Here is a 57,671-nt window from a genome sequence, read left to right as displayed (position 1 = left end):
GGGATTCCTCAAAATGATCTGGGAATTCGGACAGACATTCTGGATTGTTGTCCGAAAGCAAAAGGGATGATGATGCTGATCCGCTCCATGTCTCCAAGAATTATTGCAGTAGATGAAGTAGGATTAGGAGAAGATATTGAAGCCATTGAATATGTAATTAATTGTGGCTGCAAAATCATTGCTACCGTTCATGGAAGTTCCATAGAAGACATTCGTAATAAACCGATTTTAGGAAGGTTAGTAAAAGAAAAAGTATTTGAGAGATACATTGTATTAAATAACAGAAAAAGCGTTGGAAATATAGAACAAATATTTGACGAAAGAGGTAGTATTTTATATCAAACTGTTTCGTAATAGGAGAAAAGGGTGAAATCTATGATAATCATGAAGATAATTGGTGCCGTACTTGTTATTACATCTTCTTCTGCTTTTGGTTTTTATATGAGCAGCAGTTTAAAAGATAGAATTGAAGACATGAAAGAACTAAAGAAAAATATATTAATTTTAAGAGGAGATATTCGTTACGGGAGTACGCCGCTGCCAGAAGCAATAGGAGCGATTGCCTGCAGGCATGAAGGAAATTTTGCAAAATTTTTTACTCATATCTATGAAGAATTAATTAAACTGGATGGAGTACGTTTTTTTGATATATGGAAAATAGGGGTGGAACAAAAGTTAAAAGATACTTCTCTAAATAAAAATGATAAGGAACATCTTATGAAATTAGGAGAAAATCTTGGCTACCTGGATAAGGACATGCAGATTAACATAATTGATTTATACATAGAACAATTAGAAGCGGAAATTCTTGAAGCTTCGAAAGTATTGAAAGAGAAAGCGCATCTATATAACACATTAGGAGTTATGGCAGGAATATTCGTAACAATTATCATGCTGTAATCATAATGGATATAACTTGATTGCTGCTTATGTAAGGAGAGGGATTTGGATGAATATATATCTTATACTTAGAATTGCTGCAGTAGGAATATTAGTATCTGTATTGAATCAAGTGTTAAAGCATTCCGGGCGGGAAGAGCAGGCTTTTTTAACAAGTCTGGCCGGATTGATCTTGGTGCTTTTATGGATCATACCATACATATTAGAACTATTTGAGAGTCTTCAACATTTATTCCAATTGTAACTTAGTAAATTTGGACATGTAGTCTTAGGAGGTGACTATAATTGATTAGAATAGCAATCATAGGAATTGTGGCTGTATTACTGGCAACTCAATTTAAAAGTACACGTTCAGAATATAGTGTTTATATAGGCATTGCTACCTGTTTCCTTATATTCTTTCTAAGTTTACAAAGAATAGAGGTAATCATTGACGCAATTAAGAAAATACAAGGTTACATAAAAATCAATCAGGTATATATTGAAATCTTAATTAAAATCATTGGTATTACATATATTTCTGAATTTTCGGCCAGTTTATGTAAGGATGCTGGACATGCTGCAATTGCAGGACAAATTGAATTGGTTGGGAAATTAAGTATTTTAGCAGTAAGTATGCCAATTCTTTTAGCACTGCTTGATACGATTCATCAATTTTTAAAGGCTTAAGGTGATTTGATGAAAATATTTAACTATTTATTTGTATGTCTGATATTTGTCCTGTTCCTCCCGGGTTCTAAAGCGTATGCCATGGAAGAAGCAGGAAATGTTGATTATTATAATGATTTTGATTATGAGCAGATTCAATCGGTAATTGAAGATATTATGCCGGGACAAGATGAAATTGATTTTGAAAGTTATGTAAGCGGCCTGATTTCAGGAGAAAAAGAAATTTCACCCAGTGTGATAATGAATGACCTGAAAGATACAGTAATTACCCAATTTCAAAGTGATGTAGGATCAATTCTTCGTCTGTTATCTGTGGTGATCATAGCTGCATTATTTACTAATTTTTCAAATATATTTCATAATAACCAGGTTTCTGAGACAAGCTTTTACATTACCTACATATTATTGTTCTCATTAATCACAAGCAGTTTTATTACTGTGACTAGTCTGGCTGGAAATACATTATCTAAATTATTAGATTTTATGAAAGCATTGGTACCAACTTATTTTTTATCCATAGCTTTTTGCTCTGGATCTAAAACCTCACTGATTTTTTATGAGGCGACTTTAATAATAATTACAGCAGTAGATTTTTTATTGATCAAATTAATAATACCCTGCATTAATATATACTTGATTCTGACCTTGGCAAATAATATATCGAAAGAGGATCATCTTTCAAAACTCACAGATTTAATGGAAGTTGTCATAAAATGGTCTCTTAAAACCTTACTTGCAGCGGTAATTGGCTTTAATGCAATTCAGGGAATGATTGTTCCGGCAGTAGATTCCATGAAAAAAAGTTTTTTGCTCCGGGCGTCAGGTTCTTTGCCTGGAATTGGGGATGCATTAGAAAGTGTTACAAAAACAATCTATGGAGCAGGAGTCCTGGTTAAAAATGCGATTGGAGTAACCGGTCTTGTAGTCATATTAATTATCGTTGCAGTTCCTCTGATTAAATTAACGGTATATGCAATTGTCTATAGAATGGGAGTTGCTGTAATACAGCCAATTACTGATAAAAGAATATTAAATTGTATGAATGGAGTATCAGAAGCTACTGGGCTGCTGCTCTATACAGTTTTTATTGGTGCAGTACTTTTCTTTATTACAATCGCAATTATAACAACATCAACGAATTTTGGATTAAGTGGTTAATAAGGAGGCTTATATGGATGCTATATATGATGCTGTAAAAACGATAGTAATTTACCTTATACTGGTGGCCATTGTTATGAATTTACTTGGTACAAGCAGTTATAAAAAATATGTATCTATGTTTACAGGAATGTTATTAATCTATATTGTGATCACCCCTGTAATGAAGCTGTTCAATCTAACCGATTCCATGGATTATCATATTGAAGAGAATTATTTTAAAGTAGAGGCCAAAGATATGAATGCCAAAATATTTAATGTAGATGAGGAGCAAAAAAGTTATATTATAGAGGAATACCGAGTAAAATTAGAGCAGCAGATAGAAGAGAAACTTAATAAAAGAGATTTGACATTAAAACGATGTGACCTGGTTGTTGATGAAGACATGTCTAGTACAGGTTTTGGAACGGTGCTTGAAATCGATATATTTGCTAAGGAATTGAAAGAAGAAAATATGAAAGATAGAAAGACGAACATGATTATTGAAGAAATTTCAATTGAAGAAATAAAAATTGGTAAAAATAAGGAAGAGGAACAAGAAAGCAATCCTGGAGTACCGAAAACAGATTCAGTACTTGAAATCGAGATTAAAAAGGAATTAGCACAGTTTTACAATCTTGACACAAATATGGTTCATGTGGATATTGATTATAGAGAATAACAGGTAAAGGATTTAAGGTGAGTATATGGAGCAAAAGGATAAGAAAGAAAAAAAGAAATTAACGATTAAGGAGATTGGCGTTCAAAAGATAGTTATCATGTTTGTTGCAGGGGTATTCATTATTGCCCTGTCAATTCCTGATCTGTTTTTCCCCAAAAAGGAGAAGAATACTGCACCCTCTGATACCACATCTGTGTCTTCAGAAACCAATGCCTCTAAAAATATAAAAAATGAAGCTGCAAATCAATATGTGAATACTTTAAAAGAGGAACTAAAATCTACATTAAAACTGGTAGAGGGAATTGGAGATGTGGAGGTAATGATCACTTTAAAATCTTCAAAAGAATTGGTGACCTTAAAAGACTCTCCGTATACACAGGATACAACCAATGAAGTTGATGGAAATGGAGGGAGCAGAATAAGCAGTAATATACAAAAAAGTGATGAAACGGTCTTAATTACCAATGATGAGGGGGATTCGATTCCTTATGTAATAAAAGAAATTGAGCCTGAAGTTGAAGGAGTAGTCGTAATTGCAGAGGGAGGAGGGAATCCTACGATAGTTGGTGAAATTATAGATGCAGTTGAGGTATTATTTGACGTTCCTACACATAAAATTAAAGTAATGAAGATGAATTCAAGATAGGAGGCAAATATGAAGAATATATTTCGAAAGAACCAAGTCATAATTACTGCATTAGCTATTATGATTGCAGTAGCAGGGTATTTGAATTTTACCAATGACAGAGTAGATCAGGAAGTTGTATCAAATGATCTGTATAGTCAAGTTGATGATGCGAAAGAAGTATCCGGAGATAATACATATGACTTTACTGAAGAGGATCTTTTATTGGATCTTTCTGAAGAGGACATAGCGGAAGCAGAGAAGACAAAGGATGCAATTTCTAAAGAAGATGCTATTGATGTAACAGATTCAGGTGAATTAGCTACAGAGGAAACAAAAGAAACTGCAGATATAAAGGATGCAGAAGGTACACCGGGTGAAGCAGTCCTAGCCAGTACTACGATAAGTCCTAGTTACTTTTCATCAGTAAAGATTGAACGGGAACAAATGAGGTCGAAGAGCAAAGAACTCTTTATGGAAATAGTGAATAGTGATAAAGTTTCTGATAAGCAAAAACAAGCAGCTATTGATGGAGTGATAGAATTAACTTCAATTGCTGATAAAGAAAATGCAGCCGAGATTTTATTAGGTGCCCAGGGATATGAAAATGTAGTGGTTAGTATGAGCGAAGGAAAAGTGAATGTTGTTGTCAGCAATGAAGGTCTGACAGAACAGCAGATTGCTCAGATAGAAGATGCTACAAAGAGTGCAACAGGTGTTAAGGCTGATAAAATAGTAATTAAGCCAGTTGTTGTCAAAGCTGAATAATCCATGCAGATGCACAAAATAATATATTTGAATAAAATATATTATTTTGTGCATTAATAATATTACGCATATTTATTCATGAAAATAGGCATGGGTAGGTTAAAACCCAGATAATATAGAAAAAGAATTGCAAAAATGATTTATTTTGTTATAATAAGTATAGAGATAATAATTGGTAAATTTTATAATCATCCAATGGATATCATTAGGAGGTATTGACTGTGATTAAGGAACAAGAGAATAGAAATAATTATAAGATACGCGAAAATAATAAATATGGTGAAGTGCAAATTGCAGATGAAGTGGTTGCAATTATTGCAGGTTTAGCTGCAACAGAAGTAGATGGCGTTGCTGCCATGGCTGGTAACATCACCAATGAACTGGTTGGCAAACTTGGTATGAGAAATTTAGCTAAGGGTGTTAAAGTTGAAGTTACTCCTGAAAATGTATCAGTGGATGTTGCATTGGCTTTAAAATATGGCTATAGTATACCAAAGACTTCAAAAGCAGTACAAGAGAAGGTAAAAGTTGCGATTGAGAATATGACAGGACTTAATGTTACAGAAGTCAATATTCGAATTGCAGGTGTCAGTATTGAAAATGCGAAATAAAGCTTTCTTATATTAAATAAATAGTGTATAATATTTTGTAACCCTTGAATATTTAATATTTGAGGGTTATTTAATTCAAAAGTAACGAAAATATTTCCCTGCAAGAGAATTTTCGTGAACAATAATCACAAGAACCTTATACAATAAGATTTTATGGTTCAGGTGAAACAGGCAGTGAAGTTAAGTTCTACATCTGCCTTAAATTCAGGAGGAAACAATAGTTATGTCTAGACGAGAAATAAGAGAACATCTCTTTCGTATGTTATTTCGAAAAGATTTTCATGAAGAAAATGATTTAAATGAACAAATTGAATTATATTTTAGCTTGATGGAAGCACCAAAAGAAGAAGAAATTGAAGAATTGACGAATCGTTTTAATCTAATATTAGAAAAAATAGATGCAATAGATTCTATTATTGAAGAAGCAGCAAGTGGCTGGAAGTTAAATAGACTTGGCAAAGTAGATCTTACTTTACTTCGGATTGCTACTTATGAAATTAAATTTGATGAAGGTATTCCAACTCCGGTTGCGATCAATGAAGCAGTTGAGATAGCTAAGAAATTCGGAGAAGATAATTCACCAAGCTTCATCAATGGAGTTCTTGCTAAGATTGCATAGTTTGTAATAAAGGTGGGATTAAGTTGGATAAGGTATATTCTGTTACCCAGATAAATTTATATATTAAAGATATGTTTATTAGAGATTATGCGTTAAATAATATCTATATAAAAGGCGAAGTATCTAACTGTAAATATCATACGTCCGGTCATATCTATTTTACATTAAAAGACGAGAAAGGTCAGATGGCAGCAGTTATGTTTGCTGGTCAACGAAGTGGTTTAAAGTTTCGTCTGGAAGAAGGACAAAGTGTAATTGTCTTAGGAAGTATCAGTGTATACGAAAGAGATGGCAAGTATCAGCTTTATGCCAGAGAAATATTGTTAGATGGTTCGGGAGTTCTTTATCAAAAATTTGAGGAGCTAAAAAGAAATCTCGAAGGAGAAGGACTATTTTCAAAAGAATATAAGAAAACAATTCCCATGTATCCGAAAAAGATAGGTATTGTTACCGCCAGAACAGGGGCCGCGATTCAGGATATCATTAACATAATATCAAGAAGAAACCCTTATATTCAGTTGATTTTATATCCTGCCTTAGTCCAGGGAGAAGGAGCTGCAAAATCAATTATGAAGGGAATTGGAATTCTTGATAAGATGGAACTTGATACCATCATTGTTGGGCGAGGCGGTGGTTCTATCGAGGATTTATGGGCGTTTAATGAAGAAATTGTTGCCAGGGCCATCTTTGACTGTCATACACCAATTATATCAGCAGTAGGGCATGAGACAGATACGACTATTTCAGATTTCGTATCAGATTTAAGGGCACCTACCCCGTCTGCAGCAGCAGAATTAGCGACCAATAATATTAATGACCTATACACAAAAATCTATGATTATAATGTAACGCTTAATCATATTTTAAAGCGTAAAATTTCACTATATAGAAGTTTGTTAGAACAAAAGAAGTTAAAGCTGGAACATTCAAGCCCTATTTACCAAATAAGGCAAAAACGTCAACATCTGATGGATTATGAAGAAAAGTTAGGTAATTTAATATCTGATATTATAAAAGAAAAAAGGCATTCTCTCGCAATTTATATAGAAAAGTTGAATGGTCTTTCACCGATTGCTAAATTAAATAAAGGTTATGCATTAATATCCGATGGTGAAAACAATATTGTCAATAGTATTGATAAGATAAAAGTAGAAGATACGATTAAAGTATCAATGCTTGATGGTGATATTTTAGCAAAAGTAGAAGAATTAAATGGCAGGAGGCGTGTATAATGGCTAAGAATGAAAAAACATTAGAAGATTCTTTTGAAGAATTAGAGAATATTATATCCAAATTAGAGGATTCAGATACAAATTTAGATGATTCTTTTAAATTATACAATCAAGGGGTACAATTATTAAAAATATGCAATGATTCCATTGATAAAATTGAGAAGAAAATTATTCTTTTAAATGAGAATGGAGAAAGCGATGAACTTTGAAAAAGAGCAAAATGACAGAATAGAATATATAGAACAAATATTAAAAGAATATCTGCCAGAAGAGGCAGGACTTCAGAAATATGTTATTGAGGCAATGAATTACAGTGTACTTGGTGGCGGGAAAAGAATCCGTCCCTTGTTAATGTTAGAAACTTTCTGCCTGTTTCAGAAAAAAATCAGTAAAGTAATTGAGCCATTCATGGCAGCAATTGAGATGATACACACATATTCACTGGTTCATGATGATTTACCGGCAATGGATAATGATGAATACCGCAGAGGGAGAAAGACAACTCATGTAGTATATGGTGAGGCCATGGGCATTCTTGCAGGAGATGGTCTGCTCAATTATGCCTATGAGGTTGCATGTAAAGCGTTTGACATGGGAGAAAATCCGGTAATGATAGCAGATGCAGTGAAAGTACTGGCAAGAAAACCGGGTATTTATGGCATGATTGGCGGACAAGTTGTAGATGTCCTGGCAAATGGCTCGCCCCTTGATAAAGAAAGATTAGATTTTATTTATAAGTTGAAGACAAGTGCATTAATTGAGTGCTCCATGCTAATCGGTGCAATCCTTGGTGGAGCAACGAAAGAAGAACTGGAGATTATCGAACAGATAGCATCAGATGTTGGGCTTGCGTTTCAGATTCAGGATGATATTTTAGATGTAACAAGTACTCTTGAGGTTTTAGGAAAACCAATCGGCAGTGACGAGAAGAATAGTAAAACTACGTACGTTACTTTAGAAGGCCTGGAAAAATCCAAGGAAGATGTTCAGATGATATCTGACAGAGCTTTAAAGAACTTAAATATGTTAAAATTAAATTATAAAGAAAATTTATTTTTGGAAGAACTTATCAGGAGACTGGTAAGCAGAGAAAAATAAAGAGGATAAGAAGGTGTAAAATTGGCTAAAGAATTAGATAGTATTGAAAAGCCGAATGATATAAAGAATATTAAACCAGAGAATTATAATAGATTAGCAAAAGAAATACGAAGGTTTTTAATAGATAGAGTAAGTAATAAAGGTGGGCATTTAGCTTCTAATTTAGGTGTAGTAGAGTTAACTATGGCTCTGCACCTTATTTTAGACTTCCCAAAGGATAAATTAGTTTGGGATGTAGGACATCAGGCTTATACTCATAAAATACTTACAGGTAGAAAAGAAGGATTTGACTCTCTTCGCTGTTTTGGAGGAATGAGTGGATTTCCTAAAAGAGTGGAAAGTGATAGTGATTGTTTTGATACAGGGCATAGTTCCACTTCTATCTCGGCGGCCCTTGGGTTTGCTAAGGCAAGAGATCTATCAGGTAAAGATAATAAAGTGTTTGCAGTAATTGGGGATGGGGCTTTATCAGGTGGAATGGCTTATGAAGCACTGAACAATGCTGCAAGGTTAAAATCCAATATGGTAATTGTATTAAATGATAATAATATGTCAATTTCAGAAAATGTTGGAGGAATGTCCACATATCTTGGTAAAATCAGGTCTAATACAAAATATCTTGGATTAAAAGAAGGGGTTGAGACAACACTTCGAAAATTACCAGTGTTTGGTGATGCTATTGTTGATAAGATAAGGAAATCAAAAGATTCCATTAAAAGACTGGTAATCCCCGGGATGCTCTTTGAAGATATGGGTATCACTTATATTGGACCAATTGATGGTCATAATATGGAACAATTATTAAGTGCATTTAGAAGTGCTATTAAAATGAATGAAGCTGTGATTGTTCATGTGATCACTAAGAAAGGAAAAGGCTATTCTTACGCTGAGAAGAACCCTTCTAAATTTCACGCAATGGAGCCATTTGTGATAAAAACAGGAGAAACGAAAACAGAAAGTTTATGTGTATCCTATACAGAAGCATTTTCTGATTCTATTGTTAAGATAGCAGATACAAATGAAAAAGTTGTAGCAATTTCTGCTGCGATGCCCTCAGGTACAGGTTTGACAAAATTCATGAATTATTATCCGGAACGTTTTTTTGATGTTGGTATTGCTGAAGAACATGCGGTAACATTTGCAGCAGGATTGGCTGCAGAAGGGTTTAAACCATTTGTGGCAATCTATTCTACATTTTTACAAAGAGCCTATGATCAAATTCTTCATGATGTCTGTCTGCAGAATTTACCGGTTGTATTTGCAATCGACCGGGCGGGAATTGTAGGGAAAGATGGGGAAACACATCAGGGAATCTATGATTTATCTTATTTATCACATATTCCTAATTTAACCGTAATCGCTCCGAAAAATGTTAGAGAATTTGATATGATGCTGCAATATTGTGCAATTTATAATGGCCCAATTGCTATAAGATATCCAAGAGGTAAAGTGTTTGAGGGGTTAGAAGAATTTAACGGGCCAATTGAATTTGGAAAGAGTGAAATGATATATATGGACCAGGATATTGTATTACTTGCTCTTGGCAGTATGGTAGAAGTAGCAATTGATGTAAGAGAACAGCTGAGAGCAGAAGGATTTCATGCAAGTTTGGTAAATGTCCGCTTTGTCAGTCCATTAGATGAAGATATGTTACATGAATTAGCAAAAAATCATCATGTATTCATTACTTTAGAGGAAAATGTGAAAAGTGGCGGTTATGGTGAAAAAATATCCGGCTTTTTAAGTCAATATAATTATGGTAGAATAAAACATATCAATATTTCTATTCCAGATCGTTTTATTACCCATGGGGAACCAGAACTATTAAAAGAAGAATTAGGAATAGATGCAGATTCCATTGTAAATAGGTGTAAAAATGAGATAAAATTGGAACATTAGAATATATATTCAAATGATGAATGGTGAAATAGATGAAAGAAAGATTAGATGTCTTATTGGTACAGAGAAATTTGGCCCAGTCAAGAGAAAAAGCAAAAGCTATTATAATGTCAGGGAATGTTTTTGTGAATGGGCAAAGAGAAGATAAAGCAGGTAGTACTTTTGAAGATAAGGTAGAAATTACAGTAAAAGAGAATGTTTTAAAATATGTAAGCCGTGGCGGATTTAAACTGGAAAAAGCAATTGAACAGTATGGTGTCTTAGTGGAAGGTAAGATTTGTATGGATGTAGGATCTTCTACAGGTGGATTTACTGACTGTATGTTACAAAATGGAGCTACTTTAGTTTATGCAGTTGATGTTGGAACGAACCAGCTGGCCTGGAAATTACGTCAGGATCCGAGAGTGATATCTATGGAGAAGACGAATGTCAGACATTTGCTTCCAGAACATATCAATCATCAAATCGAATTTACATCTATTGATGTTGCATTTATTTCACTGACAAAAGTGTTAATTCCTGTAAAGGACCTTTTAACTTCCGATGGGGAGGTAGTATGTCTTATTAAGCCCCAATTTGAAGCAGGAAGGGAAAAGGTTGGAAAAAAAGGAGTGGTTAGAGAACAATCCGTACACAAAGATGTAATTGAACAAATAATAAAATATGGAGTCAGCATAGGTTTTCGTATTTTAAATCTTGATTTTTCACCAATTAAAGGTCCTGAAGGTAATATAGAATATTTACTCCACATGAGAAATACAGCAGAAACAAGAGATTTAATTGTGGCCAAACTTGCTGAAAACGAAGACATAGATGAATTTTATTATAAAGATCTAGACATTGTCAAATGTAATACCTACGTAGATAATGCCCAGATGAAAGACTTGAAAGATTATATTAATGATGTAGTCAAACGGGCTCATGGTACATTAGAGTAAAGATAATTACTATATGTAGGAGAAAAAAATGGATAAATTTTGCATAATTACTAATGTGGAAAAGGATGAAAAATTCCAGATCACACATATGATAATGGATTACCTTACTGCACATAAAAAGAAGTATGTTGTGGCAGTAAATGAGAATATTGATTTATATCGAAAGGAAGGATTTATCCTGCCTTCCGAAATTCCTGATGATATGGATTGCGCCATTGTTTTAGGAGGAGACGGTACAATGATTCTTGCTGCAAGTGATCTGGTTTCCAATGATATTCCTATTGTTGGTGTAAATCTTGGAACATTAGGATTTCTTACAGAGATTGAGCAGAATATGATACATGAGTCTCTAGACGCACTATTTGATGGAAATTATAAAATTGAGTCAAGGTTAATGTTGGAAGGAAGTATATTTTGTAATGAGAAAGAAGTATATAGCGGATATGCCTTGAATGACTTTGTAATAAATAAAAAAGGTACTTCCGGCCTGATTCGGGTTAAGATTTATGTAAATGATGAGGTTGCAAATACATATTTATGTGATGGCATCATTATATCAACACCAACAGGATCGACCGGTTATAATCTCTCTGCAGGTGGCCCGATTGTTGCCCCATATTCCAAGGTAATGATAATTACTCCAATATGTCCACATGCTTTATTTAATAGAAGCATCATTGTATCGCAAGAAGACAAGATACGTATTGAATTAGGAAAAAGGTCAAAGAATCCGGATGAAGCTATTATATCCTTAGATGGCAGACTTAGGATGGAATTACAGACTGGTGATGCAGTTGAAATAACAAAAGGAAAGAAAAAAACAAAATTAATTAAAGTAAATAATAATGGTTTTTTTGATTTACTAAGAACGAAACTTGGGGAGGATAAAGAATAATGAAAATTGGAAGACAAACTAAAATTATTGAATTAATCAACAATAATGATATTGAAACACAAGAAGAATTAGCAGATCTGTTAGAGCATGCAGGCTATCATGTAACACAGGCTACTATTTCAAGAGATATAAGGGAATTGAAGTTAACGAAAGTAGCTATTGATAGTGGACGTCAGAAATATATCGTACTTAAGAATCAGGAATCTGGTTTAAATGAAAAGTTTGTGAGAGTGCTCCGTGATGGTTTTGTTTCTATGGACATTGCTCAGAATATAATAGTTATCAAATCTATTTCAGGAATGGCAATGGCTGTTGCTGCTGCACTGGATGCCCTTCATTTCGATGGGATTGTAGGCTGCATTGCAGGTGATGATACAATTATGTGTGCCGTTCGAAGCAATGAGGAAGCTATCAGAGTTATGGAAAAACTTAATAAGATAGTTACTTCCAAAAGTATAGGAAACTTTGACGAAGCCTGATTTTCTGTTGATAAACATTGGGATTATAGGGTTGTAAGTCAAAAAAAATAGTGATAGAATATTAAAGTTATATAAAGTAGTTAAAAGGAGAATAAGTATGTCAGGACATTCAAAGTTTGCCAATATTAAACATAAGAAAGAAAAAAATGATGCTGCAAAAGGAAAAATATTCACAATTCTTGGCAGGGAAATTGCAGTCGCAGTAAAAGAAGGCGGAGCTGATCCTGCTAATAATAGCAGATTACGGGATGTTATCGCGAAAGCAAAAGCAAATAATATGCCGAATGATACGATTGACAGGGGAATTAAAAAAGCAGCAGGGGATGCTAACTCAGTAAATTATGAATATGTATCTTATGAAGGCTACGGTCCAAATGGAACAGCCATTATTGTTGATGCATTAACAGACAATAAGAACAGAACAGCTTCCAACGTCAGAAATGCATTCACCAAGGGAAATGGTAATGTTGGAACACCAGGCTGCGTTTCTTTTATGTTTGATAAAAAAGGACAAATTATTATTGACAAAGAGGAATGCACTTTAGAAGCAGATGAACTTATGATGATTGCTTTAGATGCTGGTGCAGAGGATTTTGCGGAAGAAGAAGATAGCTTTGAAATCATTACGGATCCGGAAAGCTTCAGTGAAGTGAGAGAGAAATTAGAAGAAGCCAAAATTCCAATGGCTCAGGCTGAAGTAACTATGATACCTCAAACATATGTTGAACTTAATGATGAAAAAGACTTAAAATCAATGAATCGTATTCTTGATCTGCTAGATGAAGACGACGATGTGCAACAGGTGTACCATAACTGGGATGAGTAGGCTGAAGCAGCCCTACTACTTTTACCTCCGTATATCATCACTGGTGATATAACAGGAGGTTTTTTTATGAGTTTAGAAGCAGTAGTTTGGAATTGGGAATTTAATATCATATACTTGAACTATTACAATTCCTATTTGCAATTGGAGGAACTGATATAACAGATTTTATTAGCAATACACTTGGAGGTGTTATAGGAATTGGATTTTATATTGTGTTTTCTATAATATTGAAAGAGAAAACAAAAGTCTCAATATATTAGCCTTGATTGGGACAATATGCATTGTATTATTAGGACTATTAGCTATGAGATTTATTACTTATAAATTTTAAGTACGCTAATTTGAAACAAATTTTAGTTATATAATTTTTTAAAAGCTTCTAAATCTCCATTAAAAATATTCATATCGATATATTTTTCAGTTCCAACATATCCATCAAGAGTCTCTTTGTCCGAATATTGCCAAAACAACCATTTTCTATTATTAAATAAAAATGGCTTATAATAAATATTTCTTATCCATAATGGATAAGTATCATAATAGCCTTTAATATATATGTTATATACATTCATTGTAGTGTAAATAATAGGTTTTTGACCATAATGTTCTTCTAATTCATTTAATAAAATATCTAATTCGTTTCGAACATCTGGTGCATCAGGTTTATTCTTTTTTTTATCTCCATAAAATTCCACATCTACTACTGGTGGTAACATATTTTCTGAAATAGGGACAACAGAAATATAGTTTTTAGCCTGTTTGATTCCATCAGAATCAAAGCTAAAAAAATGATATGCGCCTCTCAAGATCTGAGTATTCCCGATATTTGCCCAATTCTTATGAAAATATTCATCTTGGCTTTTGCTTCCTTCTGTTGCTTTTATAAATGCAAATGTAATGTTTTGGTTTGATATTGTTGACCAATTTATATCGCCTTGGTAATGAGAAGCATCAACTCCCCTTACTGGATATCTTTTTAAACTAGGCTCATTAATCCAAATAGTTCCATTCACCAATAGAATTACAAATGATAACAATAATAAGAAGAAAAATATACGTAGATATCTCACTATTCTTTTTTTCATTATTACACCTCATATTTGAATGATTAAAAATTAATATTAAAATTTATAATTTGAGCTATATATTATTAGTATGATAGTTACAGTATAAATTAATAAGAATCAAGAATCAACATTTAACACCAAAAAATGTAAAACAATCCGTGATAATATAATTGTATCTGTTCCTATTTTTATTTACTTTAACCTGTATTTTGATAAGTACATTATTTAATATCCAATATTGAAATAAATTATTAAATTAGTAGGAGGAGAGTTACCATTGTATTCCGATTGTTATAGTTTTAATGACATGCTATAATTTTAGTAAATATATATAAATTAATGGACTGAAAAGAAATATTCCTATAACTTATATATAAGGAATATTTTTCTTTTCTATATTTAGCAATGCATATGTTACTAGATTTCTGATAAATCACAAGATGAGGAATGCTTATGAATAAAACTTACATCAATAATAAATATTTAGAAGAGAGTAATAGTTGGATTTCAGAGACGATATATACTGATAGCCCAATAGTCAGCAAAGAATCTGTAACATTAAAGGAAATATTCATATATATGGGATTAAGCTCATTTTTTGTAGCGTTAAGTTTAATTCTTAAATGGTCTGCCATAAATGTAAATGGATTTGCAGACTGGTATTCCCAAAATATATACCCAATCTGGCTAAATACATTTGGACGGGTCAGTTCGATTTTTCAATTTTCGGTTTTAGAAATGATATTATTATTTGGGATAGGATATATGGTTTTATACATATTCAGAGTTGTTATCTGTTTGATTATAAGAAAGAAAAAACATATATTAGGAGATAAAGTTAATAAGCAGGATAGATTTGCTGCAAATGTGATCAGACTGAGTTTGAGAGTGGCTCTTTTGGCATCTTTATTATTCTTGATTTTTACATTGAATGCTGGAATCAATTATTATAGAGATACATTATCTGATTATCTGGAATTGGATCAAAAAGATTATAACCTTATGGATTTAAAACAGTTATGTATGAGACTGACGGAAGATGTAAATCAATGGTCAAATTTAATTGAAAGAAATGATCAGGGGATATTTATCATTGATACTGATATAGAAGGAAAGGCCATTGAAGCAATGAATGCTGCAGGTAAAAAATATGATATACTGGCTGGCTATTATCCGGACCCTAAGCCACTTTTATTTTCATGGGTTCTTTCCTATGAACATATCAGTGGAGTTTTTACTCCATTTACAATGGAGGCAAATTACAATAAGGATATAGTACCTTATAATATTCCCTTTACTATCTGTCATGAGCTAAGCCACACTAAAGGGTTTATGCGTGAAGATGAGGCAAACTTTATTGCCTATCTCGCCTGCATATCCATAGATGACCCTGTATTTAGGTATAGTGGTTCCCTTATGTCTTGGATCTATAGTACAAATCTTCTTTACCGTATTGATGTAAACGCATATCAGGAAGTACGAAATCATCTGAACCAGGAAGTTATAGCGGATCTAAAGGAAAACAACCAGTTCTGGAATAAATATAAAGGAACAGTATCGAAGATTTCAGAAAAAGTTAACAATACATATTTAAATGCAAATGGACAATCAGATGGTATTAAGAGCTATAATCGGATGGTGGATCTTTTGATTGCATATTACCGATAAGTGAAAATGGAGAGCAGACATTTATTTAGAAACGTCTGTTCTCCATTTTCATTGAGTTCCTGCTCCTAAAATTGAATGACAGGGATTGGATTTATGATATTATGGATTCTTTAATTATAGTTTAAAAACATTGGTAAGCTTATTCATATCTTCCGATAAAATAACTAATTCATCAGAAGTATCATCTATATTTTTGAAAAGGATCTCTTGATTTTTTAATTTTTCTTGTATCGTATTGGAAATATTTAAACCAGAGTCAATGGAAGAATTAATATTTTCTATAGTTGCAGTCATCTCTTCAAGAGAAGCAGCCTGATTGGATACACCATATGTAATGTCTTTTAACATTGTGAATGTTTTTTCCATACGTTCTATGATCTTATTAATATTATCTTTAACCAGATTTGATTGTGACACACCTATTTCAATTTTTTCTTCCGTAATCGCAACCGCCGTAACTACATTAGAAGTTTTATTTTTCATGTCCTTTATAAGATTGTCAATGTCAGCTAAAGAACTATTGGTATCTTCAGCAAGCTTTCTAATTTCCTCAGCAACAACAGAAAATCCTTTGCCAGCCTCACCGGCACGTGCAGCTTCTATTGCGGCATTTAAGGCTAATAGATTCGTTTGATTGGAAATCTGAGAAATAATATTAAGAATATCATTGATTTTATTACTTTGTTCTTCCAGTCCAATTACTTCATTATTTACTTTTTTAGAATTATCTGAGAGTTCATATATAGCCTCTACTACTGAATCAACTGAAGTCTTTCCCTCTGCGGCTGCATTCATTACTTCAGTAGTGTAGTCAGAGATTTCTGCTGAAAGTTCAGCAGTATTTTGTGAATTACTGGTTATTTCATTAATAGCTTTTGAAAACTCTTTTACATTTTCTGCATTCAGGTATGATTGAGATATCAACTGCCCGATTCCTGCATTAATTTCTTTTACCTGGCTATTTGCCTTATCAATAATTTTATCTAAATCTTCCGAAGAAACATTAATTTTACCTGAGGAATCCTGAATTTGTGTTATCAGGTTTCTTAAATTATCCTGGGCTTGTTGGAGGGAATGAATTAATTGTCCCGCCTCTCCGGAATGCTTTGCTTCAACGTGGACGGACAAATCATTATCTGCTATGGAATCTGCAAGCATGATCCCTTTTTTAACAGGTCTGATAATAAAGAATTCAGAGACAATAGCTGCAATTACTTCAAAGAACAAAATATTAGTTAATAACTCTATTGCATTACTACCGGTAAAATAGTTGAATACATTAATATTACTGGAGTCAGAAATACTTACGAGTATTCCTATACTTGATAAGATGATAGCAAAAAAGATTAAAAACATAATTCTTGTACGAATGGATGTATTTTTGATTTTTTTCATTAGTTTACCTGCCTTATTTTTATGATGTTTATTAAATCAAATTGAATATTATGATAATTAGTGATTTTGATATCATCCTCCTATGCATATTTTTTAGATCGTAGTTCCAATACTAGAAATATAATTAAATATATTTTGATGAGCAATAAAAATTATACCATATTCATTTGATATAACAATTATAATTTGATGAAAATCATTAAATTAGTATTAATAAAAACCAAAGATTTCATAGGATAGTGTGTAAATAGGAAATGACTCATTAGATAAAAGAATAAAGTATTGGAAAAATAGTCACACTAACAGGAAAGGTTTGTATAAAAAAATTTGAATTATTTCATAAAAAATAAGGAGTGTTCGTTATTGTGATGGATGAATCAGTTTTTATAATAAATATGCCAGAAATAACAAGAGTAATCATAATTTTGATTATTCTTGCCTGCCTTGTTCTCATGATGCTTTATTTCCGTTTTAATCATTATAGAAAAAGAGTAAATATTAAATCAATTGGAATCACTGATAAATTTGGACCAAAAGAATGGGAACAGCAAATGCGTGATCTAGCATTAGATCATAAAGATGTTAAGCCAATGAGATTTAATTTCGTATTAGATGATTATAACCAAATTGCTTATAAGAGACTTAATCGAATCCGTAATAATATCTCAGGAGTATCTGCAGATATTATTGCATTAATTCCAGCAGCCCGATGGTTATTTGACAATTTTCAAATGCTTTACCGTGAAATTAAAAATGTCCGTAATTCCGGCACAAGTTATGAGATTTTACCTATCCTGAGAAATAAAGAATTCGGGGGATTTCCTAGAATCTATATTGTTGCCAAAAGAATGGTCGCGCTTTCCGGAGGGCATCTCAATGAAGATAATATTGAGATTATGCTGAAAGCTTATCAAAGTGAAATTCATTTAACAGATAAAGAATTGTGGGCGCTTCCTGAAATGATAAAGTTTTGTTTATTAGAAAGTATCATAGAAGTGGCTGAGGACATCATCAATATTATTAATGTAAAGAATCAGGCAGATAAATATGTAAAGGGAAAAATAGGGGAGGGTCAGGAAATAAGGGATATCAATATCTTTTTAAGGGATATTGAAACGAATTGTAAAGACAATTATTCTTTTCATTCCCATGTTATTTACCTGCTAAAGAATATGTCCTATGACGACATATCATTACAGGAGTACCTGGATTATTATTTCCCATCGAATAGCAGGCAAATAAAACCATCCAATATATTTTTAGAGGAAGGAAAAATTGAATCTTATTTAGAAACTAATATACGTGCGCTTATTGTCAGTCTGAGAGAAATTAATGAAGTAGATGCAGAAAAATTCTTTGGGGAATTTTCATATTTAGAACAAATTTTATCGAAGGATCCAACCGGAGTATATAAAAATATGGACCCTGAAAGTAAGGGAATGTATCGGGGTGTAATTGTAAAATTGTCATTGAGATATAGGATATCTGAAGAAAAGATAGTCAATGACTGCCTGGAACTTGCCATGGAGGGAACAGAGGAGTTATATGGCTCCAGACATGTAGGATTCTATCTTTTAGGCAAAGGGTATCCAATTCTGAAAGCAAAAGTACTGAACCACAAAAGACCAAAAAACTTAACTGTCAAGAAAAATGTGATAGGTTTTTGCTATTTTGTAACCCTGTTTTTTATTTTATTTTGTTTATGCTATTTTATAAACTTTATGTTAAATAGGTACGGTATAAAAGAGGAATCTTATGATAATATCATATCAATAATTATTACGATTCCTTTATTGTTTGGAATCTCATTAGAAATCACCAATTTTTTATTTACAAGAAGAATAAGGGTCAAAAAAATTCCTTCGTATGATTACCTGAAAGAAATCCCGGACAATGCAAGAACCTTTGTGGTTATGCCAGTTATTATTTCATCAAAAGAGCAAGGATTAGAATATTTTGAGCGTCTGGAAAAACATTATCTTGCCAATAGGCAACCAAATCTTTTCTTTGCATTGCTTTTAGATTATGCAGACTCTGATGAAGCCTGCAAACCAGAAGATGAGTTTATTAAGAACGCTTTGATAAATCGGACAAACGAGTTGAATAATAAATATCCATCAGAACTAAAGAGATTTTGTTTGTTTATTCGAGAGCGTAAATGGAATGAATTTGAGAAATGTTACATGGGTTGGGAGAGGAAAAGAGGTAAATTAGAAGAATTTAATGGTCTTTTAACAGAAACAAAGATAGAAGATACCACTTTTACCACTGCAATATGTGATCACAGTCTTTTAAAAACATTTAAATATATTATAACCCTGGATGCAGATACAAATTTAATCAGGGATAATGCAGCAAAGCTTGTTGGACTGATTGATCATCCGCTTAACAGCCCAATGCTTGATCCCGAAAATAAAAAATTAAAAGAAGGTTATGTTATTATACAACCTTCCGTAAGAAACCATATTGTTGATAAAAAAGGCAGTCATTTTGCAGAAATATTTGGAGGCCAATCAGGTTTGGCACACTATTCTTCTGTTATCTCTGATATTTATCAGGATATTTTTAATGCGGGTATTTATATTGGAAAAGGAATTTATGATGTTCAGGCATTTCATACATTACTTCATAATGTAATACCTGAAAACAGTGTGTTAAGTCATGACCTGTTAGAAAGTTGCTATGCAAAAACTGCATTTTCCAGTTCAGCAAAGGTTATGGATACCTTCCCCAATAGTGTTATCTCTTATGTGAAGAGAGAACATCGTTGGATTAGAGGAGATTGGCAGCTATTTCCTTGGTTATTCAAAGGAAAAGATAAAAATGGCAGAGGGTTAGATCTTTTATCAAAGTGGAAGATTTTTGATAATTTAAGACGTAGTATAGTGCCTTTAAGCAAAGTTCTTTTTATAATAATAAATTTATTATTTATTCCAAAAATTTATTATCTTTGGTTGCCTTTTGTGTTTTTTGGGGATATTTTCAATTTTATTATTTTGATCTTCTCTATTATAAAACAAAAGATATTACGGCCAAAATTAGCGCTGGTATATCTGGGTTTTTTTAGAGAACTTGGAACAATGATTTTTAGGGCATTTATGGAGTTGATCCTTACACCATATAGAGCTTATATTGCTACAGATGCAATGATTAGAACCTTATATAGGGTGCTTATAAGTAAAAGAAATTTATTAATGTGGAACACATCTGAGAATGTAGATGCTTCTGTTGTAAATACACTAAAAGGCTACTTTAGAATGATGTGGAGTTCCTTTATTCCAGCAATAATAATATTAGCATTGATGTTAATAATGGACATTCCTTTCATTGGCGTAATTCTTTATGGAGTTTTAATCGTCATCTGGGTAATGGCTTTTTATATGGCATATCAGATCAGTCAGCCAAAAGAGAGAATGAGTGAACTTAATCAGGAAGAAGACAATGAGCTGCTTTTAGATACTGCAAGGAGAACCTGGCAGTTTTTCAAAGATTTTACAGTCAAAGAAAATAACTGGTTATGCCCTGATAATTATCAGGAAGGAAATATAAAAAAAATCAGTGATAAGACATCTCCAACCAATATTGGTCTTCAATTTTTGTCTATTATTTCAGCAAGGGATTTCGGATTTTTGACTTTAAGTTCAACACTCAATTTGGTTGAAAATCTGATAAATACAGTAGTTAAATTACCTAAATGGAATGGACATTTATATAACTGGTATCATATAAAATCTCTTGAAATATTAAATCCTGCATATATTTCAACTGTAGATAGCGGAAACTTCTTAGGTCATTTACTGGCTTTAAAGAATGGTCTTTTAGAACAGATAGATAATCCGGTCTTTTCCAAGAATCTTATGAAGGAGTTTAGGATCACCCATAGATTCAGTAATTATGATAGTAAATTAAAAGATGATTATGAAAAAATAGAAGATTTCTTAGAAGATATTACTGATATCTGGGATGATTTATATAGCAGGGATCTAAAACCTCATGAAGACCCTCGTTGGAGCAAGGAGCTGCTAAGTATAATTGAATCCATGGTTTATGAGATAGGAGGATTAAAACTCAAAGAAACAAAATTCACAGCTTATCCTACTTTAAAAGAATTAGCGAAAGAGGATAATAAAAATGCGAAAGCTATGATGGATAAAATTCACAGAATATGCAAACAAATTGATACTATTCTGGGGGATGTGGATTTTGGATTCTTATACAACGAAAGACGTCATCTATTTCATATTGGATATCACGTGTCGTCCCATAATCTGGATGCAGGATGTTACGATTTAATGGCTTCAGAATCACTCCTTACAAGCTTTTTAGCTATAGCTCTGGGCAAAGTACCTCTAAGACACTGGTATAAACTTGGAAGACCCCTTACCATGGTGAAAGGAATCCCTTGTCTGGTTTCCTGGAGTGGTACTATGTTTGAATATTTAATGCCTAATCTGGTACTAAGAGAATATGAAGGTTCTGTATTTACTGAAACATCCAAAGCAGCAGTATTACAGCAGATGAATTATGCCAAAGAGATGGGGATTCCATGGGGGATATCTGAATCTCAATATTATAGATTTGATTTAAATTCAAATTATCAATATAAAGCATTTGGTGTTCCAAAACTGCGTTTACAACCGGTCCGCCAAAATTCCATGGTTGTAACTCCATATGCCACTATGCTGGCGCTTGAATATGCCGGAGAGGATTGCCTTATAAATTTAAAAAGACTTATGGGCTTAGGCGTATTTGGCGAGTATGGATTCTATGAAGCAATTGATTATAATAATCCAAACGCCATAGAAATGACTCCTTATTGTATCGTAAAGTCATTTATGGCACATCATCAGGGAATGAATCTGATAGCTATTAATAATTATGTAAATCAAGGAATTATTCGAAAGAGATTTCATGCAGAACCTATGATTAGGGCAACCGAGGTATTGTTGGAAGAAAAACGCCAATCCCATCTTATCTCAATTGCAAAAAGAGGCTATACCATTGGAATTGGTAAAATACATCTAAGGGAAGAAATCTATAATAACAGATATGTAAATAATGTAGCACCAAGAATACCCGTTACAAATTATCTGTCCAACAATAGATATTCCTTAATGATAACATCCGATGGTGATGGCTTCAGCAGTTACCGGAATATGATGCTTTATCGCTGGAGAGCCGACCTTTATGCCAATTCAGGCAACTATATTTATATTAAAGATATGACGAAAGGTAAATATTTTAGTACGACTTATCATCCAACCAGAAAAGAGCCGGATGAATACCAGGTTGTGTTTTCTCCTCATCAGGCAGAATTTAAAAGAGTTGACAGGGATATTACTACTCACACATTAGTAACACTTTCACCAGACTATAATATAGAGATTCGTAAGGTATCCATCACAAATAGAGGAAGAGAATCAAAGCAATTTGAGATAACAAGCTATTTAGAAGTGGTAAGTGACAGCCATTTAGCCGAATTAAGCCATCCGGCTTTTAATAAACTTTTTATTGAAAGTGAATTTATGGAAGAGCAATCTATCTTTTTATCAAAGAGAAGAAGCAACAAAAAAGAAGAAAATCCCTATATTGTACACATGGTAAAGACCAGTAAGGAATTACTTAAAAAAGTAGAACATGAAAATGACAGGTTAAAATTTATTGGCAGAAACAATACATTAGAAAATCCAGATGTTATTGTGAAAAGCCTGTCTTTATCCAATCAATCCGGTTTTTGTAATGATCCTATTATGAGTTTACGGGTTAATATATCCTTAAAAGAAGGTGAAACAGCCTGTGTTTCCTTTATAACCGGAGTATGTCAAAGCAGGGAAGAAGCAATTAAGATCGGCGATGAGTTAAATATTCCTTATGGTATTGATGATACGATTGAAAAGTTCAGATTACAAAGTGATATTGAATTAAAATATCTTGAGATTACAAAACCACAATTAAATGCTTTCCAGGACTTAATTAGTCCGATATTTTATCCATCAAATTATTATAGAGGACCAGAGGAAAATATTCGGAGAAATTTTAAAAACCAGAGTTTTCTGTGGAAGTTTGGTGTATCCGGTGATAATCCTATTATGCTGTTACGAGTAAGGAATATGAAAGATGCAGGGTTGATAAAAGATGTTTTAAGAGCTTATGAATATCTGAGAATCAATCGGGTTCTGGTAGATCTGATCATATTAAGTGAAGCCAAACACGGATATATGCAGGAATTGGACGATTTAATTAATGATCTGACCAGTTCTTTAAGAATATATGATGGAGATAATGAAAAACCTAGTCTTTTCATGCTTCATTCTTATCAAATGATTCCTGCTGAAATTGATTTACTTTATACAGTAGCAAGGGTAGTCTTCTCCAGAAGGACAGGAATTTATTTTAGAAATATTAAAGAAAATTTAAATGAATTATTAGTAGAAGATAACTAGATCTGTATCACATGCTAAAGGTATGTAATTGCCTGAAATTGATAAAAAGGAGGATTAAAATATGGGTTCTGGGAGTATACCTGATTTGATGAATGAAGAGAAAAATAGCAACTATGAATTTTTCAACGGCTTTGGTGGTTTTGTTGAAGACGGGAGAGAATATGAAATACTTTTAGAAGGTGAAAACAAACCTCCGGTTCCTTGGATTAATGTAGTGGCGAATAAAGATTTTGGATTTCATATTTCTGAATCTGGCTCAGGATTTACCTGGGCTCATAATAGCAGGGAGAATAAGATTACACCATGGTCAAATGATCCGGTGAGTGATATACCATCAGAAATCATATATATCTTTGATGAAATAAATGGCAAGGTCATAACTCCCTTTTCCTATGGCAGAACAAATCGGGGAACCTATAAAGTAAGACATGGTTTTGGGTATTCTGTATTCCTTCATGAAGAAGATTTCCTGGAACAGGAAGTAACTGTTTTTACTCCCTTAGATGAGTCATTAAAACTTTGGGACATAAAACTTACAAATCATTCTGAAAACGTGAAATATCTAACCCTTACCTATTATGTGGAGTGGGTACTGGGAACTGGGAGAGAGCATACCAATCCATATATTGTGACATCCTATAATAATGAACATGAATATCTAAGCGCAAAAAATGTTTATACTTCTAATTTTAGCAATGATCTGGCATATATATTTTCCAGTGAGATGATCAAAGGATATACTGGTGATAGACAGGAGTTTTTAGGACAAAAAGGCTCTATCTTACATCCCCAGGGATTAGATAAAAAATTATCAAACCATATAGGAGCAGGCTATGATTCATGTGGTACCATTCAAGTGTCTGTAGCAGTTCATCCCAAGGAATGTAAAACGATTATATTCGGATTAGGTGAAAGTAATAATATCATGCAGATACAAGCACTTAGGTATAAATATAAGGACATTAGTGCTTCAGGGATTGAATTGGACAGGGTAAGAGAATATTGGAAAGAAACATTAGGCACAATTCAGGTTCATACGAAAGACAGGGCAATAGATATTCTGGTAAATGGATGGCTTTTATACCAGACCATATCTTGCAGAATGAATGCCAGGGCAGCCTTCTATCAATGTGGGGGTGCTTATGGATACAGAGATCAGCTCCAGGATACATTATCTTTAATATTTACCAATCCAGAAGCGTTAAGAAATCAGATATTGATTGCCTGCAGCAGACAATTTGAAGAAGGGGATGTACAGCACTGGTGGCATCCTCCTACGGGAGTTGGTGTGCGGACACGAATCACGGATGATTTATTGTGGCTCCCTTATGCAGTAGCAGCTTATATTAATGGGACAGGTGACTATACTATATTAAAAGAAAATGTAGCTTATATAAAAGGACCTGTATTAAAAGAAAATGAACATGATATCATGGTCACTCCCCAGGTTTCAGAGATGATTGGAAGTGTTTATGAGCATAGTAAGAAAACAATATTAATAACCAGGCTGGGAAAGCATGGACTTCCGTTAATGGGAGGCGGTGACTGGAATGATGGGATGAATGAAGTTGGAAAAGAAGGAATTGGTGAAAGCGTTTGGCTGGCATGGTTTTTCTACACGTTATTAGGAGATTTCATACCATTATGTTATCATGAAGAAGATTCTGATTTTGCAAAGGAACTGGAAAAAAAGAGATCTGATCTTTTAGAAAGTATTGAGGAAAATGCCTGGGATGGCGAATGGTATCTTAGAGCTTATTATGATGATGGCACAAAGTTAGGTTCTAAAGAAAACGATGAATGTAAAATTGATTCTATTAGTCAATCATGGAGTGTCATATCAAAAGGAGGCAAAAAAGACAGGGCTCATACTGCAATGCAATCTGCATGGCGATATCTGGTTAAAGAACCGGATTCCATGTCACTACTTTTATCTCCACCTTTTAACAAAACCAGTAAAAATCCTGGTTATATTAAAAACTATTTGCCGGGAATCCGTGAAAATGGTGGTCAATATACTCATGCGGCTGTCTGGCTTGCAATTGCGACTTCAATGATCGGAGATTACAAGATGGCCTATACCCTTTTTACTATGTTAAATCCAATTCATATTACTTTAAATAAAAGAGATGCCCTTAAATATGAAAAAGAACCTTATGTAATGATAGCAGATATATCATTAAGTCCTCCTTATACCGGAAGAGGTGGATGGAGCTGGTATACAGGTAGTGCGGGCTGGATGTACCAGGGCTTAGTTAAGTGGTTTTTAGGAATAAGAAAAGAAGAAGATTATTTAATAATCGATCCTGCAACACCCGATAGTTTTGGAGATTTTTCAGTAGAATATAAATATGGCACATCAATGTATGAAATCAAGGTTGAAAGCAGGAGTAAGGGAACACTCTCTACGAATGAGATGATATTTGATGATGAAAAAGTGGAAGGCAACAAAATAAAACTGATAGATGATGGTAAAAAACATGTGGTAATAGTTTAGGATGATTGATAGTGAAAGTTCTTTATGGTAGACTAATAGGTAATAAACATATGTAGTTAGTATATATGTACTAATGCCTGGGAGGTCCGCTATGAGAATTGGAATCATTGGAATCGGAGATATTGCAAAAAAGGCTTATCTGCCTGTAATGACAAGAAAGAAGAATTTAGAGATTATATTATGTTCAAGAAATGAAGAACTCTTAAAGGATTTAATGAACTCTTACAGAGGTATTCACTACGTGACCAGTGTGAAAACATTAATAGAGTCGGGAGTAAAAGCAGCTTTTATCCACGCGGCGACGAGTGCCCACTATGGTATCTGTAAAGAACTTTTAGATAATGGGATTCATGTATATGTAGATAAACCAATTTCTTATAAAATTGAAGAAACCAGAGAACTTTATGAACTGGCAAAGAAAAACAATTTGATTCTTCGGGTGGGATTCAATAGACGCAAGGCTCCTCTTATTGCGGATATGAAAAAATTAAAGAAGCCGGATGTGGTAATTTATCAAAAGAACAGAGTTGATTTGCCGGCAGATATAAGGGAATATATTTACGATGATTTTATTCATGTGGTTGATTCTATTCGCTATTTATTAGGTGAAGATATTGAAAACTTTCTTGTAAAAGGTAAAGTGGTAAACAATCTACTATATTCAGTGACCCTTCAGGTAATTAGCCGGAATGGCACTGCAATAGGAATTATGAATCGTGAATCAGGAAAGACTGAGGAACGTATTGAATTTATCTGTCCTGGTGAAAAAAGAATTGTAGAAGATCTAAATAATCTGACTGTCTATAAAGATGGTATAGAGATAAGACAAAAATTTGGTGATTGGGAGCCGGTTCTTTATCGGAGAGGATTTGAACAGATTACGGATACCTTTCTTGAAGATGTTACTGAACAAGATAGATTTTTGGAGAAAGATGAAGATAGTTTGAAAACCCATGAGCTTTGTGAACTGATAGTGGAACAACTCTCTGTCAAATAAAATGAGGCCATTGCAAAATAAACATTTTGCAATGGCCTTTTAATGGAATCATCTTATGTTAATTATTTATCAATAACGTAAATGCCATATGCCAAACATGAAAGAGAGGGTGATTTAATTATTTTAACAGGTTTTTTATGGCCGGGTTTTACTTTTACCAGGGCAGGCTTGCCATCTTTAGTAGCCCAAATCAACATTGGACATAAAGGTCGTCCAAAATAAAGTAACCTTTTACTGATTATATATAACTGTTCCACTGTTGGATGTGTGTTCTTTTTTTCGGAATCAGGCTCATAAGATGACAGACGATTTGTAAATATAAAAGATGAGCCATCATCTAAAACAATGGGAGAAATTTTTGATAATTGTATTCTTAGTTGTTCACAATTATATCCAGAGCACATTCCATTACCAGAACATTCATGATAAAACTTCATAAAAGTACTCCTTATTACTTTATACTACAATTTATGCAAATAAATGAAAAAAGTTCATGCAGTATCAATTAAATGATTTTGTAATTAATTTCAATTAAAAAAAGTAAAATTCCTACTATAGTATTATTGAGCGACATTAAAATATGTGTTAATATAATTAAGTAGGGGCATATTACTTGAATATTAAAGGAGAGCGATTTTGGATAAATTAAGATTTAGGAAAACTAAATTAGGACATAGATTCATTCATTGTGTAGCAATATTTTCTCTGATTATGGTCACAGTACCAACAGATTCCATCGCAGCTCAATTAGAGAATTATAGAAAAGCGTCCGTTGCATCTGAGAATGCAATTACTATAGATAATGAAAAAGAACAGATTAAGGAAATCAGGAAAGCAATGCTTTACCGTAAGCCTTCACTTGAATTGTATTACCCAGGATCTATTAATGATTTAGAAATGGATTTAGAAAAATTACTGAATAAAGTATTTGCAATAAATGAAAAGAGTACTACCACCGATGGAGATTATCTGGCTAATATTTATTCAGGATATAAAGTAGAGTCTTATTATAATAGTTTAGGAGCTTCATTAACATATCACTTTACTTACCATGAGACAAAAAAGCAAACAGATATGGTAAATAAAAAAATAAAGTCGATCTTAAAAGATATGAACATATCGAAAAAAAGTACTTATCAGAAAGTTAAATTAATCCATGATTATATTGTGAATCATACAAGTTATGATACGACTTATACTAAATATAATGCATACAATGCATTGATTGATAAGAGCAGTGTATGCCAGGGATATTCTCTTTTAGCATATAAGATGCTGACTGAAGCAGGAGTTCCAGCAAGAATTATCACTGGATTTGGTGATGGAGAGGCTCATGCCTGGAATATTGTTAAGATTGGCGATGTATGGTACAATTTAGATTGTACATGGGATGACCCGATTACAAGCAATGGAAAACCAATTTTACAATATGATTATTTTTTAAAAAATGAAAAAGATTTTAAGAACCATGTAAGAGATACCAAGTTCACAACAAAAAGCTTTAATAGTAAGTATCCAATGGCAAAAAACAGTTATTCTATGAAAAAGAAATGATAATAAGCTAAAATAAAAATTTAATAAACGAGATGAGGAACGTATATGGAATTTAAAGAAGGAAAATGCCCAAAATGCGGAGGCATTTTGCAAGTACCACAGGATTTAGAAAAGTTGACATGTATGTATTGTGGAAGAGAAATTTCTGCCAGGGATATGATCGTGGAAAAGCATGGGAATGATGATGATTTCAAAGAAAAGGAAGAAAAAATATTAAATTTATGGTCTGCAAAGAATCAGGACGCTATAGCAAAGGCACTGGATTTATTGGAAGAGGACCGTTTTAATCATACAGCAAATTATATTCTGGCATTAAACTATCTGCCTGGACTTATTACGGAACATAAAAACCTGATAGACCAGTTTAAGAAAAATTTATATGAAAATGCAATGAAAGAGTATATGGAATTTTCCAGAACAATTCTGGTATATCTTGAGCGGGCATGTAGTACTAAAAAGCAGGACAGATCTTTTATACTGACAGAATGCGCCAGCTACTTTATCAGTAAGATAAAAGAGGATATGGCTTTAGAAACAGATAAAAAGCTAAAAAAAGCAGCATTTGTAAATGATGATTATAAAATGATACTGGTGTTATTTACTATTCCAATGATTTTAGAATTAAACCTTGATATTAGTGATGAATTTGCCGATAAAATAATTGAGGCCTGGATTAAAGAATATCCAAAGAGCTTAATTAAAAAGGGCACTTTTGAAAGTATAAATAATGGTTTCCGCAAAAAAGGCTTTTGCTATATCACAACTGCTGTCTGCGAAACATTAGGGAAATCGGAGGACTGTTATGAACTTATGATGTTCAGGAATTTTAGAGACGACTTCCTGCTCAGTCAGGAAGATGGAGAAGAATTGATCAGGGAATATTATCGTATGGCACCAATGATAGTAAATAGCATTAATGATAGAAAAGATAGAAATCAGATTTACAATGAGATATGGCATAATTATTTAAAAGGATGTTTGACTGCAATAGAATCAGGTGACAATGCTAAATGTAAAACTGAATATAGTAAAATGGTAATAAATCTAAAGAAACAATATTGTTAACTATTCAAAGGAAAGTACAAAAGATTATAATTGGAGGACAGTAAAATGGAGAAAATAGGAAACAGTAACTTGTTAAGAAGAATACTAGTTCTAGTGTTATGCTTAGCATTGGGTGTGAATATGCTACCGGGGAATAATGTTTCGGTTAAGGTGGAAGCAGCCGATATTCCGGATTATAGTATGTATATACAAAGAGATGCCGGGTTAGTTAAACTAAACAGAGAAGAAAGTTATAGCTATACCGGATTGAATGAAACGACAGGGTTATTTATAGAAAGTGAAACAGGGAGCGGCGGTTCTCATAGAGCTCCTAAAGTAACCGATGTAACAGGAGCAACGAAATTAGAAATTACATGGACAGTGGGAGCGGAAGGAAAAGTTATAAAGATAGAAAATACAGCTTCCAATTCACCGGAGGCTACCATAAGAAGAGTAGGTCCTGGTGTGGCCAGTGTAACATGTAACCTTATCTGGACCAATGCAAGTAACATGGTTTTGGAAAGCCTAAGAATTACTTCCTCTATAGCAATTCCGGCAGATATCAATAAAAAGGTCAGTGATGATACGGATGGGACTACCGGTAGATCACCATTTACAAAATACGATGAAAATATCAGTGATGCAGGAAATACTGCATTAATGTTTAATGTAAAGCAGAATGATATAGTAACAGATGCCTCAGGTAAAAAGGTAATTTTATCTTATGGGACAAAATCAACTTCAAACTCAGTTAACTGGAAAACAGAGAATACGAGTATTGCAACAATAACCAGAACTCCGGTAGGTGTTGATAATGAAGATATTAAAATAATCCCTCATTATGCAGGTACAACATTAATTACTGCTTCCTCTGCTATATCTGAAGATATCAGTGATTCATTCTATGCTGTTGTAATGCCTACATTTACTTTTGGCAGCGAAACAAACAGAAAGTCTATTCCAGCTGGTAATCCCGCATCTCCAAATTTAAGCAACTTGATAACAGTTAATGTGGATGGCGGAACATATATTCAGACAAATGCGCTAAAAACAAGAGATTTAAGATGGAGAGTATATCAATTTACTAATTCAGCTTTTACCAATGAAACCGACTTACTTAAAATTGATACAAGAGAAAGTTCAGATGCATACATAGCCAGTAATCCAAAGGCTGGTATATATAGAATCACAGCTCAGACGAAGGTACCTGGTAAAGACAATGTTATAAATAAGAACCTTGGTGTGGCAGAAATGTATGCAAAAGTACCTATCAAGTTTCCAAATGGACATAATATAGTCTTAGGTTTAAGTGATACATATAATGTAATGGATAATAGTAATATCCAATCCGTTAGTGATTTTGAGTTTAATGCCAGCACGGATGATAATTCCAATGATATCATAGGTGTTGATGCTACGACTAAAAATGTAAATGGAAAAGCGATAGGATTAGCAACTGCAACCTTTAATCTTAAAAATGATGCAAGTGTATATGAAAAATATGGTATACAGTATGGTTCAGCAGACTATAACAAATATGTAAGAGACGGTATAAAATTTAGTTTCTCTGTTGTAGATTCTTTCGGAATAAATAATTCCAATATTAAAATACCGGTAAAAGGGACTGCTGATTTAACAGTATACAGTCAATCCAATAATAATATTTCATGGACATCAAGTAATTCAAGTATTGTTGAGGTTACTAATGCACAAGGGAAAACTGCCACTGTAACAGGAAAAAGTGTTGGTTCTGCAACGGTTACTGTTACTCAGATAGTAAATGGGGTTAAAAAAGTTGCTACTTGTACCGTTACTGTTGTAAAATCGGCTGAGACTATTGTAATTAAGCCATCTACTGTTGATATGAATGTAAATGAAACTAAGATGATTACAGCTAAATTAACTCCGGATGATATTATTATTGGTAATTTAAAATGGTCATCCTCTGATGAAAAAGTAGTTAAAATCGATAGTTATAGTGGTCCAAATGCTATTTTAAAAGGTATCGGTGATGGTACGGCAATTATAACAGTTATTAATACTGAAAATTCAATTATTGCAACATGTAAGGTAACAGTCCGTGGTACGGCAACAGGAGTAACTGTTACACCGGCTGCAAGTACGGTAGATTTATCTCAGGGAACATTACAATTAAAAGCAACAGTTCAGCCTGCCAGTGGTGTACAACCATTATTAAACTGGATATCCAGCGATACTGATATAGCAACGGTAAATGGTGAGGGGCTTGTGACTCTAAAAGCTGCAGGTGATGTTAAAATTACTGCATCGGTTAAAAATACCGATGTAAGTGGTTTTGCAACAATTAAAATTAAAAGATCAGTACAAGGAATAGATCTTGAGGCAAGCAATAAGGTAATGTATACTGGTGAAAAATACACCCTTGGTTATACGATCAGTCCGGCAGATGCTTCAAACAAAAAGGTAATTTGGACCTCATCCAAACCATCAGTAGCAACGGTTGATTCTAATGGTAATGTATTAGGCGTATCTGCCGGTGAGACAATAATTATGGCTCAAACGGAAGATGGCAGATATACAGATTACTGTACGATATCAGTGAAACAAGTTGCCAAGAGTATTAAAATCACAAATAAAGATGTATTTATCAATAAGGGAGATGTCTATAAAATTGAATATACGGTGGACCCTGGAAATGCAACAGATATTTCAGTAAAATGGGAAACTTTAAATGCCAGTATTGCAACCGTATCCCAGGATGGTAAAATCACAGCCGTTGCCATAGGCTCAACCACAATTTTAGGTAAGACATCTAATGGTGAAATAGCTTACTGTAATGTTACAGTTATAGAAAAAGCGAAGGGCATTAAACTTAATTATGATGAAAAGATCGTTTACAAGAATAATACTTTTGCATTAAAGGCAAGTATTGATCCGGAAGGAGCGACAAATCGTAAAGTCATTTTTACCAGCTCAAAACCAACAGTAGCTACTGTTTCAAGTACGGGTACAGTAAAAGGTATTTCACCAGGTACGGCACTTATCACAGTTACGGCTGATGATGGTGGTTATAAGGCGATCTGTGTTGTTATTGTAAAGGAAATGGTAACTACCATTAAGTTAAATCATACATTTTATGCAGTGGGTATAAAAAATACCTTTACTCTGGTTCCAAAGGTTACATCAACTAACACTACGAATAAGAAAGTATCATTTTCTTCAAGCAATTCCAGTGTTGCAGTTGTAAACTCAAAGGGACAGGTCACAGGAAGAAAGCTTGGCTATGCTACTATTACAGTAAGGGCATTGGATGGCAGTGGAGTAAAAGCAACCTGCAGAGTACGTGTTGTAGTACCGACGAAGAGCTTAAAACTTAACAGGACAATAATGACAATGGTAGTTGGCAGAAGTACTAAATTAGTTCCTACTTTTTCACCTAAGAATACAAGTTACAAAACCGTGAAATGGACTTCAAGTAATTCAAAGGTTGCCAGAGTATTGAGCGATGGTACGATTACCGCATTGTCTCCGGGAACTGCAACAATTACAGCCAGTTCAAAAGACAGCGGCGGTAAGAAAAAAGCAGTATGCTATGTTACAGTCCGAGAAGCAGTTCCGTCAAATGGCATCACTATTACATCTAAAAATCCTGTTATGGTTGTTGGTGAGAAATTTACATTGAGTTCCGTTCTGACACCATATAACAGTACGGATTCTGTAACCTGGGAAAGTGATAATAAAGCAATAGCAACGATTGGAAGAACCACAGGAACGATTACGGCAAAAACTGCCGGTACAGCTACTATTGTAGCAATCTCATCCGGTGGGAAAACGAATACGACAACAGTGACAGTCGTGGGATTAGATGTAAAGAATATAACATTAGAACAATATACAAACTTCACACTATCTGTAATAGGAGCACCAACAGGAGTAACATGGTATTCTGAAAATCCAAGTGTTGCAACAGTACAAAATGGCCGGATTTTAACAAGAAGCGTAGGTAGAACGAGAATTGTTGCAGTGGTAAGAGGAAGAAGGTTGTATTGTAATTTAAAAGTAACATCCATTCGGTAATCACTTTTAAAAATAAATTTAGAAAATTGCCATATAAAGAAATAATTTCTTTTAAGAATGAAAAATTGAATAGAAGGGGCTGTAAAAAAACGGCCATAGTAACACCAGACGGTGAAGCTATGGCTGTTCTCGATTTATTTATAAGATTATATCTAAAATTGGGGTCACTAAATGCACCTGGTCAAATGCAGGCAGAATAATATTTATCGATTGTCAAATATTTATGCTGTCAATTGAATTCGATTTCTTTTGTTATGGTACTTATAGAGATATGGTCCATCACATCACAAAAAGTGTACACTGGATCAGAAATATCAATTATTTTTTCTAAATCTAGTGGTAATTTTAACTGTCTTAGTGTAGAATTGATTTTAGATTTATTAGTTAATCGCATAACTAATTATATCAAAAAATCGCTGTAGGCTTTATGCCTACAGCGATTTTTCTTTTAGGGGAGTTTTTTTACAGCCCCTATAAAAATAAATGGTGATATGGAATTAACATTCCATTTATTAAAATCAGTTGAAATTATATTTCAGATATGCTAAAATCATAGGAGAACATACGTTTCTTATGGGAGAATCTTAAGAGTTGCTTTAACTAGGAGGATAAAACGTGTTACTGAATTTACATGTTAAAAATCTGGCAATCATTAATGAAGTGGAAGTATATTTTAACGATGGATTGAATATTATTACAGGCGAAACTGGAGCAGGTAAGTCAATTATAATTGGCTCTATTAATATTGCTTTAGGAGGAAAAGTTTCTAAGGATATGATACGTAAAGGGGCTGATTATGCCCTGGTGGAATTAATATTCCAGCTTGAAGATGAAGCTTCCATATCAGCCATGAAAGAATATGATCTGCCTATTGAAGATGGACAAATTATCATATCGAGAAAAATAATGAATGGAAAAAACATCTGCAGAGTGAATGGTGAAAATGTTACCACATCTATGTTAAAAGACATTTCAGGATTTCTTATTGATATCCACGGACAACACGAACATCAGTCCCTGCTGTATAAAAAGAAACATTTGGAGATAATCGACAGGTACTCAAAAGACGAAATATATGTTATCAAAGAACAGATTGCTGCTACATATAGGAAATATATAGATATAGTGAATCAATTGAAAGATACTGTTATTGACGAAGAACAAAGAATGCGGGAAATATCATTTCTAGAATATGAAATAAATGAAATTGAAGCCGCAAGATTGAAAAAAGATGAAGATCAGGATTTAGCAGTACATTATAGGAAACTATCCAATGCCAATATGATTACAGAAGGATTAGCTTCGGTCTACCATATTACAGGAGACGAGAATAATGAATCTATAGGTGAAGGTATTGGACGTGCTACAAGAATTCTTGGCAAATCGTTGGAGTTTGATGACAATTTAAAAAATTTACATAGTCAGTTATCAGATATTGAGGATCTAATGAATAGCTTTAACCGGGAATTGATCCAATACATGGAAGATATTAACCTGGATGAAGAAGAATTTAAAGAAGTAGAAGCCCGACTTGATTTAATTAATAATTTAAAATCAAAATATGGTAATTCAATTGAAAAAATCCAGGAATACTATGAAAGTAATATTGAGAAACTAAAAAAATATAAAGATTATGATAATTATTTAAGCCAACTTAAAAATGAATTATCTAAAGAAGAAAATGAACTAGAAAGATTATCAGCACAATTATCGGAAATCAGAAAGAAAAAGGGATCCGAGTTAGCAAAACTTATAAAAGAAGCACTTATTGATCTGAATTTTATTGAGGTCCAATTTGAAATTAGCTTCAAAAAATTGGATCATTACACAGGAGATGGATATGATGATGGAGAATTTATAATATCTACCAATCCGGGCGAAGATTTAAAACCTTTGTCAAAAGTATCTTCAGGAGGAGAATTGTCAAGAATTATGCTGGCAATCAAATCGGTATTAGCGGATAATGATGCGATAGATACTTTAATATTTGATGAAATTGATGTGGGTGTCAGTGGAAGAACAGCCCAGAAAGTTTCCGAGAAATTATCCTTAATTGGCAGAAATCATCAAGTACTGTGTATTACACATTTACCTCAGATAGCTGCAATGGCAGACATGCATTATATCATCGAAAAATCAAGCGATGGTTCTTCGACAAATACAACTATTAAACCACTTACATCAGATGATTCCGTTTATGAGTTAGCAAGAATGCTTGGAGGAGCAAAGATAACAGATACCGTCATTAATAGTGCAAAAGAGATGAAAGAATTGGCAACTCATACTAAAAAATACTAGTTTAAAAAAAGGCTTCATTCACATACTAAGAAAGGATATACAAATTTTATTATTTGTATATCCTTTTCTAATTTGCGGATTTATAACAAATAGAATTTTTTCTATAAGGAGGTACGTGATGATGTCTAAACATAACATTAATCATGTTAATAATCGTAAGAAGGTTTATAGAAGCATCTTAATTTGTATGCTTTTTTTAAATATAGTGGGAATCATTTACTTTCAAAAAAAGAATTTAGACAGTCAGCTACCCAATAATATAAAAATGATCGTAGATAAAAAAGAAGAATTTGATTTTGACTTACCCATGAGTGCTAAGATTTCTACACAAGAGGTAGGGGTATTAAGTGTTAATAACAAAAAAATACCGGATAATCAAATTGATATAAGTTTTAGTAAACCTTTTTCAATCGTATCCAGTGAAGTTGGACAATATACAATCGATGTTAAATTATTTGGTTTAATTGATTATAAACAAATTAATGTAGATGTGATCGAATCTGTAGAATTGATACCCAGTGGAATTCCAATTGGAATTTATGTTGAGACAGACGGGATCATGGTGTTAGGGACCAGTCCAATTCCCTCAACAGATGGTTTAAATTATGAACCAGCAGTAAACATATTAAAATCCGGAGATTATATTACAGAAATAAATGGAAATGCTATTAATGATAAAGAAGAATTAATTGAAGAAGTACAAAAAAGTGATGGAAAAGATATGACATTTACTTTAACAAGAAATAAAAAAGAAATAGATGTAAAAATCAAACCCATCATGTCGAATGATGGAAAATATAAAATTGGGGCGTGGATCAGAGATGATACTCAGGGAATTGGTACTTTGACTTATATCGATTCGACAGGAAAATTTGGTGCTTTAGGTCATGGAATTACGGATATTGATACAAACCTTTTAATGAATATTAAAGAAGGTTCTGTCCATACCGCTAAAATAATGCAAATTGTTAAAGGAAAATCAGGTGCGCCTGGTGAATTGGTTGGTTTAATCAATCAAACAGAAGAAGAAAAAGTAGGAGATATAAAAATAAACTCTAAGCAAGGGATATTTGGAAATTTAGAAGGGCAATTTAGAGAACTTACAAATTTAGAACCCATGAAAATTGGTTTAAAACAAGATGTTAAGTTAGGAAAAGCATATGTAAGATGTATGGTGGAGAATGAAGTAAAAGATTATGAGATCCAGATTGAAAAAATCGAATTAAACAGTTCAAATGTAAGTAAAGGCCTTGTAATTCGTATTACAGATGAACGATTAATAAATATAACAAATGGTATTGTTCAAGGAATGAGTGGAAGTCCCATAATACAAGATAATAAGATTATTGGTGCGGTTACCCATGTTTTTATACAGGACTCAACAAAAGGGTATGGCACATTTATAGAAAATATGCTTAAGACTGTAGAATAAGTAAGAATGTCAATTTTTGCGATAAAAAACGGTTGATAATTTGTAAAAAATTGGTTATCATGTACTTATGGTAATAATTTACAAAAATAGTAAGTACAATAATTAAGAAAGAAACAAAATAAAAGAGTACATCGGTATTTTTTGTAAATGTATATCAAAAATATGCAAATTGCCTATATACTATTAGTGACAATTTTCTGTATCAAATGTTAAATTTTAGATGATTTTCATATATTTATTGACTGTTAAAAATAGGAAATGTATAATCAAAATTGTCTATCTATTGAATATAAATTTATAAATTTATATCAAAAATTTACAGAAATTGAAACTTAGGGTTATATGGGCAATTTAAAAAATGGAGGAAATGATTATGGGAAAAATCAACGTGGCAATTGTTGATGACAATGAAAGAATGGTAAATTTATTGGAGGACATTCTTAAAGACGACAAAGACATTGAAGTAGTTGGTAAAGCTGATAATGGGATTGATGCTTTAACAATTATCAAAGAAAAAACACCAGATGTAGTACTTTTAGACATTATTATGCCTAAACTTGATGGATTAGGAGTAATGGAAAAAGTTCGCAAAAGCTCAGATTTGAAGAAAATCCCATCTTTTATCGTAATAACTGCCATAGGACAAGAAGGTATTACTGAAAATGCATTTATGCTTGGAGCAAGTTATTATATTATGAAACCATTTGATAACAACATGATTCTTTCTAGAATTAAACAGATTAAAGGCGATGTACATAACAAATTAATTGATAACCATAGAGTGAGTTCTTTTGAAAACAAAGCAAAATATATGGAGCAGAATTTAGAATCTGATGTAACTAATATTATTCATGAGATTGGTGTTCCTGCCCATATCAAAGGATATCAATATCTAAGAGATGCTATTATGATGTCCGTAAATGACAGTGAAATGTTAAATTCTATTACCAAGTTATTATATCCTTCAATTGCAAAAAGACATAAAACTACTCCAAGCAGAGTAGAAAGAGCAATCAGACATGCAATTGAAGTTGCATGGAGCAGAGGGAAAATGGATACAATCGATGATTTATTTGGATATACTGTTAGTAATGGTAAAGGGAAACCAACAAATTCAGAGTTCGTAGCTTTGATTGCTGACAAAATTCGCCTGGAATACAAGCTGAGAGCTTAATTTTCCTTGGTATTTTTATGTTACTTACCACTGTATAATGATTGATTAACATTAGTAAAGAATCATTCATATTTTTTGAATGAAGTTATACTTTTAATAAAGATAAAGTATAGTATAATTATATATAGAACAATATTATACTTATTAAAAATCACAAATTACAGTGGGAGGAACAAGATAAATGAAAAAGATTTTGTATGTTGCATCTGAATGTGTACCATTTATAAAAACAGGTGGATTAGCTGATGTTGTAGGTTCTTTACCAAAATATTTTGATAAAGAAGAATATGATGTAAGGGTTATGATTCCAAAATATGCTTCAATTCCTGATTCATATACAAGTCAAATGAATTATATTACACATTTTTATTTGGATCTTGCTTGGAGAAATCAATATGTTGGAATTATGGAAATGGAATATGACGGAATAAAATTTTATTTTATAGATAATGAATTCTATTTTTCAGGATGTACTCCTTATGGACAGATTTATGAAGATATTGAAAAATTTGCATTTTTTTCTAAAGCGGCTCTATCAGCACTTCCACTCATTGATTTTAGACCGGATATTATTCATTGCAATGATTGGCAGACAGGATTATTACCGGTATATCTGAAAGATATATTTTCTCAGGGTGAATTTTATCAAGGTATTAAGACTATAATGACAATTCACAATTTAAAATTTCAAGGGATCTGGGATTTAAAAACAGTAAAAGACATAACTGGTCTTTCTTCCTATTATTTCACGCCGGACAAATTGGAAGCGTATGGTGACGCCAACTATTTAAAAGGTGGGATTGTTTATGCCGATTTTATAACAACGGTCAGTAAAACTTATGCGGAAGAAATAAAGATGCCTTTTTATGGAGAAGGTCTTGACGGGCTGATTCAGGCCAGGGAGAATTCTTTAATGGGTATTACTAATGGAATTGATTATGATGAATATAATCCTGAGACGGATCCATTTATATACAGGAATTATAGTGCCAAAACATTCCGAAAAGAAAAGGGTAAGAACAAATTGGCACTTCAAAAGGAACTGGGAATCGGACAGGGTGATAAAAAGTTCATGATTGGTATTATATCAAGACTTACTGACCAAAAAGGACTTGATTTAATAGATTATGTAATTGAAGAAATTTGTTCAGAAGACACACAGTTAGTTGTATTGGGTACTGGGGAAGAAAAATACGAAAATTTATTTAGACATTTCGCTTGGAAATATAATGACAGAGTATCTGCAAATATATTTTATTCCAACGAAAGAGCTCATAAAATTTATGCGGCCTGTGATGCCTTTCTGATGCCGTCACTATTTGAACCATGTGGACTTAGCCAATTAATGAGTTTACGCTATGGAACCGTACCGATTGTTCGTGAAACTGGTGGATTAAAGGATACGATAGAACCTTTTAATCAGTATGAAAGTACGGGTACAGGCTTTTCATTTGCAAATTATAATGCCCATGAGATGTTAGCATCAATCCAATATGCAAAATCCATCTATTATAATAAAAAACGTGAATGGAATAAATTGATTGATCGTGGAATGGCTATGGATTATTCATGGAATAATTCGGCAGAAAAATACAAAGAATTATATGATCAGATTTAATAATATTTATAAGCAATTGGGATATTTATTAAAAAATTGTTATAGCTGAACTGTAACAAAAAATTACATAATAAGTATGAATAAGTTCCTCCATTATCTCTAATAATACTAGTGTATTATAGTGATAAAGGAGGAATTTTTTTATGAATAACGTGAGTAATATTAATGAAATGGAATTACAGAATCTTAGACATCTTATTTTAGCATGTGATACGGAAACCCAGAAATTTAATTGCTATGCACAGGATGCAACAGATCCGTATGTAAAACAATTTTTTCAAAAATCCGCTCAGTCATCAACAAAAAATAAACAACAATTAATGCAGTTTTTACAATAGGAGGAGAATGACATGCAAGATATGCAAGGATCACAAGGGATGCCAAAGGTTGCCGGAATGCAGGAAAAAGTTATGGTATCAGATGCTTTAAATGGAATTAATTCATGCCTGGTAAGATATAGCGAATATATTTCACAGACAGAGAACCAGCAATTACGACAAACATTACAGCAAATCCGTAATGAAGCCGAAACATCCCAGTATGAATTATTTACGCTAGCGAAGAGCAAATCTTATTATCAGCCGGCTCAAAAGGCAACTCAGGACGAAATTATGAATGTAAAAACACTTGCTAGTAATTCAGGAGCAAAATAAGTAGAATAATAGAATAAAAAGGGTTGTTGCAAATTACAATTTAGACATTTTGCAGCACCCTTTTTTATTAAATTATAAACTTTAAATGATGCACAAAAAAAATACCAAAGTTTCGTATTATATGCACAATGTATATAAAATGATAAATTTATGCAAATCATATAAAATTTAACTTGAAATTTAAGATCATATTATGTAAAATGGGACTAAGGGTTTGGTAAAATATTATCAATCCAAGGAAACTAAGGATTTAGAATAATAAAATAACTTTTAGGAGGAATTATTCATGGCAGTAAAAGTAGCAATCAATGGTTTTGGACGTATAGGACGTCTTGCATTTAGACAAATGTTTGGTGCTGAAGGATACGAAATAGTAGCAATCAACGATTTAACTAATCCAAAAATGTTAGCACATTTGTTAAAATATGATTCAGCACAAGGTAGATATGCTTTAGCTGATAAAGTAGAAGCAAAAGAAGATTCTATCGTTGTTGACGGTAAAGAAATCAAAATCTATGCTGAAAGAAATGCAGCTGATCTTCCATGGGGAGCAATCGGTGTTGACGTAGTACTTGAATGTACTGGTTTCTACGTATCAAAAGCAAAATCTCAAGCACATATCGATGCAGGTGCTAAGAAAGTTGTTATCTCTGCTCCAGCTGGAAATGATCTTCCAACAGTAGTATTCAGCGTTAATGAAAACATTTTAAAAGCAGAGGATACAATTATTTCTGCAGCTTCTTGTACAACAAACTGTTTAGCTCCAATGGCTGATACATTAAATAAATTAGCTCCAATCCAAAAAGGATTTATGACTACAATTCATGCTTACACAGGTGATCAAATGACTTTAGATGGTCCTCATCCAAAGGGAGACTTAAGAAGAGCTCGTGCAGCAGCAGCAAATATCGTTCCTAACTCAACTGGCGCAGCAAAAGCAATTGGTCTTGTTGTTCCAGAATTAGCTGGTAAGTTAGATGGCGCAGCTCAAAGAGTTCCAGTTCCAACTGGTTCAACTACGGAATTAGTAGCAGTTGTTGAAGGCAATGTAACTGCAGCTGATATAAATGCAGCTATGAAAGCAGCTTCATCAGCTTCATTTGGTTATACTGAAGAAGAATTAGTATCATCAGATATCATTGGTATTAGTTATGGTTCATTATTTGATGCAACTCAAACAAAAGTTACTCCACTTGAAGATGGAAAAACATTAGTTAAAGTTGTTTCCTGGTATGATAATGAAAATTCATACACTAGCCAAATGGTTAGAACAATCAAATATTTTGCTGAATTAGCATAAGCAGGTTTTATCATTTAATAAAATATAAGATCCTATATGGGTCCGGTCTTGTAGGTTAGACTATAGGACCGGACCTTTATAGTGTCTTTAAAATCTTAAATATGTTTGAAGTTGAAAGGAGTTACACATATGTTAAATAAAAAATCAGTTGATGATATCAACGTAAAAGGGAAAAGAGTATTAGTTCGTTGTGATTTTAATGTTCCATTACAAGAAGGAAAAATTACAGATGAAAATCGTCTTGTATCTGCACTTCCTACAATTAAAAAATTAATTAAAGATGGCGGTAAAGTAATTCTTTGCTCTCATCTTGGCAAACCAAAGGGAGAACCAAAACCAGAATTATCATTAGCTCCAGTTGCAGTAAGATTAACAGAATTACTAGGACAACCGGTTAAATTTGCTGCAGATGCGACAGTAGTTGGTGAAAATGCAAAAGCTGCCGTAGCATCTATGAAAGATGGAGATGTAGTACTTCTTGAAAACACTCGTTACAGAATAGAAGAAACAAAAAATGTTGATATATTTAGCGAAGAATTAGCTTCTTTAGCTGATGTATTTGTAAATGATGCATTTGGTACAGCACATAGAGCACATTGTTCAAACGTTGGTGTAACTAAATATGTTGAGACAGCAGTAGTCGGCTATTTAATGCAAAAAGAAATTGATTTCCTCGGTAATGCAGTGAATAATCCTAAGAGACCATTCGTAGCGATTCTTGGTGGATCAAAAGTTTCTTCTAAGATTTCTGTTATTGATAATCTTCTTGATAAAGTAGATACTCTTATCATAGGTGGTGGTATGGCGTTTACTTTCTTTGCAGCAAAAGGCGAGAAAATCGGTAATTCACTTGTGGAAGAAGATTACAAACAATATGCATTAGACATGCTTAAAAAAGCAGAAGAAAAGAATGTCAAATTATTAATTCCGGTTGATACAGTAGCTGCAGATGCTTTCTCAAACGATGCAAGCATTAAAGTTGTATCAAATGAAGAAGGAATTGATGATGGCTGGATGGGACTTGATATTGGACCAAAAACTCAGGAATTATTTGCAAATGCAGTGAAAGACGCAAAGACAGTTGTATGGAACGGACCAATGGGATGTTTCGAAATGTCTAACTTTGCAGCCGGTACAGTAGCAGTAGCTAAGGCTATGGCTGATATTGATGCGACTACGATCATCGGTGGTGGTGATTCAGCAGCAGCAGTGAACCAATTAGGTTTCGGAGACAAGATGACACATATTTCAACTGGCGGTGGAGCTTCTCTTGAATTCCTGGAAGGAAAAGAACTTCCTGGTGTTGCTGCAGCAAACGATAAATAAATACTATTTAAATTTTAAATGAAACTGTAAAATATATAACAGGGATTATGGTTAAGCATATTTATGTAAATCATAGTCTCTTGACCTGGAGGAAAACAATGCGTAGAAAAATTATAGCTGGAAACTGGAAGATGAATAAAACTCCTAGTGAGACCATAAAATTAATCAATGAATTAAAACCATTAGTAGCTACAGAAGATGCAGATGTAGTATTTTGTGTACCTGCAATTTCTTTAGTTATTGCGGTAGAAGCAGCCAAAGGATCTAATATTGAGATTGGCGCAGAGAATATGTACTTTGAAGAAAGTGGCGCATTTACAGGAGAAATCGCTCCTAATATGTTAACTGATATTGGGGTAAAATATGTTATTATCGGTCACTCTGAAAGAAGAGAATATTTTGGAGAAACAGATGAAACAGTAAATAAAAAAGTGTTAAAAGCTTTTGAACATGGAATTACTCCAATTGTTTGCTGTGGTGAATCTTTAACTCAAAGAGAACAAGGAATTACAATTGATTGGATTCGTCAGCAAATTAAGGTTGCATTCTTAAATGTTACTGCAGAACAAGCTAAAAAAGCAGTGATCGCATATGAACCAATATGGGCAATTGGAACTGGTAAAGTAGCTACTTCTGCTCAAGCTCAAGAAGTTTGTGCGGCAATTCGTGTTTGTATCGGTGAAATTTATGATGAGGCAACTGCACAGGCAATCCGTATCCAATACGGTGGAAGTGTAACTGCAGACAGTGCAGCAGAATTATTTGCGCAGCCAGATATTGATGGTGGATTAGTTGGTGGAGCCAGCTTAAAACCTGATTTTGGTAAAATCGTAAATTATAAATAGGATAAATCAAGGCATTCAACCGGTTAGAATATGGTTCACATATTCTTTCCGGTTACCTTTATTAAGATGAACAATTTTAATTGAGGTTTTGTGGGAGACCACGTATTACCGAAAGATTAACTAACTACAATAAAGAAGGAGCAATTAGTATGAATAAAAAACCTACACTATTAATGATATTAGATGGTTATGGATTAAATGATAGAACAGAGGGCAATGCAGTTACATCTGCCAATACACCTGTTCTTAATAAATTAAAATTAGATTATCCATTTGTGAAAGGATATGCAAGCGGACTGGCTGTTGGTCTCCCTGATGGACAGATGGGTAATTCTGAAGTTGGACATCTCAATATGGGAGCAGGAAGAATTATTTATCAAGAATTAACAAGGATAACAAAAGAAATTAACGATGGAGATTTCTTTCATAATGAAGCACTTTTAAAAGCAATGGATCATTGCCTGAGCAATAAATCAGACTTACATTTATATGGTCTGCTTTCAGATGGTGGTGTTCATAGTCATAACACTCATCTTTATGCATTACTTGAACTGGCTAAGAAAAAAGGCCTTAAAAATGTATTCGTTCATGTATTTTTAGATGGTCGTGATACAGCACCCACTTCAGGAAAAAGTTTTGTAGAAGAGCTGGTTGCAAAAATGAATGAAATTGGTGTGGGCAGGATTGCGACAGTTATGGGCCGCTACTATGTAATGGACCGTGATAATAGATGGGACAGAGTCGAGAAAGCATATAATGCAATGGTACTGGGTGAAGGTGAGAAAGCAAGTTCTCCAATCGTGGCAGTACAGGAATCTTATGATTCAGGTAAGAATGATGAATTTGTTGTTCCAACTGTTATTCTGGATGGAGATAAACCAACAGCAACAATAAAAGAAAACGATTCTGTAATTTTCTTTAATTTTAGACCGGACAGAGCAAGAGAAATTACCAGAGCATTCTGTGATGAATCTTTTGATGGCTTTCCTCGTCAAAAAGGATTTTTAAAACTTGCTTATGTATGCTTTACAGAATATGATACTACCATTACAAACAAAATAGTTGCCTTCCATAAGGTTGCAATTACGAATACCCTGGGTGAATTTCTTGCTGCGAATGGAAAAACTCAGGCAAGAATTGCTGAAACTGAAAAATATGCCCATGTTACATTCTTCTTTAACGGAGGTAACGAGGTTCCAAATGTAGGAGAAGACAGAATATTAGTAAATTCTCCAAAAGTTGCGACTTATGATCTACAGCCAGAGATGAGTGCTTATGAAGTAGCCGATAAAGTAACAGAAGCTATCAGATCAGATAAATATGATGTGATCGTTGTAAACTTTGCAAATCCTGATATGGTTGGACATACAGGCATTGAGGATGCAGCTAAGAAAGCAGTGGAAGCAGTAGATAAATGTGTGGGCCAGATCTATAATGAAATATTAAATACCAATGGTCAAATGTTTATCTGTGCAGATCATGGGAATGCAGAACAATTAGTGGATTACAACACTGGAGACCCATTTACAGCACATACCACAAACCCTGTTCCATTTATCTTGGTAAACTATGATAAGGATTATACACTAAGAGATGGTGGATGCCTTGCAGATATAGCTCCTACATTAATTGAGATGATGGGCATGAAGCAACCGGCTGAAATGACAGGTAAATCTCTTTTGATCAAAAAATAAATAGTTGAAATATAGGTAATAATATGGTAACATCAATATGTTAAGCATTGGAGGTGTAAATATGGCAGCGTTAAGAATAGCAGTCACAATTATATACGTAATTATGTGTATCGCTTTAACAGTAATTGTATTAATGCAAGAAGGTAAATCAGCAGGACTAACAGGTTCAATCAGTGGAGTTGCAGATACTTATTGGGGCAAGAATAAAGGACGTTCTATGGAAGGTGCTTTAGAAAAAGGTACCAAGTACTTAGCAATTGGATTTATTTTAATCTCAATACTACTTAATTTAAACTGGTAAGACAAGCAAAACACCCTTGTAAGAAGGGTGTTTTTTTATGGAAACAAGGGTTTCTTTATTTTGGAATTAAAACAAAATTCAGGAAAATATAATTAAGGAATAAAATATTCCATTTTTAATGATATATATTTTATGTGAATTAGTTTATAATATAAAGAGGAACATTTCTTTGAAAGGGGTGTAAAAATGAACCAGCAAACATTAGAAGAAAAAAAGCAAATATTATTTGATTTTATAAATAGTGATCAATATGAACCATTAAAATTTAAAGAGATAGCTATGGTCTTACAAGTGCCCAAAAATGAAAAAGACGAATTAAGAATGGTATTGGAAAGTCTTATTTTTGAGGGTAAAATAACAGTTGATAATAAGGGGAAATATAGCATTATAGAAAGTAATATTAAAGTTGGCACATTTTCAGGGACTCAAAGGGGATTTGGTTTTGTGATAATCGAAGGAGAACCAGAGGATATCTTTATTCCGGCGAATGAAACAAAAGGAGCAATGCATGGAGACACTGTTCAGATTAAAATAAGCAAGGAACAGACGGGAAAACGTGTTGAAGGAGAAGTGTTAACTATTCTTGAGAGAAATAATGCCAGAATTGTTGGTACTTTTCAAAAGAGTAATAATTTTGGGTTTGTAATACCGGATAACCAAAAGTTTTCAAAAGATATCTTTATACCAAAAGAACATACCAAAGGTGCCGTTACAGGCCATAAAGTTGTTGTTGATATTACAAATTACGGAAATGCCGAAAAGAACCCAGAAGGCAGGATTAAAGAGATTTTAGGCCATATCAATGATCCCGGAGTAGATATCATGTCTATTATAATGGCAAATAATCTGCCTCTTGAATTTCCGGAAGGAGTGCTTCATCAGATCGAGAATATTCCGGAAGAGGTGGATACAAAGGATCTTGCAGGTCGAATGGATATTAGAAATTTACAGACAGTGACCATAGACGGAGAAGATGCCAAGGACTTGGATGATGCAATTACCATATCAAAAAAAGATGATATTTACACTCTTGGTGTCCACATTGCAGATGTGACTAATTATGTAAAAGAGGGCTCACCTTTAGACGTGGAAGCGCTAAAGAGAGGTACCAGTGTATATTTGGTAGATCGGGTAATTCCTATGTTACCTCATAAATTATCCAACGGTATCTGTTCTCTGAATGCCGGCGTGGATCGTCTGGCATTAAGTTGTTTTATGGATATTGATGCAAAAGGAAATGTTGTGGGACATAAACTCTCTGAGACAGTAATTAATGTTGACCAAAGAATGAGCTATACAAGTGTAAAGAAGATTCTTGAGGATAGAGATGAAGCTGAGATAAAAGAATATGAGGCATTTGTTCCTATGTTTGAGCTAATGCTAGAACTGGCCAATATTTTAAGAGAAAAGAGACGAAAAAGGGGTTCTATTGATTTTGATTTTCCTGAAAGTAAAATTTCCCTTGATAAAAATGGGAAACCAATTGAAATTAAACCATATGAAAGAAATAAAGCAACAAAGATTATAGAAGATTTTATGTTAATTGCCAACGAAACGGTGGCAGAAGATTTCTTCTGGCAGGAGTTGCCGTTTGTATATCGGACTCATGAAACTCCGGACCCTGAAAAGATAGAAAAACTTGGTATTTTTATTAATAATTTTGGCTATACGATTAAGATTGGTCAGGATGAGATTCATCCAAAAGAATTACAAAAATTATTGGCTAAAATAGAAGATACTCCAGAAGAACCTTTAATTAGCAGACTTACGCTAAGATCTATGAAACAGGCAAAATACACAACAAATTGTGAAGGGCATTTTGGTTTATCTGCAAAATATTATTGCCATTTCACGTCTCCTATACGAAGATATCCGGATTTACAGATTCATCGAATCATTAAAGAAAACTTAAAAGGTGGACTAGGGGAAAAGAGAGTAAAACATTATGAAAAGATCTTAAATGATGTTGCAAGGCAATGCAGTATCACTGAAAGGCGTGCAGATGAATCGGAAAGAGAAGTTGAAAAATTAAAGAAAGTAGAGTATATGCAGCAATTTATCGGGGAAACATTTGAAGGAGTGATTTCAGGCATCACATCCTGGGGTATGTATGTGGAATTACCCAATACAGTAGAGGGTATGGTTCGTGTAGCAGATTTGCAGGATGATTATTATATCTATGATGAAGCCGGATATATGATGATTGGGGAACATACGAAAAAGACGTATAAACTGGGGCAAAAAGTCACGGTAGAAGTAATAGGTGCGGATAAACTGCAAAGAACCATAGATTTTGATTTTGTGGATGTTATAGAATCCACCGAAAATTAGGCAAGATTTATTTGGAGGGATAAGGATGTCAAAGGATAGTATTAAAATGATTGCCAATAATAAAAAGGCAAGATTTGATTTTTTTATTGAAGATACATTTGAAGCTGGAATTGTATTGCACGGAACAGAGGTAAAATCCCTTAGAATGGGTAAATGTAGTATTAAAGAATCTTTTATCCGTCCTGAAAAGGGAGAATTATATGTGTATAATATGCATATCAGTCCATATGAAAAAGGTAATATATTTAATAAAGATCCCCTTAGAATAAAAAAACTTCTGCTTCATAAATTTGAAATTAATAAGATTATGGGGCAGATGGCTCAGAAGGGGTATACCCTTGTACCTTTAATGGTATATTTTAAAGGTAGTCTGGTAAAAGTAGAGATTGGTCTGGCAAGAGGTAAGAAGCTTTATGATAAACGCCAGGATATTGCCAAGAAAGATCAAAGACGAGAAGCGGAGAAAGATTTTAAAGTAAAGAATCTCTATTAATTATTTGAACACGATTTGAACGAAACAAAATAGAAGTCACAGCAAAAGGGTTCAAAAAAATTAAGATTATAAAATATTGATTATCAAATGTAATTCAATATTTTTATAGTTAAATTTCAAATTGTAAAAAATTTACGGTTTTAAATTATGAATTTGAGTTGACAAAAACCCAATATAGATTTATTATAATAACACGTCTGTTATCCACTCAACCAAAATGATACGGGGTTGTACTGGTTTCGACGGGGGTTTAGAAATTGTGGAAGCCATCTGTGGACTAGGACCACATAAAAACTTAGAATTAAATATAAACGCAGACGAAAATTTAGCGTACGCTGCCTAGTGGCAGCTGTCGACCTTAAGCTTCTTGCGGCTTAAGACCTCGGCATCAAATTAGCAAGGCACTTTATTTTCAAAGCTTTGAGGAAATAAAAGAACTTATGAAGCTACTGAAATCTTAAGCCTGTCATTAGGCGTAAGATAGAGGGAATGTCAAAATAATGACTGTGATGGGAGATGCCGCAATGGATGGGCTTTCGGACAGGGGTTCGATTCCCCTCAGCTCCATTGTTTTCCAGAACTGCTGGAAATGCTGATTTTAAAGCTCTATTACTTATAAAGTAGTAGAGCTTTTTTTGTGCAGCATTTGATATGTCTGGTTCAGGGTCTCGTGATTTACCTTTGTTGGATCAAATTTAACTAATTTAAAAGTCTTCTGAACGCAAAATCCTATCACAAATGCAGAGATAATTGTTCCAATACCGATCATACCTCCAAGTCTCCACCCGATCAATACTGCTAAAAGTTCAATTGTTCCACGACAGATACCCACAGATAATCCTGTTTTACGGGTAAGGGCGACCATCAAACTATCTCTTGGACCGGCTCCAAACCCAGATCCTATGTAAAAATAGGAAGCGAACGCGATGATGAATAAACCAATAATGATCATTATAGTGCCCAATAGGAGATTACCTGCTATAGGTATTATGTTGAGCGCAAGAAGCATATCCAGGAATACGCCAATTAACACCATGTTTAAAATTGTGCCAAGACCTAGTTTTTCACCAAGCAGTACGGTTATTAATCCGATAATAATCCCAGTTGTTATAGAGGCAGTTCCGATACTTATCCCCGTCATTTTTCCGATTCCAACATGGAAAGCGTCCCATGGTGCATATCCCAGTTGCGCATTCATTGTAACAACGATTCCAAGTGCATATAGAAAAAGCCCTAATATTAAACGTAATAGACGAATAAAAAAATATTTCACAATAATGTTTCCTTTCTAAACTGCATGATTTAATAATCGTGATCTTTTCTGTGATAATTAAGTAATATTATAAGATGGATGCAACAATTATTTCTATTATAGTAGGATTAATAATAAAGTCAATCTTTCCTATCTAAATTAAAAGAATTAAAATTTTTATGCAGAGCAGAATGCTTCTGGTTATGACTAATTAACTGGAATATATTTCATAATATTGCTATAATAATAGAAAAAACTTCTGGAGGTGATATAATGTTTGAAATAACAGCAGTTCTGGTAATAATTATTCTTATAGCAGGGCCACTTATTATTTGGGGGAGAATGATTGGAACTCCAGGGAAAAATAAAGAGATGAGGACTAAAATTATAGAAGAAAAAGTCATATCTATAGGCGGAAAGATAGTAAATATAGAATTAAAGAAAAAAGAAGACTACCCTTATAATGAATCATTTTCTGATGATTGTTTATCATATAAGCCATGTAAATTCTCTGCATGGTAACCTAAGGAAGAGGGGGAGGTAATGAGTAACTATGTTGTATTGGCAAGGTTTAACGAAGAATTTATTGGATAAATAATAAAAAGTAGTATTTTTCTTCCTTGAAAAGAAAAAACCTATGTGCTAAGATATTATCAATTAATGATTTGGAGGAAGAAAAGATGAAGAAACATATTATTATAATGGTTTTACTATTAACATGTGTGGCCCTTTTCGCTGGATGTGGTAAGAAAAAAGAAGAACCAGTAAAGCCTGAAGTAAAAGATCTCAATGGCTCAGGAGTTCAATTTGAGGAACCAAAAAAAGGTGAAACAGTTGCTGAATTAGTCGTAAAAGATTATGGCTCAATTTATGTGAAATTTTTTAAAGACGTCGCACCGAAAGCAGTAGAAAACTTTACAACCCATGCAAAGGACGGGTATTATGACGGACTTACTTTTCATAGAGTAATGGATCAATTTATGATACAAGGTGGAGACCCTACAGGAACAGGAATGGCAGGAGAAAGTATCTGGGGCAGCGAATTTGAAGATGAATTCTCAGATGATTTGTTCCCATATAGAGGTGCATTATGTATGGCGAATGCAGGACCAGGAACCAATGGAAGTCAGTTTTTCCTCGTACAGGCAGGACCTGTGCAAGAAGAATTATTAACTCAGTTAGAAACGGAATATAAGATTATAATCCCTGATGAGGCCAGAATGAATTATCTTCAGGTTGGTGGTACCCCATGGCTTCATAATGCACATACTGTATTTGGACAAATGTATGCTGGGTACGATGTGATGGATAAGATTGCAGCAACTGAAACTGACGCAAATAATAAACCATTGAAAGATGTAATTATTGAAAAAATTAATATTACTGAATATTGATTGAATCATTTTATTATGATATCTAAGAAGGCTCTGCAAACTTTGAAATTTTCTTCAAAGTTTGCAAAGCTTTCTTTTTTGTTAATTTACGAATAACAAATTTAAAATTCATTTTAATCGCATACTAAATAGATGATCTGAGTTCTCTCAATATCGATATAAAAAGACATAGATTTTTCATAATTTATTGATATAATAGAAAAAAATAGCATGTATTAGATTTCACTTTATAAAATTTGGAGGCATAGATATATGGATAAGCTGAAAATATTAGTCGTTGATGATGAGAGTAGAATGAGAAAACTGGTAAGTGATTTTTTAATCCGTAAAAATTTCGATGTTTTAGAGGCAGAAAATGGTGAAGAGGCAGTAGATATATTTTTCAAAGAGAAAGAAATTAAACTGATTATTCTGGATGTAATGATGCCCAAGATGGATGGATGGCAAGTATGCAGAGAAATCAGGCAGTTTTCTAAAGTGCCAATCATTATGCTTACTGCCAAAGGGGATGAAAAAGATGAATTACTTGGATTTGAGCTAGGAGTAGATGAATATATAACAAAGCCTTTCAGCCCTAAAATTTTAGTGGCCAGAGTAGAAGCAATTCTAAGAAGATCAAATGTATTGGATGAAGATATTGTCGAAATAGGAGGCATATTGTTAGATAAAGCTGCTCATCAGGTAAAAATTGATAATGTGAATATTGATCTGAGTTATAAAGAATTTGAATTATTATCTTATTTTGTAGTCAATCAGGGAGTTGCTCTTTCCAGGGAAAAAATCCTTAATAATGTATGGAATTATGATTATTTTGGTGATGCAAGGACAATTGATACCCACGTTAAGAAACTTAGGAGTAAAATGGGCGAAAAAGGAAATTACATTAAGACAATCTGGGGAATGGGTTATAAGTTTGAGGTGGATGTATGACATTTTTTAAAGATAAACTATGGAAAACGTCAATTAAATATAAACTGGTAGTAGCTTCTACTCTATTTATAGCTCTTACTGTTTTTTTATGCTGGGTGGTTTTTAAAAATTTCTTGATTTTTTATTATGAATATTCAAGGACAGAACTGTTAGGAAATACTTATAAACAGATTAATTCTATTTATAATTCAGATATATTTGATTTAGAAAGCAGCTTTACAAATCCCAATATCAGAGAAGATGTGGCATTGGCTTTTGAAAGGCTTAGTACGAATAAGAATATAAGTTTATATATATTTGATATTTACTATAATGAGCCTAATATTTTTTTGAAAGTTAGTTATCCCCCATCTAAGTCATTGACCAATAACCAAAGAGAAATCCTTAGTTCGAGAGTAAATGAATACTATACGGATGACAGTGATAATCAAAAGAAGAAGAACCTTTTAAGATCATCCGAAAAATTTAATATTTATCGTGTATATGATAATCGTATGAATTCTCAATATATTGAGTTGTTTGGCAGTTTAGATAACGATTCAACAATATATCTGCGGACAAATTTAGAAAGTATGCAGGAGAGTGTAAATATTGCAAATAAATTTTTGGGATTTGTTGGACTTTTTGCTTCCTTTGTTGGCATTATCATTATGTATTTTATTAGCAGGTCATTCACAAAGCCGATTCTTGATCTTTCAGATATTGCAAAAAGAATGTCTAATTTAGACTTTGAGGCGAAATATAAAGTAAATACTGTAGATGAGATAGGTACCTTAGGTACTAGTATTAACAGTTTGTCTGAAAAATTGGAAAAAACCATATCTGAATTAAAAGGTGCTAATAATGAGTTGCAGACAGATATCCAGAAGAAGATTGAAGTGGATGAGATGAGAAAAGAATTCTTATCGAATGTATCCCATGAACTTAAGACTCCTATTGCTTTAATTCAAGGATATGCAGAAGGACTAAAAGAGAATGTAAATGAAGATGAAGCAAGCCGGGATTTTTACTGTGAAGTTATTATTGATGAAGCGGATAAGATGAATCATATGGTAAAGAAACTCTTAACTCTGAATCAAATTGAATTTGGTAACAACCAGCTTAATATTGAACGCTTTAATATTATTGAAGTTCTTGAATCGGTCATTGTATCTACTGATATATTATTTAAGCAAAAGAAGGTTAAATTAGAATTTGATAAAACAGAACCTGTCTATGTGTGGGCTGATGAATATATGGCCGAAGAAGTAATAACAAACTATATAAGTAATGCACTTAATCATGTGTCAGGAGCAAATATTATTAAATTAAATGTAGTTAAAAAAGAAGGTACGGTAAGAGTTTCAATTTTTAACACGGGCAACAATATCCCGGAAGATGAGATTGATAATATATGGGTTAAATTCTACAAAGTCGACAAGGCAAGAACAAGGGAATATGGAGGCAGCGGAATCGGTCTGTCTATTGTCAAAGCCATTATGACATCAATGAATCAGGAATGTGGAGTAATAAACCATGAGGATGGGGTGGAATTCTGGTTTGAGTTAGATGCCAATATATAAAGGATAAGGTCAATAGTATAAAATAAGGATTGCCCATTTATCAGATTAGTGATAAAATAATTATAATAGTGTAATATAAATGGGTGGAGGGAATATATATTGAAGAAGAATATGCTTGCAATGGTAATTATCCTTGCTTTTACTTTAACTGGCTGTAATAATTTGAACAATAATATATCTGATCAAGATTATAATGCTATAGCAGATTATATGGCTTCAATGATATTAAAATATGATAGGTCTTATGATGAGAAGTTAATCGCACCGGCTATAATAGCAGAAGCAGCCTCTAAAGCAGAGAAAACTTCTGATTTGAATGAAGGTGACACAAAAAAAGATTCTTCTACTGGTATTAGTGAGAATGAAGGAAATTCATCAGGCAATGCCAAAGATTCAAAAGAAGCTGAAGACTATAAAGAACTAGTGGAAGTAATAGGGTATAAAAATTTGGATATTCAATATGCCAACTACAAGTTGTACGATAGTTTTCCGGATAAGAAAGATGAAGAGTACTTTACTCTAGAGGCAGGAAATAATAAAAAGTTATGTGTTGTTCAATTTAATATTAAGAATAAGACTTCTAAAGGAACGAAGTTTAATCTACTTAATAAAGAAATCAAATATCAATTAGTGGCAGATTCAAATACATATACCCCACTTTTAACTTTATTGGTAAATGATATGCAATTTATTGATATTTCCATTCAGGGAGAAAAAAGTGAAAAAGGATATTTGGTATTTGAGGTGCCTAAAGATATTCAATTGGATAAAGTGAATCTTTTGGTATCAAGGGATTCTTTAAAGTCTTCTATTGAGCTGAAATAGGGTAAGAGCAGCCGATATAAACTTTTAAAAAGTAGATGAACTTGATAAAGGAGTTAAATATGACTTATATAGAAAAAAAGAGATCAATTTTATTTGGGTTACCTTTATATTTTACGACCTATACAATAAATGAAAATAAATTAACGATACAAAGCGGATTTTTGACGATAACAGAAGATGATGCTTATATGTATAAAATACAAGATGTAAGATTAACAAGAGGTTTCTTTGAAAGAATATTTGGTCTTGGTACGATTATCTGTTACACTGGGGACACTACACATCCGGAACTTAGAATTACCAGAGTCAAACATTCAGTCGATATTAAAGATTATATACTTTTAGCTTCAGAAGAAGCCCGAAGGAAGAGAAGAACAATACATAGTCTCGATATTGATGCGAATGAAACAACTGAGGAATAAAAACGAATATAGCAATGTAATAATTATAGAAAGTCTTTAGGTAAGAAAATGTATTTCTTGCCTAAAGACTTTATTTTATATGGAAATTTGCAGGAGAAGGTTTTTTAAATGGAATAACTTTATTGTAAAATGCCTAAGTGTAGGATTATAAATATTAAATAATGGAGGCAAAGTATGAAAAGCATTAGTTTAAAAAAGGTATGTTGGGTTACACTTATATTAGTGTTTGCGTTGCTATACGCTCCAATCAGTCTAAAAGTGAGAGCGGCAGAAACGAAAGAAATAAAGGTAAGTGTAGTGGATGATATATCTTTATCTACAGTTACACGAGGAGAAAGTAGTACAGATTATAATACGGTGTATAGTTTTACCCTTGATAAAACGGCAATCGTGAAAGTTTCAGCAGAACAAAGTTTTTATCCCTCTGCTGGATCAGCAGGAGTAGGTTGTGGGGTATATACAGATTCTCCAGGTACAGCATTAGTGAAAAACGGTGAATTAGGTAAACTTTATGAACCAACTACGATTACTACATGGTTAGAAGCAGGTACATATTTTATTGTTTTTAAAGTAACTGATGCAGATTGTAATAAAAATGAAAATGGTGTTACCAGTGTAGGAATATATGCTGAATATATTGACCGTACTGCTACTGGCAATACGAGCTACGTAAAGGCAGCAAAATCAAAAGTATATGTTGTATATAATGGAAAAACATATTCAGCAACTGCAAATTCTAAAGGAAGCTTTTCTATAAAAACAGCGAAATTAACAAAAGGGAAAAAGATTACGGCTTACGCAGTAAAATCAGGAGTAAAATCTAAGACAAGTAGTGTAAAAGTAAAATAAACAAAGAATATCATAGAGAGGTTGCCACATATTACTGTATATGGGACAACCTCTTGATTTGAAATCTATGAAAATGAATGAACTGCTGTATCTGGAACCATATGCATGGTGACGTGAGGGGGCAGCAGGTAAAATTATTAAAACATTGTATTGACAATTTTCCAGAAGAACTATATAATAAATATCACCATTCGGCAATTGGTTTAAATAAATATATTAATTAAAAAATTAAAAAAATTGTTGACTTGTGATGTCGAATGTGATATGATATAAAAGTTGTCAGCGACGGGCTGAAAACAGTGAACATTGATAACTAAACAGTGAAACAACCCTGAAAATTCTAAAAAGACAAAGCCTCCGGGCTGAGTTAAAAATGAATTTCAGTAATTGAATTTATTCAATACGAACCGTGTTCAATGAAAATTGGACACAACCTAAAAACAGTAAACTTTAGTGAGAACTAAAGGAAACGGAAAAATTAGCTAACGTTAATTTTGAAGTTAAGATTAAACTAACAAGAGTTGATTTGCTTGTGGTCAAAATCACAGAAAACTCGGGAACAAGTTCCCTCGTTATCCGCGATTTCGCCCTTATACATGAATAGCCAAATGTGCTTATGAAAGTAAACTTTCAATGCACATCTGTCAATCCATTACAAGCAAAAGTCTAACGCTTAAATTTGAGAGTTTGATCCTGGCTCAGGATGAACGCTGGCGGCGTGCTTAACACATGCAAGTCGAACGAAGCAATGAGACGGAAGCCTTCGGGTGGAAGTTTCATTGACTTAGTGGCGGACGGGTGAGTAACGCGTGGGTAACCTGCCTCATACAGGGGGATAACAGTTGGAAACGACTGCTAAGACCGCATAAGCCT

50 protein-coding genes, 1 rRNA gene, 1 other RNA gene and 1 pseudogene (1 of these 53 running past the window's edge) are annotated in these 57,671 nt (G+C 33.2%); 48 read left to right on the top strand and 5 right to left on the bottom strand.

The features are described 5' to 3' along the window. From spoIIIAA to EDD66_RS19020, 19 genes are all read left to right on the top strand, one after another. A protein-coding gene (gene spoIIIAA, locus EDD66_RS12020) for a stage III sporulation protein AA (protein WP_243115348.1) crosses the window boundary here: on the top strand, positions 1 to 354 show its 3' end. 609 nt of this gene lie to the left of the window's left edge; the window shows 354 of its 963 coding nt (coding positions 610–963); its start codon lies off the left edge, out of view; it ends in the stop codon at positions 352 to 354. Between the two features lie 21 nt (positions 355 to 375). After that, positions 376 to 900, top strand: coding sequence for a stage III sporulation protein AB (locus EDD66_RS12015; RefSeq protein WP_243115355.1), 525 nt, complete (start codon positions 376 to 378; stop codon positions 898 to 900). A 49-nt stretch (positions 901 to 949) separates the two neighbouring features. Beyond that, positions 950 to 1,144, top strand: a complete 195-nt coding sequence (gene spoIIIAC / locus EDD66_RS12010) for a stage III sporulation protein AC (protein WP_123609833.1) — start codon at positions 950 to 952, stop codon at positions 1,142 to 1,144. 41 nt (positions 1,145 to 1,185) lie between these two features. Further along, positions 1,186 to 1,569 (top strand): SpoIIIAC/SpoIIIAD family protein, encoded by a 384-nt coding sequence (locus EDD66_RS12005; RefSeq protein ID WP_123609832.1) that lies wholly within the window; start codon positions 1,186 to 1,188, stop codon positions 1,567 to 1,569. A gap of 9 nt (positions 1,570 to 1,578) precedes the next feature. Then, positions 1,579 to 2,727: a stage III sporulation protein AE gene (locus tag EDD66_RS12000; protein WP_123609831.1), complete on the top strand. Its 1,149-nt coding sequence runs from the start codon at positions 1,579 to 1,581 to the stop codon at positions 2,725 to 2,727. A 13-nt stretch (positions 2,728 to 2,740) separates the two neighbouring features. Beyond that, on the top strand, positions 2,741 to 3,388 hold the full coding sequence (locus tag EDD66_RS11995) for a stage III sporulation protein AF (protein ID WP_123609830.1): 648 nt from the start codon (positions 2,741 to 2,743) through the stop codon (positions 3,386 to 3,388). A 25-nt stretch (positions 3,389 to 3,413) separates the two neighbouring features. After that, positions 3,414 to 4,034, top strand: a complete 621-nt coding sequence (locus EDD66_RS11990; RefSeq protein WP_123609829.1) for a stage III sporulation protein AG — start codon at positions 3,414 to 3,416, stop codon at positions 4,032 to 4,034. Positions 4,035 to 4,043: 9 nt separating this feature from the next. Further along, on the top strand, positions 4,044 to 4,781 hold the full coding sequence (locus EDD66_RS11985) for a SpoIIIAH-like family protein (RefSeq protein WP_123609828.1): 738 nt from the start codon (positions 4,044 to 4,046) through the stop codon (positions 4,779 to 4,781). 224 nt (positions 4,782 to 5,005) lie between these two features. Next, positions 5,006 to 5,392: an Asp23/Gls24 family envelope stress response protein gene (locus EDD66_RS11980; protein ID WP_123609991.1), complete on the top strand. Its 387-nt coding sequence runs from the start codon at positions 5,006 to 5,008 to the stop codon at positions 5,390 to 5,392. Positions 5,393 to 5,615: 223 nt separating this feature from the next. Next, a complete protein-coding gene (gene nusB / locus EDD66_RS11975) occupies positions 5,616 to 6,011 on the top strand; it encodes a transcription antitermination factor NusB (protein ID WP_123609827.1) in 396 nt (131 codons plus the stop codon). A 23-nt stretch (positions 6,012 to 6,034) separates the two neighbouring features. Next, complete coding sequence (xseA, locus tag EDD66_RS11970; RefSeq protein ID WP_123609826.1) at positions 6,035 to 7,243, top strand: exodeoxyribonuclease VII large subunit; 1,209 nt, start codon at positions 6,035 to 6,037, stop codon at positions 7,241 to 7,243. After that, positions 7,243 to 7,452 carry an exodeoxyribonuclease VII small subunit gene (xseB, locus tag EDD66_RS11965; RefSeq protein WP_207667782.1) on the top strand — a complete coding sequence of 70 codons (210 nt, stop codon included), beginning with the start codon at positions 7,243 to 7,245 and terminating at the stop codon, positions 7,450 to 7,452. The genes xseA and xseB overlap by 1 nt, the downstream gene beginning before the upstream one ends. Further along, a complete protein-coding gene (locus tag EDD66_RS11960) occupies positions 7,442 to 8,341 on the top strand; it encodes a polyprenyl synthetase family protein (protein ID WP_123609824.1) in 900 nt (299 codons plus the stop codon). The genes xseB and EDD66_RS11960 overlap by 11 nt, the downstream gene beginning before the upstream one ends. A gap of 21 nt (positions 8,342 to 8,362) precedes the next feature. After that, positions 8,363 to 10,240, top strand: a complete 1,878-nt coding sequence (gene dxs, locus EDD66_RS11955; protein WP_123609823.1) for a 1-deoxy-D-xylulose-5-phosphate synthase — start codon at positions 8,363 to 8,365, stop codon at positions 10,238 to 10,240. Between the two features lie 32 nt (positions 10,241 to 10,272). Then, positions 10,273 to 11,178, top strand: a complete 906-nt coding sequence (locus EDD66_RS11950) for a TlyA family RNA methyltransferase (protein ID WP_123609822.1) — start codon at positions 10,273 to 10,275, stop codon at positions 11,176 to 11,178. Positions 11,179 to 11,206: 28 nt separating this feature from the next. After that, positions 11,207 to 12,073: an NAD(+)/NADH kinase gene (locus tag EDD66_RS11945; protein ID WP_123609821.1), complete on the top strand. Its 867-nt coding sequence runs from the start codon at positions 11,207 to 11,209 to the stop codon at positions 12,071 to 12,073. After that, positions 12,073 to 12,552, top strand: coding sequence for an arginine repressor (argR, locus tag EDD66_RS11940; protein WP_123609820.1), 480 nt, complete (start codon positions 12,073 to 12,075; stop codon positions 12,550 to 12,552). The genes EDD66_RS11945 and argR overlap by 1 nt, the downstream gene beginning before the upstream one ends. 97 nt (positions 12,553 to 12,649) lie before the next feature. After that, a complete protein-coding gene (locus EDD66_RS11935; protein WP_123609819.1) occupies positions 12,650 to 13,378 on the top strand; it encodes a YebC/PmpR family DNA-binding transcriptional regulator in 729 nt (242 codons plus the stop codon). Positions 13,379 to 13,518: 140 nt separating this feature from the next. Beyond that, entirely contained in the window at positions 13,519 to 13,638 is a 120-nt protein-coding gene (locus EDD66_RS19020; RefSeq protein WP_408632111.1) for a hypothetical protein, read from the top strand. A gap of 93 nt (positions 13,639 to 13,731) precedes the next feature. Here EDD66_RS19020 and EDD66_RS11925 read toward each other — a convergent pair whose 3' ends face one another. Next, complete coding sequence (locus tag EDD66_RS11925) at positions 13,732 to 14,463, bottom strand: glycoside hydrolase family 25 protein (protein WP_123609818.1); 732 nt, start codon at positions 14,461 to 14,463, stop codon at positions 13,732 to 13,734. 435 nt (positions 14,464 to 14,898) lie between these two features. Between EDD66_RS11925 and EDD66_RS11920 the strand changes: the two genes are divergently transcribed. Then, complete coding sequence (locus EDD66_RS11920; protein WP_170164343.1) at positions 14,899 to 16,113, top strand: DUF3810 domain-containing protein; 1,215 nt, start codon at positions 14,899 to 14,901, stop codon at positions 16,111 to 16,113. 114 nt (positions 16,114 to 16,227) lie between these two features. Here the strand turns inward: EDD66_RS11920 and EDD66_RS11915 are convergent, their stop codons facing one another. Then, the gene (locus EDD66_RS11915) at positions 16,228 to 17,508 is read right to left on the bottom strand and encodes a methyl-accepting chemotaxis protein (protein WP_123609816.1); all 1,281 of its coding nucleotides are present in this window, start codon (positions 17,506 to 17,508) and stop codon (positions 16,228 to 16,230) included. A gap of 368 nt (positions 17,509 to 17,876) precedes the next feature. Here EDD66_RS11915 and EDD66_RS11910 point away from each other — a divergent pair, with 368 nt between their 5' ends. The 3 genes from EDD66_RS11910 (at position 17,877) to EDD66_RS11895 (ending at position 27,445) form a co-directional block, all read left to right on the top strand. After that, positions 17,877 to 23,951: a glucoamylase family protein gene (locus EDD66_RS11910; protein WP_123609815.1), complete on the top strand. Its 6,075-nt coding sequence runs from the start codon at positions 17,877 to 17,879 to the stop codon at positions 23,949 to 23,951. A 61-nt stretch (positions 23,952 to 24,012) separates the two neighbouring features. Next, positions 24,013 to 26,448 carry a GH36-type glycosyl hydrolase domain-containing protein gene (locus EDD66_RS11900; protein ID WP_123609814.1) on the top strand — a complete coding sequence of 812 codons (2,436 nt, stop codon included), beginning with the start codon at positions 24,013 to 24,015 and terminating at the stop codon, positions 26,446 to 26,448. Between the two features lie 91 nt (positions 26,449 to 26,539). Next, positions 26,540 to 27,445, top strand: coding sequence for a Gfo/Idh/MocA family protein (locus EDD66_RS11895; RefSeq protein WP_123609813.1), 906 nt, complete (start codon positions 26,540 to 26,542; stop codon positions 27,443 to 27,445). A 62-nt stretch (positions 27,446 to 27,507) separates the two neighbouring features. Here the strand turns inward: EDD66_RS11895 and EDD66_RS11890 are convergent, their stop codons facing one another. Next, positions 27,508 to 27,882 (bottom strand): hypothetical protein, encoded by a 375-nt coding sequence (locus EDD66_RS11890; RefSeq protein ID WP_123609812.1) that lies wholly within the window; start codon positions 27,880 to 27,882, stop codon positions 27,508 to 27,510. A 199-nt stretch (positions 27,883 to 28,081) separates the two neighbouring features. Here EDD66_RS11890 and EDD66_RS11885 point away from each other — a divergent pair, with 199 nt between their 5' ends. Genes EDD66_RS11885 through EDD66_RS11875 form a run of 3 tightly spaced genes read left to right on the top strand, consistent with a single transcriptional unit; the run spans position 28,082 to position 34,099 of the window. Further along, positions 28,082 to 28,999 (top strand): transglutaminase domain-containing protein, encoded by a 918-nt coding sequence (locus EDD66_RS11885; protein WP_123609811.1) that lies wholly within the window; start codon positions 28,082 to 28,084, stop codon positions 28,997 to 28,999. Positions 29,000 to 29,044: 45 nt separating this feature from the next. Beyond that, positions 29,045 to 30,064, top strand: coding sequence for a CFI-box-CTERM domain-containing protein (locus EDD66_RS11880; RefSeq protein ID WP_123609810.1), 1,020 nt, complete (start codon positions 29,045 to 29,047; stop codon positions 30,062 to 30,064). Between the two features lie 45 nt (positions 30,065 to 30,109). Continuing rightward, the gene (locus tag EDD66_RS11875) at positions 30,110 to 34,099 is read left to right on the top strand and encodes an Ig-like domain-containing protein (RefSeq protein WP_123609809.1); all 3,990 of its coding nucleotides are present in this window, start codon (positions 30,110 to 30,112) and stop codon (positions 34,097 to 34,099) included. A gap of 259 nt (positions 34,100 to 34,358) precedes the next feature. Here EDD66_RS11875 and EDD66_RS19055 read toward each other — a convergent pair. Next, positions 34,359 to 34,493: pseudogene (locus EDD66_RS19055) on the bottom strand (transposase); the annotation flags it as partial. Positions 34,494 to 34,714: 221 nt separating this feature from the next. On the opposite strand from EDD66_RS19055, the gene recN reads away from it, so the two are divergent. From recN to ssrA, 14 genes are all read left to right on the top strand, one after another. Then, a complete protein-coding gene (gene recN, locus EDD66_RS11865; protein ID WP_123609808.1) occupies positions 34,715 to 36,397 on the top strand; it encodes a DNA repair protein RecN in 1,683 nt (560 codons plus the stop codon). 118 nt (positions 36,398 to 36,515) lie between these two features. Then, positions 36,516 to 37,829, top strand: coding sequence for a SpoIVB peptidase (gene spoIVB, locus EDD66_RS11860; protein ID WP_123609807.1), 1,314 nt, complete (start codon positions 36,516 to 36,518; stop codon positions 37,827 to 37,829). Positions 37,830 to 38,202: 373 nt separating this feature from the next. Then, positions 38,203 to 39,003, top strand: a complete 801-nt coding sequence (spo0A, locus tag EDD66_RS11855) for a sporulation transcription factor Spo0A (protein WP_123609806.1) — start codon at positions 38,203 to 38,205, stop codon at positions 39,001 to 39,003. Between the two features lie 181 nt (positions 39,004 to 39,184). Continuing rightward, entirely contained in the window at positions 39,185 to 40,621 is a 1,437-nt protein-coding gene (gene glgA, locus EDD66_RS11850; RefSeq protein WP_123609805.1) for a glycogen synthase GlgA, read from the top strand. A 143-nt stretch (positions 40,622 to 40,764) separates the two neighbouring features. After that, the gene (locus tag EDD66_RS11845; RefSeq protein ID WP_330511137.1) at positions 40,765 to 40,959 is read left to right on the top strand and encodes a hypothetical protein; all 195 of its coding nucleotides are present in this window, start codon (positions 40,765 to 40,767) and stop codon (positions 40,957 to 40,959) included. A 12-nt stretch (positions 40,960 to 40,971) separates the two neighbouring features. Continuing rightward, a complete protein-coding gene (locus tag EDD66_RS11840) occupies positions 40,972 to 41,274 on the top strand; it encodes a spore coat protein (RefSeq protein WP_330511135.1) in 303 nt (100 codons plus the stop codon). A 286-nt stretch (positions 41,275 to 41,560) separates the two neighbouring features. Beyond that, on the top strand, positions 41,561 to 42,574 hold the full coding sequence (gene gap / locus EDD66_RS11835) for a type I glyceraldehyde-3-phosphate dehydrogenase (protein WP_123609804.1): 1,014 nt from the start codon (positions 41,561 to 41,563) through the stop codon (positions 42,572 to 42,574). Positions 42,575 to 42,703: 129 nt separating this feature from the next. Further along, positions 42,704 to 43,900, top strand: a complete 1,197-nt coding sequence (locus tag EDD66_RS11830) for a phosphoglycerate kinase (RefSeq protein ID WP_123609803.1) — start codon at positions 42,704 to 42,706, stop codon at positions 43,898 to 43,900. Positions 43,901 to 43,998: 98 nt separating this feature from the next. Continuing rightward, positions 43,999 to 44,745 carry a triose-phosphate isomerase gene (gene tpiA / locus EDD66_RS11825; protein ID WP_123609802.1) on the top strand — a complete coding sequence of 249 codons (747 nt, stop codon included), beginning with the start codon at positions 43,999 to 44,001 and terminating at the stop codon, positions 44,743 to 44,745. A 149-nt stretch (positions 44,746 to 44,894) separates the two neighbouring features. Then, positions 44,895 to 46,439 carry a 2,3-bisphosphoglycerate-independent phosphoglycerate mutase gene (gene gpmI / locus EDD66_RS11820; protein WP_123609801.1) on the top strand — a complete coding sequence of 515 codons (1,545 nt, stop codon included), beginning with the start codon at positions 44,895 to 44,897 and terminating at the stop codon, positions 46,437 to 46,439. Between the two features lie 61 nt (positions 46,440 to 46,500). Then, a complete protein-coding gene (gene secG, locus EDD66_RS11815; RefSeq protein WP_123609800.1) occupies positions 46,501 to 46,740 on the top strand; it encodes a preprotein translocase subunit SecG in 240 nt (79 codons plus the stop codon). A gap of 186 nt (positions 46,741 to 46,926) precedes the next feature. After that, on the top strand, positions 46,927 to 49,071 hold the full coding sequence (rnr, locus tag EDD66_RS11810) for a ribonuclease R (RefSeq protein ID WP_123609799.1): 2,145 nt from the start codon (positions 46,927 to 46,929) through the stop codon (positions 49,069 to 49,071). Between the two features lie 25 nt (positions 49,072 to 49,096). Further along, the gene (gene smpB, locus EDD66_RS11805; protein WP_123609798.1) at positions 49,097 to 49,564 is read left to right on the top strand and encodes an SsrA-binding protein SmpB; all 468 of its coding nucleotides are present in this window, start codon (positions 49,097 to 49,099) and stop codon (positions 49,562 to 49,564) included. Positions 49,565 to 49,788: 224 nt separating this feature from the next. Beyond that, positions 49,789 to 50,134, top strand: a transfer-messenger RNA (tmRNA) gene (gene ssrA, locus EDD66_RS11800). 43 nt (positions 50,135 to 50,177) lie between these two features. Here ssrA and EDD66_RS11795 read toward each other — a convergent pair. Next, the gene (locus EDD66_RS11795; RefSeq protein WP_123609797.1) at positions 50,178 to 50,837 is read right to left on the bottom strand and encodes a YczE/YyaS/YitT family protein; all 660 of its coding nucleotides are present in this window, start codon (positions 50,835 to 50,837) and stop codon (positions 50,178 to 50,180) included. Positions 50,838 to 51,089: 252 nt separating this feature from the next. Here EDD66_RS11795 and EDD66_RS11790 point away from each other — a divergent pair, with 252 nt between their 5' ends. The 8 genes from EDD66_RS11790 to EDD66_RS11755 all read left to right on the top strand — a co-directional run. Next, positions 51,090 to 51,338, top strand: a complete 249-nt coding sequence (locus EDD66_RS11790) for a hypothetical protein (RefSeq protein ID WP_123609796.1) — start codon at positions 51,090 to 51,092, stop codon at positions 51,336 to 51,338. A 158-nt stretch (positions 51,339 to 51,496) separates the two neighbouring features. After that, positions 51,497 to 52,210 (top strand): peptidylprolyl isomerase, encoded by a 714-nt coding sequence (locus tag EDD66_RS11785; RefSeq protein ID WP_123609795.1) that lies wholly within the window; start codon positions 51,497 to 51,499, stop codon positions 52,208 to 52,210. Between the two features lie 252 nt (positions 52,211 to 52,462). Then, entirely contained in the window at positions 52,463 to 53,140 is a 678-nt protein-coding gene (locus tag EDD66_RS11780) for a response regulator transcription factor (protein ID WP_123609794.1), read from the top strand. Beyond that, positions 53,137 to 54,702, top strand: coding sequence for a sensor histidine kinase (locus EDD66_RS11775; RefSeq protein WP_123609793.1), 1,566 nt, complete (start codon positions 53,137 to 53,139; stop codon positions 54,700 to 54,702). Before EDD66_RS11780 ends, EDD66_RS11775 begins: the two co-directional genes overlap by 4 nt. Before the next feature lie 99 nt (positions 54,703 to 54,801). Further along, positions 54,802 to 55,527, top strand: a complete 726-nt coding sequence (locus tag EDD66_RS11770; RefSeq protein WP_123609792.1) for a hypothetical protein — start codon at positions 54,802 to 54,804, stop codon at positions 55,525 to 55,527. A gap of 59 nt (positions 55,528 to 55,586) precedes the next feature. After that, the gene (locus EDD66_RS11765) at positions 55,587 to 55,949 is read left to right on the top strand and encodes a PH domain-containing protein (protein ID WP_123609791.1); all 363 of its coding nucleotides are present in this window, start codon (positions 55,587 to 55,589) and stop codon (positions 55,947 to 55,949) included. Between the two features lie 174 nt (positions 55,950 to 56,123). Then, positions 56,124 to 56,798: a hypothetical protein gene (locus tag EDD66_RS11760; RefSeq protein ID WP_123609790.1), complete on the top strand. Its 675-nt coding sequence runs from the start codon at positions 56,124 to 56,126 to the stop codon at positions 56,796 to 56,798. Positions 56,799 to 57,473: 675 nt separating this feature from the next. Continuing rightward, positions 57,474 to 57,671: ribosomal RNA gene (locus tag EDD66_RS11755) — 16S ribosomal RNA — on the top strand; the annotation flags it as partial.

This window comes from Mobilisporobacter senegalensis (assembly GCF_003752155.1).
Taxonomy (GTDB): domain Bacteria; phylum Bacillota; class Clostridia; order Lachnospirales; family Lachnospiraceae; genus Mobilisporobacter; species Mobilisporobacter senegalensis.
Note: the sequence above shows the minus strand (reverse complement) of the source record. Positions and strands in the feature narration are given on the sequence as shown.

What these genes read in the sequence shown, in the direction of transcription:
- EDD66_RS11920 (WP_170164343.1), top strand. Translation starts at nt 14,899, where the DNA reads ATGAATAAAACTTACATCAATAATAAATATTTAGAAGAGAGTAATAGT.
- EDD66_RS11900 (WP_123609814.1), top strand. Translation starts at nt 24,013, where the DNA reads ATGGGTTCTGGGAGTATACCTGATTTGATGAATGAAGAGAAAAATAGC.
- EDD66_RS11840 (WP_330511135.1), top strand. Translation starts at nt 40,972, where the DNA reads ATGCAAGATATGCAAGGATCACAAGGGATGCCAAAGGTTGCCGGAATG.
- rnr (WP_123609799.1), top strand. Translation starts at nt 46,927, where the DNA reads ATGAACCAGCAAACATTAGAAGAAAAAAAGCAAATATTATTTGATTTT.
- EDD66_RS11910 (WP_123609815.1), top strand. Translation starts at nt 17,877, where the DNA reads ATGGATGAATCAGTTTTTATAATAAATATGCCAGAAATAACAAGAGTA.
- EDD66_RS12000 (WP_123609831.1), top strand. Translation starts at nt 1,579, where the DNA reads ATGAAAATATTTAACTATTTATTTGTATGTCTGATATTTGTCCTGTTC.
- EDD66_RS11935 (WP_123609819.1), top strand. Translation starts at nt 12,650, where the DNA reads ATGTCAGGACATTCAAAGTTTGCCAATATTAAACATAAGAAAGAAAAA.
- gap (WP_123609804.1), top strand. Translation starts at nt 41,561, where the DNA reads ATGGCAGTAAAAGTAGCAATCAATGGTTTTGGACGTATAGGACGTCTT.
- EDD66_RS11995 (WP_123609830.1), top strand. Translation starts at nt 2,741, where the DNA reads ATGGATGCTATATATGATGCTGTAAAAACGATAGTAATTTACCTTATA.
- EDD66_RS11780 (WP_123609794.1), top strand. Translation starts at nt 52,463, where the DNA reads ATGGATAAGCTGAAAATATTAGTCGTTGATGATGAGAGTAGAATGAGA.
- smpB (WP_123609798.1), top strand. Translation starts at nt 49,097, where the DNA reads ATGTCAAAGGATAGTATTAAAATGATTGCCAATAATAAAAAGGCAAGA.
- EDD66_RS11760 (WP_123609790.1), top strand. Translation starts at nt 56,124, where the DNA reads ATGAAAAGCATTAGTTTAAAAAAGGTATGTTGGGTTACACTTATATTA.
- argR (WP_123609820.1), top strand. Translation starts at nt 12,073, where the DNA reads ATGAAAATTGGAAGACAAACTAAAATTATTGAATTAATCAACAATAAT.
- EDD66_RS11950 (WP_123609822.1), top strand. Translation starts at nt 10,273, where the DNA reads ATGAAAGAAAGATTAGATGTCTTATTGGTACAGAGAAATTTGGCCCAG.
- EDD66_RS11960 (WP_123609824.1), top strand. Translation starts at nt 7,442, where the DNA reads ATGAACTTTGAAAAAGAGCAAAATGACAGAATAGAATATATAGAACAA.
- spoIVB (WP_123609807.1), top strand. Translation starts at nt 36,516, where the DNA reads ATGATGTCTAAACATAACATTAATCATGTTAATAATCGTAAGAAGGTT.
- spo0A (WP_123609806.1), top strand. Translation starts at nt 38,203, where the DNA reads ATGGGAAAAATCAACGTGGCAATTGTTGATGACAATGAAAGAATGGTA.
- EDD66_RS11785 (WP_123609795.1), top strand. Translation starts at nt 51,497, where the DNA reads ATGAAGAAACATATTATTATAATGGTTTTACTATTAACATGTGTGGCC.
- EDD66_RS11775 (WP_123609793.1), top strand. Translation starts at nt 53,137, where the DNA reads ATGACATTTTTTAAAGATAAACTATGGAAAACGTCAATTAAATATAAA.
- secG (WP_123609800.1), top strand. Translation starts at nt 46,501, where the DNA reads ATGGCAGCGTTAAGAATAGCAGTCACAATTATATACGTAATTATGTGT.
- EDD66_RS11765 (WP_123609791.1), top strand. Translation starts at nt 55,587, where the DNA reads ATGACTTATATAGAAAAAAAGAGATCAATTTTATTTGGGTTACCTTTA.
- xseB (WP_207667782.1), top strand. Translation starts at nt 7,243, where the DNA reads ATGGCTAAGAATGAAAAAACATTAGAAGATTCTTTTGAAGAATTAGAG.
- EDD66_RS11845 (WP_330511137.1), top strand. Translation starts at nt 40,765, where the DNA reads ATGAATAACGTGAGTAATATTAATGAAATGGAATTACAGAATCTTAGA.
- EDD66_RS11895 (WP_123609813.1), top strand. Translation starts at nt 26,540, where the DNA reads ATGAGAATTGGAATCATTGGAATCGGAGATATTGCAAAAAAGGCTTAT.
- spoIIIAC (WP_123609833.1), top strand. Translation starts at nt 950, where the DNA reads ATGAATATATATCTTATACTTAGAATTGCTGCAGTAGGAATATTAGTA.
- EDD66_RS11890 (WP_123609812.1), bottom strand. Translation starts at nt 27,882, where the DNA reads ATGAAGTTTTATCATGAATGTTCTGGTAATGGAATGTGCTCTGGATAT.
- EDD66_RS11990 (WP_123609829.1), top strand. Translation starts at nt 3,414, where the DNA reads ATGGAGCAAAAGGATAAGAAAGAAAAAAAGAAATTAACGATTAAGGAG.
- EDD66_RS11915 (WP_123609816.1), bottom strand. Translation starts at nt 17,508, where the DNA reads ATGAAAAAAATCAAAAATACATCCATTCGTACAAGAATTATGTTTTTA.
- EDD66_RS11880 (WP_123609810.1), top strand. Translation starts at nt 29,045, where the DNA reads ATGGAATTTAAAGAAGGAAAATGCCCAAAATGCGGAGGCATTTTGCAA.
- EDD66_RS11945 (WP_123609821.1), top strand. Translation starts at nt 11,207, where the DNA reads ATGGATAAATTTTGCATAATTACTAATGTGGAAAAGGATGAAAAATTC.
- gpmI (WP_123609801.1), top strand. Translation starts at nt 44,895, where the DNA reads ATGAATAAAAAACCTACACTATTAATGATATTAGATGGTTATGGATTA.
- EDD66_RS11985 (WP_123609828.1), top strand. Translation starts at nt 4,044, where the DNA reads ATGAAGAATATATTTCGAAAGAACCAAGTCATAATTACTGCATTAGCT.
- nusB (WP_123609827.1), top strand. Translation starts at nt 5,616, where the DNA reads ATGTCTAGACGAGAAATAAGAGAACATCTCTTTCGTATGTTATTTCGA.
- EDD66_RS11790 (WP_123609796.1), top strand. Translation starts at nt 51,090, where the DNA reads ATGTTTGAAATAACAGCAGTTCTGGTAATAATTATTCTTATAGCAGGG.
- glgA (WP_123609805.1), top strand. Translation starts at nt 39,185, where the DNA reads ATGAAAAAGATTTTGTATGTTGCATCTGAATGTGTACCATTTATAAAA.
- EDD66_RS11875 (WP_123609809.1), top strand. Translation starts at nt 30,110, where the DNA reads ATGGAGAAAATAGGAAACAGTAACTTGTTAAGAAGAATACTAGTTCTA.
- tpiA (WP_123609802.1), top strand. Translation starts at nt 43,999, where the DNA reads ATGCGTAGAAAAATTATAGCTGGAAACTGGAAGATGAATAAAACTCCT.
- EDD66_RS11830 (WP_123609803.1), top strand. Translation starts at nt 42,704, where the DNA reads ATGTTAAATAAAAAATCAGTTGATGATATCAACGTAAAAGGGAAAAGA.
- EDD66_RS12015 (WP_243115355.1), top strand. Translation starts at nt 376, where the DNA reads ATGATAATCATGAAGATAATTGGTGCCGTACTTGTTATTACATCTTCT.
- EDD66_RS11925 (WP_123609818.1), bottom strand. Translation starts at nt 14,463, where the DNA reads ATGAAAAAAAGAATAGTGAGATATCTACGTATATTTTTCTTCTTATTA.